53 protein-coding genes and 1 pseudogene (1 of these 54 running past the window's edge) are annotated in these 57,671 nt (G+C 68.5%); 22 read left to right on the top strand and 32 right to left on the bottom strand.

Annotated elements, in window-relative coordinates; all coding sequences use genetic code 11:
• The 4 genes from cydD to ON34_RS02700 all read right to left on the bottom strand — a co-directional run.
• Positions 1-880: the 5' portion of a thiol reductant ABC exporter subunit CydD gene (cydD, locus tag ON34_RS02715; RefSeq protein ID WP_051022090.1), read on the bottom strand. The gene continues 959 nt to the left of window position 1, outside the view; 880 of the gene's 1,839 nt are visible here — the first part of the coding sequence; its start codon is at positions 878-880; its stop codon lies beyond the left edge, outside the window.
• Positions 881-884: 4 nt separating this feature from the next.
• On the bottom strand, positions 885-1,916 hold the full coding sequence (gene cydB, locus ON34_RS02710) for a cytochrome d ubiquinol oxidase subunit II (RefSeq protein ID WP_040773720.1): 1,032 nt from the start codon (positions 1,914-1,916) through the stop codon (positions 885-887).
• Between the two features lie 9 nt (positions 1,917-1,925).
• Positions 1,926-3,419: a cytochrome ubiquinol oxidase subunit I gene (locus tag ON34_RS02705; RefSeq protein WP_040773718.1), complete on the bottom strand. Its 1,494-nt coding sequence runs from the start codon at positions 3,417-3,419 to the stop codon at positions 1,926-1,928.
• Positions 3,420-4,032: 613 nt separating this feature from the next.
• On the bottom strand, positions 4,033-4,953 hold the full coding sequence (locus ON34_RS02700) for an aminodeoxychorismate lyase (protein ID WP_040773714.1): 921 nt from the start codon (positions 4,951-4,953) through the stop codon (positions 4,033-4,035).
• A gap of 182 nt (positions 4,954-5,135) precedes the next feature.
• Between ON34_RS02700 and ygfZ the strand changes: the two genes are divergently transcribed.
• From ygfZ to ON34_RS02680, 4 genes are all read left to right on the top strand, one after another.
• A complete protein-coding gene (ygfZ, locus tag ON34_RS02695; protein WP_373291845.1) occupies positions 5,136-6,251 on the top strand; it encodes a CAF17-like 4Fe-4S cluster assembly/insertion protein YgfZ in 1,116 nt (371 codons plus the stop codon).
• 100 nt (positions 6,252-6,351) lie between these two features.
• Complete coding sequence (locus ON34_RS02690) at positions 6,352-7,080, top strand: MOSC domain-containing protein (protein WP_040773708.1); 729 nt, start codon at positions 6,352-6,354, stop codon at positions 7,078-7,080.
• A gap of 76 nt (positions 7,081-7,156) precedes the next feature.
• Positions 7,157-8,110: an asparaginase gene (locus ON34_RS02685; protein WP_040773705.1), complete on the top strand. Its 954-nt coding sequence runs from the start codon at positions 7,157-7,159 to the stop codon at positions 8,108-8,110.
• Positions 8,111-8,285: 175 nt separating this feature from the next.
• Entirely contained in the window at positions 8,286-8,495 is a 210-nt protein-coding gene (locus ON34_RS02680) for a DUF3073 domain-containing protein (RefSeq protein WP_040773703.1), read from the top strand.
• A 147-nt stretch (positions 8,496-8,642) separates the two neighbouring features.
• On the opposite strand, the gene purM is transcribed toward ON34_RS02680, so the two are convergent.
• From purM to ON34_RS33290, 8 genes are all read right to left on the bottom strand, one after another.
• A complete protein-coding gene (gene purM / locus ON34_RS02675; RefSeq protein ID WP_040773701.1) occupies positions 8,643-9,719 on the bottom strand; it encodes a phosphoribosylformylglycinamidine cyclo-ligase in 1,077 nt (358 codons plus the stop codon).
• A gap of 130 nt (positions 9,720-9,849) precedes the next feature.
• On the bottom strand, positions 9,850-11,538 hold the full coding sequence (locus ON34_RS02670; protein WP_040773699.1) for an ABC transporter ATP-binding protein: 1,689 nt from the start codon (positions 11,536-11,538) through the stop codon (positions 9,850-9,852).
• A complete protein-coding gene (locus tag ON34_RS02665; RefSeq protein WP_051022089.1) occupies positions 11,531-12,562 on the bottom strand; it encodes an ABC transporter permease in 1,032 nt (343 codons plus the stop codon). Before ON34_RS02665 ends, ON34_RS02670 begins: the two co-directional genes overlap by 8 nt.
• Entirely contained in the window at positions 12,562-13,608 is a 1,047-nt protein-coding gene (locus ON34_RS02660) for an ABC transporter permease (protein WP_051022088.1), read from the bottom strand. The genes ON34_RS02665 and ON34_RS02660 overlap by 1 nt, the downstream gene beginning before the upstream one ends.
• Before the next feature lie 83 nt (positions 13,609-13,691).
• Entirely contained in the window at positions 13,692-15,224 is a 1,533-nt protein-coding gene (locus ON34_RS02655; protein ID WP_051022093.1) for an ABC transporter substrate-binding protein, read from the bottom strand.
• Positions 15,225-15,650: 426 nt separating this feature from the next.
• Complete coding sequence (locus ON34_RS38415) at positions 15,651-16,163, bottom strand: DUF6879 family protein (RefSeq protein WP_040773697.1); 513 nt, start codon at positions 16,161-16,163, stop codon at positions 15,651-15,653.
• Between the two features lie 243 nt (positions 16,164-16,406).
• Entirely contained in the window at positions 16,407-16,859 is a 453-nt protein-coding gene (locus ON34_RS02645) for a hypothetical protein (RefSeq protein ID WP_157172148.1), read from the bottom strand.
• A gap of 9 nt (positions 16,860-16,868) precedes the next feature.
• Positions 16,869-18,032 (bottom strand): helix-turn-helix domain-containing protein, encoded by a 1,164-nt coding sequence (locus ON34_RS33290; RefSeq protein ID WP_051022087.1) that lies wholly within the window; start codon positions 18,030-18,032, stop codon positions 16,869-16,871.
• A gap of 403 nt (positions 18,033-18,435) precedes the next feature.
• Here ON34_RS33290 and ON34_RS02635 point away from each other — a divergent pair, with 403 nt between their 5' ends.
• From ON34_RS02635 to ON34_RS02615, 5 genes are all read left to right on the top strand, one after another.
• Positions 18,436-18,618, top strand: a complete 183-nt coding sequence (locus tag ON34_RS02635) for a hypothetical protein (RefSeq protein ID WP_040773694.1) — start codon at positions 18,436-18,438, stop codon at positions 18,616-18,618.
• 5 nt (positions 18,619-18,623) lie between these two features.
• Positions 18,624-19,124, top strand: coding sequence for a DNA-directed RNA polymerase subunit beta (locus ON34_RS02630; RefSeq protein WP_245547855.1), 501 nt, complete (start codon positions 18,624-18,626; stop codon positions 19,122-19,124).
• Positions 19,125-19,129: 5 nt separating this feature from the next.
• Complete coding sequence (locus ON34_RS02625) at positions 19,130-19,339, top strand: hypothetical protein (RefSeq protein ID WP_157172147.1); 210 nt, start codon at positions 19,130-19,132, stop codon at positions 19,337-19,339.
• A gap of 140 nt (positions 19,340-19,479) precedes the next feature.
• A complete protein-coding gene (locus ON34_RS02620; RefSeq protein WP_157172146.1) occupies positions 19,480-19,797 on the top strand; it encodes a type II toxin-antitoxin system Phd/YefM family antitoxin in 318 nt (105 codons plus the stop codon).
• Positions 19,794-20,240, top strand: a complete 447-nt coding sequence (locus tag ON34_RS02615; protein WP_051022086.1) for a type II toxin-antitoxin system VapC family toxin — start codon at positions 19,794-19,796, stop codon at positions 20,238-20,240. The genes ON34_RS02620 and ON34_RS02615 overlap by 4 nt, the downstream gene beginning before the upstream one ends.
• Before the next feature lie 114 nt (positions 20,241-20,354).
• On the opposite strand, the gene purF is transcribed toward ON34_RS02615, so the two are convergent.
• Positions 20,355-21,947 (bottom strand): amidophosphoribosyltransferase, encoded by a 1,593-nt coding sequence (purF, locus tag ON34_RS02610; protein WP_040773687.1) that lies wholly within the window; start codon positions 21,945-21,947, stop codon positions 20,355-20,357.
• 217 nt (positions 21,948-22,164) lie between these two features.
• On the opposite strand from purF, the gene ON34_RS02605 reads away from it, so the two are divergent.
• Together ON34_RS02605 and ON34_RS37995 are read left to right on the top strand one after the other, a co-directional pair.
• Entirely contained in the window at positions 22,165-23,433 is a 1,269-nt protein-coding gene (locus tag ON34_RS02605; RefSeq protein WP_040773684.1) for a YhgE/Pip domain-containing protein, read from the top strand.
• 28 nt (positions 23,434-23,461) lie between these two features.
• Complete coding sequence (locus ON34_RS37995; protein ID WP_281032431.1) at positions 23,462-23,587, top strand: hypothetical protein; 126 nt, start codon at positions 23,462-23,464, stop codon at positions 23,585-23,587.
• A 27-nt stretch (positions 23,588-23,614) separates the two neighbouring features.
• Here ON34_RS37995 and ON34_RS02600 read toward each other — a convergent pair whose 3' ends face one another.
• The 3 genes from ON34_RS02600 to ON34_RS02590 all read right to left on the bottom strand — a co-directional run bounded on the left by ON34_RS02600 (position 23,615) and on the right by ON34_RS02590 (position 26,660).
• A complete protein-coding gene (locus ON34_RS02600) occupies positions 23,615-23,977 on the bottom strand; it encodes a sterol carrier family protein (RefSeq protein ID WP_040773682.1) in 363 nt (120 codons plus the stop codon).
• Between the two features lie 305 nt (positions 23,978-24,282).
• On the bottom strand, positions 24,283-24,894 hold the full coding sequence (locus ON34_RS02595; RefSeq protein ID WP_245547853.1) for a CPBP family intramembrane glutamic endopeptidase: 612 nt from the start codon (positions 24,892-24,894) through the stop codon (positions 24,283-24,285).
• A gap of 32 nt (positions 24,895-24,926) precedes the next feature.
• A complete protein-coding gene (locus ON34_RS02590) occupies positions 24,927-26,660 on the bottom strand; it encodes an alpha/beta hydrolase (protein ID WP_040773678.1) in 1,734 nt (577 codons plus the stop codon).
• Between the two features lie 187 nt (positions 26,661-26,847).
• Between ON34_RS02590 and ON34_RS02585 the strand changes: the two genes are divergently transcribed.
• The gene (locus tag ON34_RS02585) at positions 26,848-27,138 is read left to right on the top strand and encodes a YiaA/YiaB family inner membrane protein (protein WP_040773676.1); all 291 of its coding nucleotides are present in this window, start codon (positions 26,848-26,850) and stop codon (positions 27,136-27,138) included.
• 58 nt (positions 27,139-27,196) lie between these two features.
• On the opposite strand, the gene purL is transcribed toward ON34_RS02585, so the two are convergent.
• Positions 27,197-29,491 (bottom strand): phosphoribosylformylglycinamidine synthase subunit PurL, encoded by a 2,295-nt coding sequence (purL, locus tag ON34_RS02580; protein WP_040773675.1) that lies wholly within the window; start codon positions 29,489-29,491, stop codon positions 27,197-27,199.
• A 272-nt stretch (positions 29,492-29,763) separates the two neighbouring features.
• On the opposite strand from purL, the gene ON34_RS02575 reads away from it, so the two are divergent.
• Positions 29,764-31,065 carry a glycosyltransferase 87 family protein gene (locus ON34_RS02575; protein ID WP_245547851.1) on the top strand — a complete coding sequence of 434 codons (1,302 nt, stop codon included), beginning with the start codon at positions 29,764-29,766 and terminating at the stop codon, positions 31,063-31,065.
• On the opposite strand, the gene ON34_RS02570 is transcribed toward ON34_RS02575, so the two are convergent.
• Both ON34_RS02570 and ON34_RS02565 read right to left on the bottom strand, forming a co-directional pair.
• On the bottom strand, positions 31,014-32,312 hold the full coding sequence (locus ON34_RS02570) for a M18 family aminopeptidase (protein ID WP_040773672.1): 1,299 nt from the start codon (positions 32,310-32,312) through the stop codon (positions 31,014-31,016). The two genes, ON34_RS02575 and ON34_RS02570, sit on opposite strands and share 52 nt — an antisense overlap.
• 561 nt (positions 32,313-32,873) lie before the next feature.
• Positions 32,874-33,305 (bottom strand): MarR family winged helix-turn-helix transcriptional regulator, encoded by a 432-nt coding sequence (locus ON34_RS02565; protein WP_040773671.1) that lies wholly within the window; start codon positions 33,303-33,305, stop codon positions 32,874-32,876.
• A 50-nt stretch (positions 33,306-33,355) separates the two neighbouring features.
• Here ON34_RS02565 and ON34_RS02560 point away from each other — a divergent pair, with 50 nt between their 5' ends.
• On the top strand, positions 33,356-34,432 hold the full coding sequence (locus ON34_RS02560; RefSeq protein ID WP_040773670.1) for a substrate-binding domain-containing protein: 1,077 nt from the start codon (positions 33,356-33,358) through the stop codon (positions 34,430-34,432).
• A 158-nt stretch (positions 34,433-34,590) separates the two neighbouring features.
• Here ON34_RS02560 and purQ read toward each other — a convergent pair whose 3' ends face one another.
• A complete protein-coding gene (purQ, locus tag ON34_RS02555) occupies positions 34,591-35,268 on the bottom strand; it encodes a phosphoribosylformylglycinamidine synthase subunit PurQ (RefSeq protein ID WP_040773668.1) in 678 nt (225 codons plus the stop codon).
• The gene (gene purS / locus ON34_RS02550; protein ID WP_040773797.1) at positions 35,265-35,501 is read right to left on the bottom strand and encodes a phosphoribosylformylglycinamidine synthase subunit PurS; all 237 of its coding nucleotides are present in this window, start codon (positions 35,499-35,501) and stop codon (positions 35,265-35,267) included. Before purS ends, purQ begins: the two co-directional genes overlap by 4 nt.
• A 130-nt stretch (positions 35,502-35,631) precedes the next feature.
• Here purS and ON34_RS02545 point away from each other — a divergent pair, with 130 nt between their 5' ends.
• On the top strand, positions 35,632-36,276 hold the full coding sequence (locus tag ON34_RS02545) for an MBL fold metallo-hydrolase (protein ID WP_040773667.1): 645 nt from the start codon (positions 35,632-35,634) through the stop codon (positions 36,274-36,276).
• Here the strand turns inward: ON34_RS02545 and ON34_RS02540 are convergent.
• Positions 36,248-37,630: a dipeptidase gene (locus tag ON34_RS02540; protein ID WP_040773664.1), complete on the bottom strand. Its 1,383-nt coding sequence runs from the start codon at positions 37,628-37,630 to the stop codon at positions 36,248-36,250. The genes ON34_RS02545 and ON34_RS02540 overlap by 29 nt on opposite strands.
• Positions 37,631-37,886: 256 nt before the next feature.
• On the opposite strand from ON34_RS02540, the gene gad reads away from it, so the two are divergent.
• Positions 37,887-39,278 carry a glutamate decarboxylase gene (gene gad / locus ON34_RS02535; protein WP_040773663.1) on the top strand — a complete coding sequence of 464 codons (1,392 nt, stop codon included), beginning with the start codon at positions 37,887-37,889 and terminating at the stop codon, positions 39,276-39,278.
• A gap of 147 nt (positions 39,279-39,425) precedes the next feature.
• On the opposite strand, the gene ON34_RS02530 is transcribed toward gad, so the two are convergent.
• The 3 genes from ON34_RS02530 to ON34_RS02520 form a co-directional block, all read right to left on the bottom strand.
• Complete coding sequence (locus ON34_RS02530; RefSeq protein WP_040773660.1) at positions 39,426-40,127, bottom strand: DUF2334 domain-containing protein; 702 nt, start codon at positions 40,125-40,127, stop codon at positions 39,426-39,428.
• A 157-nt stretch (positions 40,128-40,284) separates the two neighbouring features.
• Entirely contained in the window at positions 40,285-42,462 is a 2,178-nt protein-coding gene (locus ON34_RS02525; RefSeq protein WP_051022091.1) for a S9 family peptidase, read from the bottom strand.
• Positions 42,463-42,472: 10 nt separating this feature from the next.
• Positions 42,473-42,844, bottom strand: a complete 372-nt coding sequence (locus ON34_RS02520; protein ID WP_040773791.1) for a MerR family transcriptional regulator — start codon at positions 42,842-42,844, stop codon at positions 42,473-42,475.
• A gap of 46 nt (positions 42,845-42,890) precedes the next feature.
• Here ON34_RS02520 and ON34_RS02515 point away from each other — a divergent pair, with 46 nt between their 5' ends.
• Complete coding sequence (locus ON34_RS02515) at positions 42,891-43,976, top strand: alkene reductase (protein ID WP_040773658.1); 1,086 nt, start codon at positions 42,891-42,893, stop codon at positions 43,974-43,976.
• Between the two features lie 70 nt (positions 43,977-44,046).
• Here ON34_RS02515 and ON34_RS02510 read toward each other — a convergent pair whose 3' ends face one another.
• From ON34_RS02510 to ON34_RS02495, 4 genes and pseudogenes are all read right to left on the bottom strand, one after another.
• A complete protein-coding gene (locus ON34_RS02510) occupies positions 44,047-44,469 on the bottom strand; it encodes an HIT family protein (protein ID WP_040773656.1) in 423 nt (140 codons plus the stop codon).
• Positions 44,470-44,570: 101 nt separating this feature from the next.
• A complete protein-coding gene (gene purB, locus ON34_RS02505) occupies positions 44,571-45,992 on the bottom strand; it encodes an adenylosuccinate lyase (RefSeq protein WP_040773654.1) in 1,422 nt (473 codons plus the stop codon).
• 290 nt (positions 45,993-46,282) lie between these two features.
• Positions 46,283-46,879, bottom strand: a pseudogene (locus ON34_RS02500) (TetR family transcriptional regulator); the annotation flags it as partial.
• Between the two features lie 128 nt (positions 46,880-47,007).
• The gene (locus ON34_RS02495; protein WP_218003846.1) at positions 47,008-48,177 is read right to left on the bottom strand and encodes a pyridoxal phosphate-dependent aminotransferase; all 1,170 of its coding nucleotides are present in this window, start codon (positions 48,175-48,177) and stop codon (positions 47,008-47,010) included.
• 51 nt (positions 48,178-48,228) lie between these two features.
• On the opposite strand from ON34_RS02495, the gene ON34_RS02490 reads away from it, so the two are divergent.
• Positions 48,229-49,206 (top strand): M23 family metallopeptidase, encoded by a 978-nt coding sequence (locus tag ON34_RS02490; protein ID WP_040773648.1) that lies wholly within the window; start codon positions 48,229-48,231, stop codon positions 49,204-49,206.
• A gap of 184 nt (positions 49,207-49,390) precedes the next feature.
• Here ON34_RS02490 and purD read toward each other — a convergent pair whose 3' ends face one another.
• On the bottom strand, positions 49,391-50,683 hold the full coding sequence (purD, locus tag ON34_RS02485; RefSeq protein WP_040773646.1) for a phosphoribosylamine--glycine ligase: 1,293 nt from the start codon (positions 50,681-50,683) through the stop codon (positions 49,391-49,393).
• A 343-nt stretch (positions 50,684-51,026) separates the two neighbouring features.
• On the opposite strand from purD, the gene ON34_RS02480 reads away from it, so the two are divergent.
• Both ON34_RS02480 and ON34_RS02475 read left to right on the top strand, forming a co-directional pair.
• The gene (locus ON34_RS02480; RefSeq protein ID WP_040773644.1) at positions 51,027-51,404 is read left to right on the top strand and encodes a PH domain-containing protein; all 378 of its coding nucleotides are present in this window, start codon (positions 51,027-51,029) and stop codon (positions 51,402-51,404) included.
• A gap of 48 nt (positions 51,405-51,452) precedes the next feature.
• The gene (locus tag ON34_RS02475) at positions 51,453-51,878 is read left to right on the top strand and encodes an HIT family protein (RefSeq protein WP_040773642.1); all 426 of its coding nucleotides are present in this window, start codon (positions 51,453-51,455) and stop codon (positions 51,876-51,878) included.
• Between the two features lie 208 nt (positions 51,879-52,086).
• Here the strand turns inward: ON34_RS02475 and ON34_RS02470 are convergent, their stop codons facing one another.
• Entirely contained in the window at positions 52,087-52,521 is a 435-nt protein-coding gene (locus tag ON34_RS02470) for a MarR family winged helix-turn-helix transcriptional regulator (protein ID WP_040773639.1), read from the bottom strand.
• Between the two features lie 116 nt (positions 52,522-52,637).
• Between ON34_RS02470 and ON34_RS02465 the strand changes: the two genes are divergently transcribed.
• Positions 52,638-53,765: an NADH:flavin oxidoreductase gene (locus ON34_RS02465; protein WP_040773637.1), complete on the top strand. Its 1,128-nt coding sequence runs from the start codon at positions 52,638-52,640 to the stop codon at positions 53,763-53,765.
• Between the two features lie 55 nt (positions 53,766-53,820).
• Here the strand turns inward: ON34_RS02465 and ON34_RS34315 are convergent, their stop codons facing one another.
• Positions 53,821-55,539, bottom strand: coding sequence for a glycoside hydrolase domain-containing protein (locus ON34_RS34315; protein ID WP_083889098.1), 1,719 nt, complete (start codon positions 55,537-55,539; stop codon positions 53,821-53,823).
• A gap of 967 nt (positions 55,540-56,506) precedes the next feature.
• Between ON34_RS34315 and ON34_RS02450 the strand changes: the two genes are divergently transcribed.
• Positions 56,507-57,649 (top strand): helix-turn-helix domain-containing protein, encoded by a 1,143-nt coding sequence (locus ON34_RS02450; protein WP_040773635.1) that lies wholly within the window; start codon positions 56,507-56,509, stop codon positions 57,647-57,649.
• Positions 57,650-57,671 lie beyond the last annotated feature (22 nt).

Below are 57,671 nucleotides of genomic sequence, written 5' to 3'. Positions count from 1 at the left end.
CGGCATACAGGCTCATCTCGCCGAACACCAGGCGCAACCCGATGGAGACCGCGATCAGCGCCACGCTCAGCGTCGCGAGCAACTCCAGCACCATCGAGGACAGAAAGGCGATCCGCAGGGCGCGCATGGTGCGCAACCGCAGCGCGTCACCGAGATCTCGCACGCGGTGCTGCATGGTGCGCACTCGTCCCAGCTGACCAGGGGCTGCTTCCGCCTCGCCGGTCTCCCGGCCGAGCGCGCGCAACGTCGGCATGCCCGCGAACAGGTCGAGCAACTGATCCGACAGCCGGGTGGTGGCCGCGAGCGTGGCCTCGGCACGTCCCTGCGTCAGCAGCCCGATGAGGATCATGAAGACCGGGATCAGCGGCAAGGTGATCACCACGATCACACCGGAGGTCAGGTCGTGCGCCGCGATCACCGCCAGCACGATCGGCGGAACCAGTGCCGCCAGCAGCAGCGCGGGCAGGTAGCCGACCAGATAGCCGCGCAACCCGGACAGCCCGGCGCCGACGACCACGGCCAACTCGGTTCGGCGCGTCTCCAGCTCGCGCGGGGACAGCCGCGCACCGGCCGCGAGCACCGCCGTTTCCAGCTCCGCCACCACGCTCGCGCCCGCCCGATGAGCCAGCCGGGACTGGAACCAGGTGGCCAGCACCCGGACCGCGATCGCGACCGCGAGGACGGTCAGTTCGATCGTCCACGCGCCGAGAGTGCGCAGGCCCGGATCGGTGACGACTCCGGCGAGCACCCGTCCGATCAGCACCGCCGCCAGCACGATCGCACCGGTGATCAGCAGCGACAGCGCGACGCTCAGCGCCAGGTAGCTACGCGCCGAGCGGGCGTACCGCCACAGGCGCGGATCGATCGGCGGACGGGCCATGGCATCAATCCTGCCCGGGTCGCAAAGGCAGACCCACCGGGGCGGGAATCTGCTCGACGGTGATCCGCTTGCGGAACACCCAGTACGTCCACCCTTGGTACACCACCACGACCGGCGCGAGGAACGCCGCTGCCCAGCTCATCACCTTCAAGGTGTAGGGCGTCGAGGACGCGTTGTGGATGGTCAGGTCGAAGGCCGCGTCGATCGTCGAGGGCAGCACATCCGGGAACAGCGAGCCGAACAGCAACGCGGTCGCGGCCGCCACGGTCACCGTGGTGCCGGTGAACGCCCAGCCATCGCGCTGGGCGAGATCGGCCGCCACCGCGATGAGCAGCCCGAGCACCGCGAGCGCCAACGGAATCCAGGTCCACCCGGTCCCGTACGACACCTGGGTCCACAGCCCGAATCCACCGACCACGACCACGGCCGGAGGCACCAGCAACCGGGCGGCGCGCCGCGCGTCGTCGCGCACCTCGCCGCCGGTCTTGAGCACCAGGAACATCGCGCCGTGCAGCGCGAACAGCAGTCCGGTGGCCAAGCCGCCGAGCAGGGCGTACGGCCCGAACAGGTCCGTGACCGAACCGGCGAACTGCTTCTTCTCGTTCAGCGGGACCCCGTGCACCACGTTCGCGAACACCCAGCCCCAGGCCACTGCCGGAATCCAGGAACCGATGCCGATGCCGATGTCGCAGCGGGCGCGCCAGCGTGGGTCATCGATCTTGCCGCGGTACTCGATGGCGCAGATGCGCAGGATCAACGCGACGAGCACCAGCAGCAGTGCGAGGTAGAAGCCGGAGAACAGGCTGGCGTACCACTCCGGGAACGCCGCGAACATCCCGGCGCCCGCGGTGATCAGCCAGACCTCATTGGCATCCCACACCGGCCCGATCGTGTTGAGCACCACGCGCCGTCGCGCATCGGACCCCTTGCCGAGGATCGGCATGAGCATTCCGACGCCGAAGTCGAAGCCCTCCAGCACGAAATAGCCGGTGAACAGCACGCCGATCAGGACGAACCAGAACTCTTGCACACTCATCTCCGGCTCCTAGTAGGCGAACGAAAGTTGTTCGATAGCGGACTCTTCGGCGCGGCGGCCGCCGGAGGTCTCGTCGGTGTCGCGTGACTCGCCCGGGGCTGGCGCGACGGGATCCGGACCATGGATCACATATCTGCGCATGAGGTAGAACCACACCGCCGCGAGCGCGCCGTACAGCAGCGTGAAGGTGATCAGCGAGAACAGCACGACGCCGGGCGAATGATTCGAGACGCCCTGCTGCACGGTGAGGCGCAGGTTCGGGTCACCGGTGGGATTCGGCACGACGACCCACGGCTGGCGTCCCATCTCGGTGAACACCCATCCGGCGCTGTTGGCCAGGAACGGTGTCGGGATGGCGAGCAGGCTCAGCCAGGAGAACCACTGCTGGTCGGGTACCTGGCCGCGGCGGGTGAGCCACAGTCCGGCCAGGGCGAGCAGCGCCGAGCCCGCCGCCAGGCCGATCATGGCGCGGAAGGACCAATAGGTGACGAACAGGTTCGGGCGGTAATCCCCGACGCCGAAGCGTTCGTTGTAGGCCTTCTGCAGATCGACGACGCCGTCCAGGGTCACCCCGGTGAACGAGCCCTCGGCCAGCCAGGGCAGCACGTACGGCACCTCGAGCACGTGCACGACGCTGTCGCAGTTGTTGTGCGTGCCGACGGTGAGCACGGAGAAGTGCGGGTCGGTCGCCGTGTGGCACAGCGATTCCGCCGACGCCATCTTCATCGGCTGCTGCTCGAACATCAGCTTGCCCTGCACGTCACCGGTGTAGACCAGCGCGGCCAGCGACACGATCAGCACGGCGATGCCCGCCCGCGCGGCGGGTCGCCACATGGCGCGCGCCTCAGCGAGTTTCGCTTCGTCGCGGGTGCGAGCATTGCGGACCATCCACCAGCCCGCGATGCCCGCCACGAATGTGCCTGCGGTGAGGAACGATCCGGCGACCACGTGCGGAAAGGCGGCCAGCGTCGTGTTGTTGGTGAGCACCGCGACGATGCTCTCCAACTCGGCGCGCCCGGTTTCCGGGTTGTACTTGGCGCCGACCGGATGCTGCATGAACGAGTTGGCCGCGACGATGAAGTACGCCGAAGCGTTCACGCCGATGGCGACCATCCAGATGGCGGCGAGGTGAAGCAGTTTCGGCAATCGGGTCCAGCCGAAGATCCACAACCCGAGGAATGTCGACTCCATGAAGAAGGCGACCAGGCCCTCCAGGGCGAGCGGGGCGCCGAACACGTCACCGACGAACCGGGAGTACTCGCTCCAGTTCATGCCGAACTGGAACTCCTGCACGATGCCGGTCGCGACACCGAGCGCGAAGTTGATCAGGAACAGCTTGCCGAAGAACTTGGTCAGCCGCAGCCAGTGCTGTTTGCCGGTGATCACCCATGCCGTCTGCATGGCGGCGACCAACGGCGCGAGACCGATGGTCAGCGGCACCAGGAGAAAGTGATAGACCGTCGTGATGCCGAATTGCCATCGGGAGATGTCCAGGGCGCTCAAGCCGACCTCCTGCGTATCTACGACGTGTCGTAGTAAGACTACGCCGGAGCCGGGCCGCGACAATGAGTCCTAGGCCACGATATCCGGGGCCTTTCCGCCCGAAACACCGGTTTCCCTGGGCTCTTCGCGACCCGCTCCCGCGCGAATAGGACGGAGATCACGGAGCGGCGCTGATCAGGGAGAACGTACCCGGTCGGTTTCGCACCGACGCGACCACCGATCGCACAAGCAGACGGGCAACTCGCCGAGTACACCCGAACGCAGCGGCACCCCCCGGCCCAGGACCGCTGACCAGCCCCAGCGGCGCGGTCAGCGCGCCCGCACTTCGGTCGGCCATCGCCGCAGCGACAACTGATCTTGTCAACGCACGGGTACCTCGCCGAGTACGCCAGAATTCGGCCGCATGCACCGCGCACGACTTGCGGCCGCCCGCGGCCCTGATCGACGAGGCCGCACCACGATCGACTTCTCGCCGACGCGACAACTGATTTCGTCAGCACATGGGTAACTCACCGGGTACGCCCAGAACCCACGCGGCACCCAGCGCAGGACCTGAACGCAAATCCCGCGCCACCCGACTAGTACGGCCTGAAGACCCGGAGAGGCGGAGAAGTCACCAGTCGCCGATGGCGCCTGCCCGCTCGATGCCGCGGTTCACCAACTCGATGATCTCCTCGGCATTGTCCGGCGCGGACATCCGCAGCCCGTCCAGCGAGTTCACTCGCGCCGCCAGCGAGATGCTCGACAGCATCCAGATGCTGTCGCAGGTGAGCAGGTCGGCGGTGAACAGCGAGTCGTAGCGGCATTGCCACCCGGCCTTCTCGGCCTCGATGAACAGCGCGCGCTGGGTGACGCCGGGCAGCACGCCGTTCTTGGCGGGCGGGGTGATCAACTGCTTGTCGCGCGCGATCACCACGGTGGACCGCGGACCCTCGAGCACCCGGTTCTCCGTGCTGGTGAAGATCACGTCGTCCGCACCCATCCGCGCGGCGAACCGGAGCGCGGCCATATTGGTGGCGTAGGACAGCGTCTTGGCCCCGAGCAGCTGCCACGGCGCGGCCTGCGCCAGGTCGACCGAGATTCCGCGTGACAGAGTCACCACCGCGACGCCTTCGGCGCGGGCCTTCTCGACGCGCTCGGGTACGGGCACCACCAGCACGAAGGCGGTCGGCACCGGCACGGCGGCGGCGAGGTCACCGGTCTTCACCTTGTCGGGCGCGCCGGACAGCTCGGAGTCGCGGCCGCGGGTGAGCACCAGCCGCATGAGCCCTTCGCGCTCGCTCCCCCACTCCTTCGCGGCGGTCTCGACCGCCTCCCGCCACTTCCCCAGCTCCGGCTCGGGCAGATCCAGCGCCTGCGCGGAGCGACGTAATCTGCCTAGATGAAATTCGATCGCACACGCGACTCCCGCGCGCACTAGCACCGTTTCGAAGACACCGTCGCCACGCAATACGCCAATATCGTCCGCAAACAACAACGGCGCGTCCGCATCACGGACCACGCCATCGAGTGTTACCAGAACTCGATCCACCATGCGTCGAGCGTAGGCGGTAGGAGCGGACAATGCCTACGTCACGGCCGCTTTCGCAAAACCTTTTGTCAATGTTCCTCGCGGCATCGGGTGCAATACTCGCAAAATGCCGATTCGCTATGCCCAGCACCGGCTCGGTAGCCCGGTGCATCCCCCACTGTGCGGTCACGCTTAGAGTGGAAAAGGTGTCCGTGGTCGTTGCGCCCAGCCCCATCCTCAGTGTGTCGGGAGCCGTGGCGGGAGCGGAGGGTTCGCCCGACGCCGCCGTCGCCTGGCACTACGGCGATCCGTTCGGCGAACAGCGCGCCGCGGTGGAGCGCGCCGCGATCGTCGACCGATCGCATCGCTTCGTCCTGCGCATCACCGGCGCGGAGCGGCTCACCTGGCTGCACACCATCTCCAGTCAACATGTCGCCGCGCTCGGTGACGGGCAGTCCGCGGAGAACCTCGACCTCGATCTGAACGGCCGGGTGCTGCATCACTTCGTGCTCACCGAACTGGACGGCGCGGTCTGGATCGATACCGAGGGCGAGCGTGGGGCCGACCTGCTCGCGTTCCTGCGGAAGATGGTGTTCTGGGCCGACGCGCAGCCGGTCGAAGCCACCGACCACGCGGTGCTGAGCCTGCTCGGACCGGGGGTCGCCGAGCTGACCGAGACGCTCGGCATCGCCGCACTTCCCGGCGTGTACGAGGCGACGCCGCTGCCCGGCGGCGGATTCCTGCGCCGGATGCCGTGGCCGACGGCGGACTCCTTCGACTTGATCATCCCGCGCGACCAGCTGGCCGACCGGTGGGCGCGGCTGACCGCCGCGGGGGCGGCGCCCGCCGGGATGTGGACGTTCGAAGCGCTGCGCGTCGCGGACGTTCGTCCCCGGATCGGACTGGATACCGACGAACGGACCATCCCGCACGAGGCCCGCTGGATCGGCGGCGTCGCCGAACACGGCGCCGTCCATCTCGACAAGGGCTGCTACCGCGGCCAGGAGACCGTCGCCAGGGTGCACAACCTCGGCAAACCGCCGCGGAATCTGCTGCTGCTGCATCTGGACGGCTCGGCCGACGAGCGCCCGGCCACCGGTGACGACGTCACCGCGGGCGGCCGCGCGGTCGGCAGGCTCGGTACGGTCGTCGATCACTACGAACTCGGCCCCATCGCGCTGGCCCTGATCAAGCGGACGGTTCCGGCCGACACCGCACTCGCCGCGGGCCCGGTCGCGGCGGCGATCGATCCCGATTCGGTGCCCGCCGAAGACGTGCCGCAGCCCGGCCGGGCTGCGGTCGACCGGCTGCGCGGGCGCTGAACCCGTTGGCCAACAGCTGGCCAGCCAGGGGTTTCCCCGCTGGCGTACCCATCCCCGCTCAGCGCCGAGCTCCCTATCCATGACGAGAGGAGCGCTGTCCATGCGCATCGGTGACTCCGGAGAGGTCCTCGCCACCTGTGTGGTGCACGCCGACCTCGAGGTACCCGGACGAGTCGGTCGCACGGCGATCGACAAGAGGCCGGTAGCCGGTCGGGTCGCGGTGCGCGTTCTCGGGTTGGAGGGGGACCACGTCTGCGACACCAAGCACCATGGTGGCGTGCACCAGGCCGTTTACGCGTACGCCGACGAGGACGCCCGCCGCTGGGGCACCGAACTCGGCCGGGAGCTGCCCGCGGGCTGGTTCGGCGAGAACCTGCGCATCGCCGGTCTTCCGGTCAGCGACGCGGTGATCGGCTCGCGCTGGTCGATCGGCGACACCCTGTTGGAGGTGAGCGCGCCGCGAGTGCCGTGCGCCACGTTCCAGCACTGGAGCGGCGAGCGGCAGTGGGTGAAGCGGTTCACGCTGCGCAGCGATACCGGCGCCTACCTGCGCGTGCTCACCGAGGGCACGATCGGCGCCGGCGATCGGGTCACGGTGGTGCACGTCCCCGAGCACGGCATCACCGTCCGCGACGTGTTCACTGGCGACGATCTCGACCTGCTCGCGATCCTGCTGGCCGACGAGCCGACCATCTCCGACGACGTGCAGATGCAGATCGAACGGCACGCGCGCAGGCAGACGAACGCCGCGCGCGCCGCCGCGCGCCGCGACGGCTACAGCGCGCCCTCGCGCACGACGGAGCCGAGCGCCAGCGAGGTGCGGTCGTGAGCGAGCGTCAGCGAGTGAACCGACAGCACAGCGCGCCCTCGCGCACGACGGAGCCGAGCGCCAGCGAGGTGGAGTCGTGAGCGTGGAACTGGTCGAAGTCGTCCGCTCGGGTTTCCGCGAGTGCGTGCACCGCGGCTCGGTGGTGGTGCTCGACGCCGCGGGCGAACCCACCCTGGCGCTCGGCGAAGTGCATCTGCCGATCTTCCCGCGCTCGACGAACAAACCGATGCAGGCGATCACCATGCTGCGCAATGGTTTCGAACCGCTCGACGACGCCGAGCTGGCCATCGCCGTCGCCTCGCACTACGGCGAGCCGGACCACATCGCGCTGGTGCGCAGGCTGCTCGACCGCTTCGGGTTCTCCGAAGCAGCGCTCGCATGCCCACCCGACCTCCCGTTCGACGAGCGCGCCCGGGCCGCCGCGCTCTCCAACGGACAGCAGCCACGCCCGATCTACATGAACTGTTCCGGCAAGCACGCGGCGATGCTGGCGACCTGCGTGGTCAACGGCTGGCCCACCGAGGGCTACCTGGATCAGGCGCATCCGCTGCAACGCGCGGTGGTCGCCACGGTGGCCGATCTGACCGGCGAGCCGGAATCCGATCTCGGCATCGATGGCTGCGGATTGCCGATCATCCCGGTGTCGCTGGTGAACCTGGCGAAGGTGTTCGCGACCATGGCGACCGCCGAACCGGGCACCCCGGAACGCCGGGTCGCCGACGCCGTCCGCGCGCATCCGCGAGTGATTTCCGGCACGAACGGCCCCGACCTGCTGGCCATGCGGGCAACTCCGGGACTGCTGTGCAAGATCGGCGCGGACGGCGTGCACGCGGGTGCGCTGCCGGACGGATCGTCCTTCGCGTACAAGATCGACGATGGTCACGACCGTGCCCGGATGCCGCTGACGCTGGCCATTCTGCATCGGATGGGGATCGAATGGACCGATGCGCACGCGGAACTGGCGGCACCGGCGGTGCTCGGCGGCGGCGCCCGAGTCGGTGTGATCCGCGCGATACCCGGGGTCGTGTAGCGATTCGATCGCGGGGCGACAAGCGGGCAAACGGCACCAGTTCCGGAGTTCTTCACCCACTCCTGGAAGCGAGACCGGCAGACACACGCTAAAGTGTCTGTCAGGAAGAGTATTAATTCGAACGGGGCCGCCACCAAACCCCAGGCCGCCCCGCTGTGACGCGAGGGGGTCAGCCATGGGCCGTGGCCGGGCTAAGGCAAAGCAGACCAAGGTCGCACGCGAGCTGAAGTACAGCTCGCCCACGACCGACTTCGCGAGCCTTCAGCGCGAGCTTTCCGGAAGCCCCAACTCCCAGCGGAGTGGTGGTGTGCTGTCCGATGAGCACGACGCGGACGACTCTTTGTCCCGCTGGGATGAGGACGACTACGACGACTGGCGCCGCTGACTCGGATCTACGCCGAAGGGGGAGGCCGACGGGCCTCCCCCTTCGAGCGTTGTCGTGAGTTGACGGGACTGGCGCCGAAAAGGCTTGCTATACACCAGAGTCCCGCATCGGATGAGGATGCGGGACTCTGGCGTGTCTTCCGCCGGGTCAGAATCGCGGATGCTCGCCGACCAGCACGGCGCGCACCGCGTCGGCGTCCTTGGCTTTCTTGACCGTGCCGAGTGTCCAGCACTCGATGTGCCGCGCGGTCAGCACGGCCAGCGCGCGGTCCACGTCCTCCGGGGCGACGACGGCGACCATGCCGACGCCCATGTTGAACGTCTTCTCCATCTCGGCCCGTTCCACCCGGCCGCGCTGGGCGATCATCTTGAACACCGGCGCCGGGTTCCAGGTGCCGCGATCCAGTTCCGCGACCATGCCCGCGGGCAGCACCCTGGCCAGGTTGGCCGCCAAACCGCCGCCGGTGACGTGGGCGAACGTGCGCACGTCGGTCTCGGCGATCAGCGCGAGGCAGTCCTTGGCGTAGATCCTGGTCGGCTCGAGCAGTTCCTCGCCGAGGGTGCGGCCGAATTCCTCGACGTGCCCGGTGAGCGACATGCGGTCGATGTCGAGCAGCACCTTGCGGGCCAGGCTGTAGCCGTTGGAGTGCAGGCCGGAGGAGCCCATGGCGATCACCACGTCGCCGGGACGGACCCGATCCGGCCCGAGCACCGCGTCGGCCTCGACCACGCCGACGCCGGTCGCGGACAGGTCGTAGTCGTCGGGGTCCATCAGGCCGGGATGCTCGGCCGTCTCACCGCCGAGCAGTGCGCATCCCGCGCGCACGCACCCTTCGGCGATACCGGAGACGAGTTCGGCGACCTTCTCCGGAACAACCTTTCCGATCGCGATGTAATCCTGCAGGAACAGCGGCTCCGCACCGCAGACCACGAGGTCGTCGACGACCATCGCGACCAGGTCGAGGCCGACGGTGTCGTGCTTGTCCATCGCCTGCGCCACCGCGATCTTGGTGCCGACGCCGTCGGTGGAGGCGGCCAGCAGCGGTTCCCGATAGCCACCCTTCAGCGCGAACAGCCCGGCGAAGCCGCCGAGGCCGCCTTGAACCTCGGGCCGGGTCGCCTTCTTCGCCAATGGCCCGAACAACTCGACGGCGCGATCGCCCGCCTCGATGTCCACGCCTGCCGCGGCGTACGAGGCACCACCACTGGGGGTCTGTTCAGTCATTTTCGGGGAAAGCTCCAAACCGAATCGGCGGATAGATGCCTGCTCACGCTACCGGAGCGGGATAACGACCCCGCACCGGTGTTGGCTCGCCCTCTTGACAATAGGGCAGAGCGAACCGTAATACGGACCATCAGTCCAACTCGTCCTGGTCGAACAGTCCGGCCGTCCGCGCTCGGCGGCGACGCTGCCGCGCCGGGTCGGGCACCGGCACCGCGGCCACCAAGCGCCGCGTGTACTCCTCCCGCGGCGCCCGCAGGATCTGGTCCCGGTCGCCCTGCTCGACCACCGCCCCGTCGCGCAACACCACGATCCGGTCGGCGAGCTGATCGACCACGGCGAGATCGTGGCTGATGAACAGGCACGCCCAGCCGCATTCGCGCTGGAGTTGCCCGAACAGTTCCAGCACCGCGGCCTGCACCGAGACGTCCAGCGCGCTGGTCGGCTCGTCGGCGACGAGCAGGTCGGGGTCGAGTACCAGGGCGCGGGCCAGGCTGGCGCGCTGACGTTGCCCACCGGACAGCTCGTGCGGGTAGCGGTGCTCGGCGCCCGCGGGCAGCCGCACGTCGTCGAGCAGCCCGCGCACCCGGGCGCGGATCTGCGCCGAGCTGCCGGTCTTGTGCACGATCAGCGGTTCGGCTACGCAGTCGCCCACGGTGAGCCGCGGGTTCAGTGAGCTGGCCGGGTCCTGGAACACGAATCCGAAGCGTCGCCGGATCGGCCGCAGCTTGCGCTGTGACAGGCCAACGATGTCCTGCCCGCGTACCCGCACCATTCCGGACGTGGGTCGTTGCAGTGCCGCGACGCAGCGGCCGATGGTCGACTTGCCCGACCCGGACTCGCCGACCAGACCGAGCGTCTCGCCCGGTCCGATGCGCAGGCTCACCTCGTCCACCGCGCGGAATCTCGGGCGACCGAGCGGCCCGGGGAACTCGACCACCAGATCGCGGACCTCGAGCACCGGCTCGCCGTCGGCTCGCGCCGGGTCGGCGGGGCCGTGGTCGATCTGTTCGGTGCCCAGGTGCGGGACCGCGGCCAGCAAGGATCGGGTGTACTCGGCCTTGGGACTGGCGAACAGCTCGTCCACCGACGCTTGCTCGACCACCGCGCCGTCGCGCATCACCACCACGCGGTCGGCGATGTCGGCGACGACGCCCATGTTGTGGGTGATCAGGATGATCGCGCTGCCGATCCGGTCGCGCAGGTCGCGCAGCAGCGCCAGGATCTCGGCCTGCACCGTGACATCGAGCGCGGTGGTCGGCTCGTCGGCGATGATCACCTTGGGCTCGCAGGCGATGGCGATGGCGATCATCACACGTTGCTTCTGCCCGCCGGAGAGCTGGTGCGGGTAGTAGTCCACCCGGTGCTCCGGATCGGGCAACCCGACCATGCGCAACAACTCCACCGCGCGCGCCTTGGCGGCCTTCTTGCTCAGATCAATGTGGGCCCGCAGTGCCTCGCCGATCTGGAAGCCCACCGTGAACAACGGGTCCAGCGCCAGACCCGGCTCCTGGAACACCATCGAGATCGCCCCGCCACGCAGAGCGGTGAGCTGCCGCTCGCTCATCGCGGTGATCCGTTCGGCGCCCAGGGTGACCAGGCCGCGCACCGACGCGGTCTGCGGCAGCAATCCCATCGCCGTCCGCGAGCTCACCGATTTCCCCGAGCCGGATTCCCCGACGATGGCCAGCACTTCGCCGGGGTAGACCTCGTAGGACACGCCGGTGACCGCGTGCACGGGCCCCGCGTCGGTGGCGAAGGTGACCGACAGCGATTCGATCGACAGGGCAGGGTGGTCCCGCTTCGCGGTTGACTCAGGCATTGGTCGTGTCCTTCCCGGCGACTCCGTCCTGCGCGCCCGAAACGGTCTCGGGCGGCTCCGCGGTGCGGGGCCCGACGGCCCGGCGGGTGCGCAGGACCGGGTTGAGCACTTCGTTGAGGCTCTCACCGACCAGCGTCATGCCCAGCACGACGAGCACGATGGCGACACCGGGGAAGATGCCGGTCCACCAGATGCCGTTGGATACGTCCGGCAGCGCCTTGTTCAGGTCGAAGCCCCACTCCGCCGCTTGGGTCGGTTCGATGCCGAACCCGAGGAAGCCCAGACCGGCCAGGGTGAGGATGGCCTCCGATCCGTTCAACGTGACGATCACCGGGAGCGACTGGGTGACGTTGGCGAGGATGTGCCGGAACAGGATTCGCGCCGTCGACGCGCCGGTCACCCGCGCGGCGTCGACATACGGCTCCTGCTTCACCGCCACCGTGGCATTGCGCACCACCCGGAAGTATTGCGGCACGAACACCGCCGTGATCGCCACCGCGGCGGACAGCACACCGCCCAGACTGGTCGAGCGGCCACCGGCGACCACGATGGACACCACGATCGCCAGCAGCAGCGTCGGGAAGGCGTACATCGCGTCCATGAACAGCACCAGCACCCGGTCCGGCCAGCGGCCGACATAGCCGGACAGCAAGCCGAGCGGCACACCGATCAGCAGCGAGAGCACCAGCGAGATCGCGATCACCCACAGTGCGGTGCGGGCACCGTAGATCACCCTGGAGAACACGTCTTCCCCCCGCACCGAGGTGCCGAACCAATGCTCGGCCGACGGCGCCTGCTGACGGACGAAATCGACGCCGTCTGCGGCGCTCTGGGCGAATCCGTAGGGCGCGATCAGCGGGGCGAACAGCGCGGCGACCACGAAGACGCCGACCAGGCCGAGCCCGAGAACGAGGGTCGCGCGCTGCAAGCCGGCGGTCATCGAGAACAACCGCAGGCCGGGCACGCCCCGGCGCGGCACCGGCGCCGCGAGCACCGGTTCGGTCAGCAATTCCGGAGCGGTCATCAGAACCTCACCCTCGGATCGATCAGCGCCACCAGCACGTCCACCACGAAACTCATCACCGCCACGATGAGCGCGATGAACGCGACGATGCCCTGCACGGCGATGAAGTCCCGCGCCGACAGATACGACGCGAGCTGGTAGCCGAGCCCTTTCCATTCGAACGTCGTCTCGGTGAGCACCGAGGCGCCGAGCATCATGGCGATCTGCATGCCCATCACCGTGACGATCGGGATCATCGCGTTGCGGAAGGCATGCCGTCCGGTCACCACCCGGCGGGACAGGCCGCGCGCCCGTGCGGCGTCCACATAGTCCGCGCGCAGCGTCTGGATCAGGTTGATCCGCACCAGCCGCAGGAAGATGCCCGCGGTCAGCAAGCCGAGCGCGATCGCGGGCAGCACGGCGTGTTTCAGCACGTCGACCAGATATCCGGTGTCGCCGTGGAGGATCGCGTCCAGCACCATGATGTTGGTCTTGGGCGATACGTGCTGCAATTGGAGTTCGACGTTGGTACTGGCCCGGCCCGCCACCGGCAACCAGCCCAGCTGCACTGCGAACACCAGTTTCAGCAGCAAGCCGACGAAGAAGACCGGCGCGGCGTAGAACAGGATGGCCAGCAAACGCAGTCCCGTGTCGGCGGCCGAATCCCGGTGGGTCGCCGCGTATCTGCCCAGCGGCACGCCGATCGCGAACGCGACGATCAGCGCCCAGCACACCAGTTCCAGCGAGGCGGCGCCATAAGTGACGACGACCTCGCTGATCTCCCGGTTGTCCTGGGAGCGACCGAGATCCCCCTGCATGAGCCCGGAGAGGTAGTCCCAATATTGGGCCAGGATCGGCCGGTTCAACCCGGCCGCCTCCTTGCGCGCCTCGATCTGCTGCTGCGTCATGCGCCCGCCCATCGCGGCGCTGATCGGGTCGCCGACCACCCGCATCAGGAAGAACACGACCGTCACCAAGATCCACGCGGTCACCGGGATCAGCAGCAGGCGCACGCCCAGGTAGCGCAGCAGCGCCAGGTGCCGGGAATCGTCGCCGCCCTCGAGCATTCGCGGCAAGCCGAAGCGCCGGGCCCGGGGCTGCGCCGTATCCGGCGCTGTTGTCGTCCCGGGCCCGGCCGTGTCGCCGGAACTCACTTGCTCAGCACCGTATAGCGGAACTTGAACGACGAGTCGAGCGTCTGCTCGACGCCCTGCACGTCGGTACCCGCGACCGCGATCTGCTTGCCGGACAGCAGCGGAACGATCGGCAGGAAGTTCTGCGCCAGATCACGCTGTACCTGCCGGATCTGCTCCATCCGCTTGTCCTTGTCGGGCTGGGTCGCCTCCGCGATCAGCTGCGCGGAGATGCCCGGGTCCTCGAAATGCGACTGCAGGAAGTTGTTCGGACCGAAGAAAGGGCTGAGGTAGTTGTCCGGGTCCGGGAAATCCGGGAACCAGCCGAACTGGTAGAGCGGGTACGCGTCGCGGGCCCGTTCGCGCTGGTAGGTGACCCATTCGGTGGATTGCAGGTTGACCCGGAACAGTCCGCTGGCCTCCAGCTGCGACTTGATCGCCGCGTATTCCTCTGAGCTGCTGGAGCCGTAGTGGTCCGGGTTGTATTGCAGGTTGAGTTCGACCGGCGTCGCGACACCGGCGTCGGCGAGGAACTTCGCCGCCCGATCTTTGCTGGGCTGAGCGCCGTAGATGTCCTTGAACGGCTCCGCCGCGCCCGGCATGCCCTGCGGCACGGATGAGTACGCGGGCAGATAGGTGTTCTTGTAGACGCCGTCGGCCAGCGCGGCCCGGTCGACGGTGGCGGCGACGGCCTTGCGCACGGCCAGCTTCTGCTCCGGCGTGCCGCCCGGCATGGTGTTCAGGTTGAACACGATGTAGCGCAGCTCGCCGCCGGGCCCCTCGTGCACGGTGACCTTGCGGTCGCCACGCAGCGATTCGATGTCGGTGGGCGTGAAGGAGCGGTATCCGACGTCGAGCGACCCGTTCTGCAGGTCCAGCTTCATGTTGTCGGTGGTCGCGTAGTACTTGGTCGACACCGTCTTGGTCTTCGGGGTGCCGAGAACGCCGTTGTAGTCGGCGAACGCCTGGTACTCGACCAGCTTGTTCTTGTCGTAGCTCGCGATGGTGTACGGGCCGGAGTAGCCCTTGGCCCGCACCACGTCCTCGTCCGCCATCACCTTGTCGGGCGCGTACACCTTCTCGTCGACGATCGGTCCGGCCTGGGTGGGCAGGATGGCCGGGAAGGTCTGGTCGTTGGCGACCTTCAGCGTGAACGCGACGGTGCGCGGGTCGACGACGTCGGTCTTCTCCAGGTTGCCCAGCAGCGAGGCGGGCCCGTTCGGATCGTTGATCCGCAGCATCCGGTCGAAGGAGAACTTGACGCTGGCCGCGGTCAGCGGGTTGCCGTTGGCGAACTTCAGGCCCTCTTTGAGGGTGCACGTGTACACCGTCGGCGCGGTGAACTCGCATTTCTGCGCCGCGTCCGGCCGCGGGGTCGCGTCGCCGGGCGCGAAGTTGAGCAGATACTGGTAGATCTGCGTTTCGGCGACCAGCGACCCGTTGTCATAGGCGGCCGCCGGGTCGAGCGAGAAGATCTTGTCGGTGGTACCAGCCACCAATCCGGCGCCGCCGCCGTCGCCGGTTCTTCCGGAACCGCAGCCCGCCACCATCGACGCCGCCAACGCCACCAGGCCGACGGCCGCGATGGTTCGCGCCCCGGTCCGTCGCCCAATCCTCGAATTCCTCATCACGGCCCCACTTCTCGAGCGCCGCACCGCGTTCCCCTGGATCGCAGGCCCGGTGCGGACACGGGTGAACTTCCGATCTGATCGGCACCGTACCCACGAAGCATTTTCGGCACGTTACGTTTTCGAAGAAAAATTGCCCCGCCGCCAGCAGGGGTTATGCGTCCCGTCGATGACGCGGCGGAAAAAACCGGTCGTACGTCCAGAATTGCCGCAGACCGCGTGAGGTGATGTCTCGAGTACGCCACATCGAGATGCGCGACAGTATGCATCCCTGAGACAATCCCGAGCTGACCGGCCAACCCATCGAATGGTGCCCCTGAGAGCTTGCGCTGTTGCTGATCAGACACGTCACGTGGTGACGTACTCCGCGTACGGCGTCGCCAGGTCCCACAGCCGCGCTTGTACGCCCCGGCAGTACTCCGCGATCCGCGGATCGGTGGTCACCGCAGTGCTAGCCGGTTTGCCGTTGGCGTCGGACAGGTTGAAAGCGACACGTTCGTCATCGAATAACCACCAGTCATCTGGTGGGACTTCCCCGGCGAGATGACGGGGCAAATACCGGATGTTCTCCCCGGATTCGATGTTCCGGCCCGTAATGGACAGTAGCCAGCGGTGGTAGTCGCTGTGTGGCACGGTGACGACGCGGACCCGGCTCACGGATACGCCTCTAGCGGTGGTTTCCCCCATGAGCCCGTGCCACGGGACAGGCGGCTCGTTCGGTGGTGGCTCCCCGTTGAGGAACGCTCGCAGTCGGTTGTTCTCGGCAGGCTCGGCGTACGAGTCCCGGACTTCGAGGTGGAACGCGCTGCGTCGTAACCCACGGAACCATTCCGGCCAGGGATCACCGTCGACCAGTAGCACCGTAGAACGTCCTCACTTTCTTCTCGACCTCGATAGCTGCCTCATCGTCTGCCAGTTCGAGCTGTGAGCAGGGACAGGTCGCGCAACGGACGGCCGGGATGCAACTGAGTCGCCGCTGAACGGCGGTCCACCCACCGAGAAGTCCGCGCGTATCTAGGCGGCATCCCTAACCGAATGGCCCTATTGACGATGGAGTATGCGCATCGCGGCCCTCGCTGTCGGCTGACAACGACCACTGAGCCGCTATTCAGTCGCCGATGGCTGACCGAGCAGGTAGTCCTTCAACCGAGGGGAACCGGTGCGCGCGGTCTCCACGATATTCACTGCCTCACGCCCGGTCAGACCGAGCCGCTGCGCCAGCTCCAGTGGCACTACGTAGGCGTCGCCAACAATCTCTACGAGCAGCCGATTACGGGCCTGCTCCGCTGCGTGGACTTCGTCGCGGGCCTGCTTGAACCGGTCGGACCGCGACGGGGGACGTCCTCCCTCGCTGCGCGCGAACACTTCGCCAGTGCCGAGAAGCGCGGCCTTGGCTCGCTCGATCCGAGCCAACACTTCCGCTTCCCGCTCCATGCTCACGCCATCACGACATTCCGAGCCGCGAGGTTCTAGTCGAGCACGTTCTTCCCGATTGCCGCCAGCATCCTCCGTGATGAAGCCGCCCGGATCTGGATTGAAATCTGCGCCAGCGCTCATGCGACGCGGCTACAGCGTCATCCCCGCGTGGTGCGCGAGGTGTTGCAGCCGATCGCTGGCACGGCGCTGTCGCGTCGCAACCGTGCCGATGATGTCCTTCGTGGCCGGGGACGCCGCGAAGTGTTCAGGCGACGCGATACGGGATTCGTGCAGGGCGTCCATCGCCTCATCCAGTTTCCCGGCCTGCAAGTAGGCGCGGGAGGCATCGAGCCAGAAGTACGCCTTCCGCTCCACTGCCATCCCCTTCGGCAGGTGGGTGCCTTTCGCAATCTCGATGGCGCGGCCTGGCTCGCCGAGATCGACCTCTGCACACAGCTGGTACAGCCTGACGTTCGCGGGCCCGACCGGGCTGCCGTAGACGACGCGGTCACCGAATCCGCGGGCCAGCAGCTCCGCTTCCGCCAAGTGCGCCCTGGACGTGTCGGCGTCACCAGTCGCTGCCGCGATGGTGCCTGCCCGCATGTGGAGGATGCTGTACACCGCCGCGGCGGTCTGATCCTCCTCCACAAGGGGATCTATGTCGGCCATCGCGCGGGTGAGCAGGCGTAGAGCTTGCCGTGTTGCGCCGACGCGTGCGAGGGTCGCGGCCTTCACGTAGTGGGTGGTGGCGAGTAGCAAGGGGTCACCGGCGCGGGAGGCCGCCCACTCCATGCGCTCGGTCGCGGTCAAGCTCAGATCGGCATAGCCGAGTTTGTGGGCGACGGTGTTCGCGGCCCGGTATGCGTCGGTCAAGAGGGCGTATGCAGGTTTGCCAGCTTCGTGCCCGGAAATCAGTAGCCGGTCAATGAGTTCGGGCAATACGCCGACGATCTTCCGATACTGTGTGTCGCGTCGCCATTGGCCGACCTTGGCGACGAGGTCGTGCAGCTTGTCGATCGGTTCGGGCTCCAGCTCCGGATCCATGAGGTCGATCGCGGCAAGGGCACGACGCAGAACCGGCAGGGTGTCCATGATCTCGATGGGTTCATCGCCTCCGTACAGCCGGGACGCGTCCACTTGCAGGGCCGTGGCGACGGAGCCGATCCAGACGGTGGATGCCTTGGCTTTGCCCGTCTCGACCTGGGCAAGCATCGAACGAGAAACGTTCGCGCGCTGCGCGAGCTGGTGTTGCGTCAGACCGCGTAGCTTGCGGATCTTCCCGATCCGGGCGCCGACCGATTCGTCTCGAGTCACCCCCACACGCTACCAGTGAAATTTCGAACATTCTTCGAACATTCGCGGTCTACCAGGGATTTAACGTCGGATACGGCCCCGGCGCGGGGTGAGCCTGTTTCCTCATCTGGGCACACCGCCAACGTCTATCACTCAACTGGCGAGTGGAATCCCCTGCGCCGGGCGCCTTTCCAATTGGCGAGCAGGGAGGGGTTTGACGGTGGGTCGGGACGACGACGCTGTCGGCGATGATTTCACGGCGTTGCTGCGCCACGTGCAGGCCGAGGACGATCGGGTTACCGAATCCGAAAAGCGCCTAACCCAACGAGCAGTCCGGCTGTCGCAGGTCGGGCAGTGGGCGACAAGCGATGAAACGCCGTATGGGCCGCTATCGCGTGTGCGGTGTCCCGATACTCAGCATTGCTTGCGGCTCGCCCCTTTCGAAGACGGCCGGATCGGGCCGCACCATCGCAACATTCCCGGCGGGTGCAAGTGGGTCGGCACCGAGGTACTGGACGACCGGCAGCGCATCCCACGCGAATACCTGATCACCATCGGCGACACCACCGGTATCGACCGCAAGCGGCTGCCACGTGAGCGGCGGTGACTGGAATGACCGACACGACAGCACATCTGGCGGACGATGCCACCATGGTTCTGGCGGACACTCCGGTGTCCCGGTGCCGGTTCTATCAGCGGGTGTGCGGGCTGCCCGCGCGGATAGATCCGCAGATGGGCCGAATCTTCGTGCTGTCCGGCAGCGTCGGCGCGATCACCGTGCCCGCGCAGCTCGGCGCGCTGGTGAAAAACCATCTGAACCGGGCCGCACCGGCTGGGCCGATCATCTCGCATCCACGGTCGAAGCGATGGACATTTCTGATCAGGCCGGATGTCCGCGATGAGATGCCGCTGTTCACCGAGCTGTTCCGGCTCAACGCGACCTTGGCTCCGATCGGAGCGCAGATCGCGCTGCCCTCCCCCGCCGATGAGGCTGGGGCTGTGGGGTTTCGGCTGTGGGCGCAGGCCCCACGCGACTCCTACCGGCCGTCCGGGCTGGCGGTGATCGAGGCCATCCGCACCTGCGTGCGTCCGCGACCAGGGCCGCAAAGGTGAACCGCATGGCCGAGCGGCGCATTACGGAGCTGAACGGCGAGACCGTGGTGTGGCGGGTTGAGGCGGGGGTGATCCGTGTGCTGCTGGTGCAGCGCGCGGACGGTTCGAGCATCCGATTCCGCACCCCACCGTCACTGGGTGAGTGCGTCGACCTCATTCCGCGCTCGCTGTGGGAACAGATCCGCTACCAGCACGAACGACCGAGAATCGACTAATGGGAGGAATGGAACCGAAGCCCCATGACTCGTCGTAGGCCGACGCAGCTTTGCCCTCCCAGCCGTCCGCGACAAAGACGCCGGTTGATCGGTGGGTAACTGCTCTGGCCTGCAAACAGTACAGGATGTACAGTTTGTACATGGCAGAGCTTGCTTATGATCGCCCTACACAGATTCCGACGCTATCCTTCACCGAGGCACGCGCGCGCTTCACCGAGATCGTCGGACGCGCCGAATACGCGAAGGTGCCTACGGTCATCACCAAGCGTGGCCGCGAAGTCGCTGTGGTGATGCCGGTCGAAGCATTGTCGTACTTGCTGGCCCGCCTGCCCCGGGACAGTGGACGCAAGAGCATTGCCGAAACAATCGAACGCCTGGCCGAGATCGGCGCCGGAACCGGGCTCACCCATGAGCAGGTCATCGAAGCAATCCGGGAGGTTAGGGAGGACGACGAGTGATCGTCCTGGAGACCAGTGCGCTGATCGAACTGCTCACCGATCAGCGCAGCCTGCGTCACTCGGTCGCTGCCCGACTGCTGGCCGAAGAAGCGATGGGTGAAAAACCTTATGCCCCGGCACTCATCGACGCCGAGGCCGCCAAGGTCCTGCGGCGGTTGTCCCGTAAGGAGCTTCCCAACGAGCGGGCCACCGCGGCGATCGATGAAATGGCTGCCATGGATATGGTTCGCTGTACGTTCGAGCACCTGCTGCCCCGTGTTTGGGAACTGCGGCACAACATGTATCCATTCGATGCGGTATACGCAGCATTGGCTGAGGACCTCGGTGCCCCGTTGGTGACCAGCGATATGAAATTCGAGCCCCTGGCAGTGAGTGGCATCATCCGATGCAGCGTCGAAACCCTGACACCGAGCGCGGACCGAGTCCGGCAACTCGATAACTGAGATGCCGAGCGGGACAGCGTCCGGCACCCACCGTGTTGCTTCTGGCGGCTCTCGACAAGAGAGCCGCTACCGGTACGGGTGAGCAAAGGACTGTCAGCGGCAGGCAGTCCAGGTTCACGGACGGCTCAGGGCGCTCGCGTTCGCGTTCTCGCTCAACAGCGCGGCCTCGGACTGGCCGGTCAGCATGCCCTCGAGCACGTTCTTCCCGATGGCCGCCTCGGTGGGCAGCGGGATCGGATAGTCGCCGTCGAAGCATGCCGAGCACAGCCGGGAGCGCGGCTGCTCGGTCGCGGCGATCATGCCGTCGATGGAGATGTAGCCGAGGGTGTCGGCGCCGATCGAGCGGCGCACGCCCTCGACCATGTCCGCGACATCGTCTTCGGTGCCCGCGCCGTTGGCGATCAGCTCCGCGCGCGAGGCGAAGTCGATGCCGTAGAAGCACGGCCACTTCACCGGCGGCGAGGCGATCCGCACGTGGATCTCCAGCGCGCCCGCCTCGCGCAGCATGCGGACCAGCGCGCGCTGGGTGTTGCCGCGCACGATCGAGTCGTCCACGACGATCAGGCGCTTACCGCGGATGACCTCGCGCAACGGGTTGAGCTTCAGCCGGATGCCCAGCTGACGGATGGTCTGACTCGGCTGGATGAACGTGCGCCCCACATAGGCGTTCTTCATCAGGCCTTGGCCGTAGGGCACACCCGATCCCTGCGCGTAGCCGACCGCGGCCGGCGTGCCGGATTCGGGGACCGGGATCACCAGATCCGCCTCGACCGGATGCTCCTTCGCCAGACGGCGACCGATCTCCACCCGGGTGGCGTGCACCGACCGGCCCGCGATGGTGCTGTCCGGCCTGGCCAGATACACGTACTCGAAGACGCAGCCCTTGGGCTCGGGATTGGCGAAGCGCATCGAGCGCACGCCGTCGGCGTCGATCGCCAGCAGTTCGCCGGGCTCGATCTCGCGGACGAACGCGGCGCCCACGATGTCCAGCGCGGCGGTCTCACTGGCAACGACCCAGCCACGCTCCAGCCTGCCCAGGCACAGCGGGCGAACGCCGTGCGGGTCGCGCGCGGCGTAGAGGGTGTGCTCGTCCATGAAGGTCAGGCAGAACGCGCCCTTCAGCGTGGGCAGCAGTTCCATCGCGGCCTGCTCGATGCTGGAATCGGCCGCGGCGTGCGCGAGCAGGGCGGTGACCACATCGGAGTCCGACGTCGCCGCGGCGGGCTGCGGACGGCCGCCACGCACCGTGGCGCCGAGCAGACCGAGTTCGCGTGCGCGACCGGCCAATTCGGCGGTGTTGACGAGATTTCCGTTGTGTCCCAACGCGAGCCCGGAGCCGACCGCGGTGGTACGGAAGATGGGCTGGGCGTTCTCCCAGGTCACTCCGCCGGTGGTGGAGTAGCGACAGTGGCCGACGGCGATGTGACCGGGCATGGCCGCCAGGGTCTGCTCGTCGAATACCTGGCTGACCAGACCGAGATCCTTGAAGACCAGGATCTGCGAGCCGTCCGACACCGCGATGCCCGCCGCCTCCTGCCCACGGTGCTGCAACGCATACAGGCCGTAATACGTGAGCTTGGCCACTTCTTCGCTCGGCGCCCAGACTCCGAAGACACCACACTCCTCGCGCGGCTCGTTCTCGTCGGCGTCCGGAGCGGAAATCGAGGTGGCGGAAGTGCTGTCGACCGGCAGTTCGGCGTTGGTCACCGTTTGCTCCCTGTTCGGGCGGGCTGGGGGCAGATTTCATTCTACGGGTGCACGCCCGTGCCTTCGCACCGCCATCGCATCCGAGCAGCAATTCGCCGATGACCGAAGCAACAGATTTTCCCCGCCGTCAGCTGTTACCGTGCGCAGCGTGACGACGACGGATGACACGGGCGAACCGGCGCCCGACACACCCGGCGACCGCAGGCCATGGCCTCGAATGGTGCTGTTCCCCCTCGCCGTGCTGACCCTGCTGACCGCGCTGCTCGGCATCATGTACCTCGACTACGTCGTCGATCCCGAGAAGAACCTGCACGATTTTCCGGTCGCCCTGGTCAACCAGGACGTCGGGGACGTGATCGGCAGCGGGGACGAGCGCAGGCAGGTGAACTTCGGCAACCAGATCACCGAAGCGCTGGCGCAACGCGTGCCGTCGGACAAGGTCGACCTGCGCGTGATCAGCATCAGCGAGGCGGAGCGGCAGATGCAGTCCGGGCAGGTGTACGGCGCGATCGTGATCCCGAGCGATTTCAGCAAGCGCCTCGGCATTCTCGGTGTGGGCAGTGTCATACCGGGTGACATTCAGCGACCCATCATCACGGTGCAGACGAACCCGCGTACGGGTGCGTTCGGCACCCAGATCGTGCTCCGGATCGGCGACCAAGCGCTGACCGAGGTGAACCGGCAGGTCGGTCAGCAGCTGACCGATCAGGTCAACGCGCAGCTGGCCCCGCGACCAGGCGGACCGCCCGCGCCCGAACTGTCCGGCGCGACCAGGGTCGCGCTCGCCTCCCCGGTCCAGGTGGTCGTGCAGCAGTACCACCCGCTGCCCGACGGCAGCGGTCAAGGCCTCACCGCGTTCTTCTACGCGCTGCTGTTGCTGCTGGCCGGAGTGGTCGGCGCGATGGTCATCCACACCATGATCGACGCCCAGCTCGGTTTCGTGCCCACCGAGTACGGGCCGTGGTACGTGCACTATCCGCCGACGCCGATCTCGCGGTTCCGGACGCTGCTGATCAAGTGGGGCGTGTTCGTGCTGGCGGCGAACATCGTCGCCGGGGTGTTCCTGATCGTCGGCACGCTGCTGGACATGCCGATCGACAATCCGCTCGCCCTGTTCCTCTACAGCGCGCTGGCGATGATCGCGGTGGGCGTGACCGGGCTGTCCATGCTGGCGGCGATCGGCTCGGCGGGGCTGCTGGTGAACCTGATCCTGTTCGTCATCCTCGGACTGCCGTCCTCCGGCGGCACCGTGCCGATCGAGGCGACGCCGCGGTACTTCGGCTGGCTGGCCTCGTTCGAGCCGATGCACCAGGTGTTCCTCGGCGTGCGGTCGATTCTGTATTTCGACGCGAAGTTCGAAGCCGGACTCACCCGCGGGGTGTGGATGGCGGTGCTCGGGCTCACGATCGGGCTGGTGTTCGGCGCGGTGGTCACCCGCTTCTACGACCGCAAGGGGCTGGAGCGGCGCAACCGCGTCCAAGCGTGAGCCGCCCGCGGCCGGAATGATGGTCGACGTGACAACCGCGATCACCCGCGGCGCTCGCCGAACGCTCTTGCGCGAGGCGGCGTTCACGCTGGTCTTCGGCTCCCGCCCCGGTATCAAAACGGCTCTGCTCGAACGGTTTACGAGCAAGTCCTGACTGTGCCCGGTCGCGACGGAGCGGGCGTTAGGCGGTCGCGGCCCGGGTGATCGGCAGCCAATGGCCTATTTCGGCCGCGCGTGTGCCGGACGCGCTGACCGCACCGGAGTCGACCGCGGCATCGAAATCGAGCAAGCCAGTGGCCAGCAGCAGCCAAGTACGGGGATCTGTCTCCACCACGTTCGGCGGGGTGCCCCTGGTGTGCCGCGGGCCCTCGACGCACTGCACCGCGACGAACGGCGGTACCCGGACCTCCACCGAGTGCCCCGGCGCCGAGGCCGCCAGCGAACGCGCCGTGGTTCGCACCGCCGCCGCGAGTTCGGTGCGAGCGGGCGCGCCGGACGACTCGTCGCGCAGCCACTCGCTCACCGCCGCCACCGCCGCCCGCATCTCCGCTGGATCCACCGTCCCTCGCGCCACCCAGCAGACCTTACTTCCCGCTCCCGACACCCGAGACCCCACTCAACACAGGCGCCCGGGCGCACACCCTGGAAGGCGCGGGGAGGCGGGCGACTGTAGCGAAACGGTCAGGCGGCCTTTGCCGCACACCGTTTCGCAATCGTTGACTATTTCGTTACGACTGCGGCGGGCAGCGGACAACAAGTGGCTGCCACCAGGGCTGATGCCGCGCTCAGCTGCACGGGCCGTTTCCACGGCGGCGGGCCGAGCGCGACGGAACCGTGTGATCGTGCCGGTCAGCGTTCGCCGAAGGATGCCCCGAGGTGGCGGGCCAGGCGCGGGGTGATCGCTCCACCCACATTCATGGCCAAGTGCAGCAGTGCCGGTGCGAGGGCATCGGCGGTGCGGCGGCGCAACCCGCTGAAGACGAGGCCGCCTGCCGTGGTGACGGCGATCGTGGCGGGCACACTGTCGCCCGCCACACGCGCCGGTGTGATGTGCCAGAGGCCGAAGGTCGCCGCACTGAGCACAGCGCCCGCGCGCGGACCGAAGGCGTTGTCCACGATCGGGTCCAGCGTGCCGCGGAAGATGAGCTCTTCGGTGTAGACCGTCCCGATCGGGATGTGTACGGCCACCCACTCCACCGTCGACACTTCGGGCCTGCGGTCGCCGATCGCGCCCACTCTCCGCCGTGCCGCCGGAAGGGCAAGGGCGGCACAATAACTCGCCGCGACGGCGGACGCGGCGAGCAGCCCGTAGCGCAGGCCGCCCGGGGAGTACCAGTTCGTCCGGTCGCGCAATGCGAGCGCGTACCCGGTGGCGAAACCGGCGTTGGCGGCGGTGCGGCCGCGCACTCCGAGCCCGAGGCGGGGCAGCACGAGGTTGCTCCAGGCCAGGGGAAGCGCCACGGCGGCAACCGTGCCCGTAAGCCGCGCTCCGGTCACTTGGTCGTCCGCTCGAAATCCTCCGCGGCATCCACCTCGGAACGAATGCGTTCGGACCGCTCCGCGGTCCAGTCCGGCGGCGCCGCGATGGCCGCCCAACCGTCCAGCACCAGGCTGCCGTAGCGGTGCCCGTGTCCGTCGGTGACGCCCTGCGCGTTGGTGAGGTCCGCGGCGACCTGCCAGAAGGTGACGAACGGCCACCAGCGCATCTGCGAGGACACGTCCGAGCCGCGCGGCTCGGACAGCCAATCCGGACGCGAGAAGATCAGATCCGTCGACCACCAGACGATCGGGTCGGACGCGTGCTGCAGATAGACGATGCGCGGCGGCCGCCATTCCGAGGTGGGCCGCGCCAGGTCGGCGGCGTCGGAGGCGAACCGGACCACGAGCCCGTCCGCGTACACCGGCTCGACCTCGCCCGAACCGGGATCGCGGCGCTCGACGAACTGCTGCCACAGCCGGTTGGAGTTCGGCGGACCGACCCACAGCGCGCCGTTCACCTTGGCCCGCAGATCGGCCAGCCCGTCGAACGCCGCCTCGGACCCCTGCGAACCCAGACTCTCCCCGTACACGAGCAGTTTGGGTCGCTGCTGTGGCGGGCGCGCGGTCCAGTGCTGGTACACCGCGTCGAACAGGTCCTTGCCCGCCGCGGCGGCCTTGCCGCGGTCGGCCAGGAACGACAGCACGCTCGGCAGGTAGGAGTACTGCGTGGCGACGATGGCGGTGTCGCCGTCGTACATGTACTCGATCGCCCCGGCCGCCAGCGAGTTCACCCAGCCGGTTCCGGTGGTGGTGACCACGACGAGCACCTGCCGGTCGAACGCCCCGGTCCGCTCCAGCTCGGCCACCGCCAGCTCGGCCGGTTCCTCGTCCCTGTCGACCGACTCCAACCCCACGTAGGCCCGGATCGGTTCCTTCGCCGGGCGGCCGGTGACCGAGGTGATCCGGCTGGCGGTGGGACCGTGCGAGACGAACCACCGCCCTTCGAACCCGAGGGTCTCCCATTTCGCCAGGGAGACCGGGCTGCCGGAGCGCTCCGGTTGCTGCGGCTGGACCGCGTTCACCGAGGTGTAGTCGTTGCGCACGCTGAACGCCGAGTTCGCCACCGCGAAGAACGCCCGCACCGCCACACCGTTGAAGATCGTGACCGCGAACACCACCAGAACGAGGAACCCGGCGGCGGGCGCCAACTCGCGCGGCACCCGCACCCACCGGTTGAGCAGGCGAGCCAGGAAACGGATGATCTCCCGCACCGTCCGGTACACCGCCACCGCCGCGGCGCCGACGGCCACGCTGAGCAGCCCGGTGCGCAGGTAGGCGGGCGTGGTCGTGCCCGCCATCCCCATCAGCGCGGTGATCTCGCGCTGCCACCGCGCCGATTGCACCAGCATGAGGGCGGCGCTCAGCGCGGCGGTGAAGAGGATGGCCGACTTCGCCGCGTAGCGCACCCAGGTGGGCGGTGGGGAGAACTTCAGTCGCGGCCGCACCCACAGCCGGAACAACCACTCCAGCAGGCAGCCGACCCCGTACCCGAGCGCGGCGTTGATCCCGCTGATCAACCCCTGGAACAGCCAGTCGCGCGGCAGCAGCGACGGCGTCACCGACAACGCGAAGAACACCGTCGCGACCACCAGGCCGACGTAGTTCAGGTCGATGATCTCCTCGGCGCGCCGGACCACCGCGACGGTGCGCGTACGCAGCCTCCGCATGGTCCCGGCGGTCTCCAGCATTCGACCAGTATGGCGGTCGCCACCGACGTTCCGGCGCGTCGCCCGACAGAACACGGGCGCGACCGGCGCGGATCACGCTGAACGGTTGCCCAGCGCCCGGAATCGAACTCGCCCATGGCAACTACCCAGTCCGCTCGAGTAGTTGTACGCGGGCGCGCGGGCGGCGCCGTCCGCAGACTTCCTATCCATGAGCACATCGAGCGCACGCCCGAGGGCCACAGCGGCTTTCGTCGCGCAAGCCGCGATCGCCTTCGGCGTCAGCTTCATCGGGGTGGGCATCGGCATCGTGGCTCTGCCCTTGGACATCTGGCAGCGCGGATTCCTCGCGATGTCGGTCCTTTTCCTGGTCACGAGCACCTTCACGCTGGCGAAAGTGGTTCGGGACCAGCACGAAGCGGCGACCATTCACGGTCGCATCGACCAGGCGCGGATGGAAAAACTGCTCGCCGAGCACGATCCGTTCACATCCGTCGCCTGACCACGCGCACCTGGGCGGGCCCGGTAATCGAGGGGTCCAGGCCCGCCCAGGTGGGCGTTCAGACCGCGCCCGCGCCGAACAGCTTCGGCAGCGTGCCCTCGTGCGCGGCCCGCAGCTTGTCCATGGTGATCGAGAAGTGGCCCTGCACCTCAACCGAATCCGAGCCCTGGTCCACCACGCCGATGCGCACCCATGGCAGCTCGCGCGCCGTGCACATGCGGGTGAACCTGGTCTCCTCCGACCGCGGCACGGCGACCAGCACCCGCCCCGCCGACTCGGAGAACAGCATCACGAACGGGTCGGCGTCCTCGGGAAGCAGGATCCGGCAACCGGTCTCACCGGCGAGCGCGGCCTCGACGACGGCCTGCGCGAGGCCGCCCTCGGACAGATCGTGCGCCGCACTGATCATGCCGTCGCGGGAACCGGCGGTGAGCACCTCGGCGAGCAACTGCTCGCGGGCGAAATCGACCTTCGGCGGGACGCCGCCGAGATGGTCGTGCGCGACCTGCGACCAGATCGAACCGCCGAACTCGTCGTGCGTCTCGCCGAGCAGGATCAGCGTCTCGCCCGGCTCCAGGCCCAGGCCGGTCGGGATGCGGCGGTGCACGTCGTCGATCACGCCGAGCACGCCGACCACCGGGGTCGGCAGGATCGCGGTCTGGCCGGTCTGGTTGTAGAAGCTGACGTTGCCGCCGGTCACCGGGATGCCGAGCGCCACGCAGCCGTCCGCGAGACCGCGCACCGCCTGCTGGAACTGCCACATCACGCCGGGGTCCTCCGGCGAACCGAAGTTCAGGCAGTTGGTGACCGCCTTCGGCGTGGCACCGGTGGTGGCCACGTTGCGGTAGGCCTCGGCCAGCGCCAGCTGCGCGCCGGTGTAGGGGTCCAGTTTGGTGTAGCGGCCGGACGCGTCGGTGGCCAGCGCGATACCGCGGCCGGTCTCCTCGTCGATCCGGATGACGCCCGCGTCGGCGTGCTCGGCCAGGACGGTGTTGCCGCGCACGTAGCGGTCGTACTGCTCGGTGATCCACTTGCGGCTGCACAGCTGCGGGCTGGAGATCATCTTCAGGAGGGTGTCGCGCAGCTCGTCGTCGGTCTTCGGCCGGGTCAGCCGGTCGGGGGTGTCGGCGATCAGCGCGTCCTGCTCGTCGGGGCGCGCGACCGGGCGCTCGTACACCGGGCCCTCGTGCGCGACGGTGCGCGGCGGCACGTCCACCACGGTCTCGCCGTTCCAGGTGACCACCAGCCGGTCGCCGTCGGTGACCTCGCCGATCACCGTGGCGAGCACGTCCCACTTGCGGCACACGGCCATGAACGCGTCCACGTTCTCCGGGGTGACCACCGCGCACATGCGCTCCTGCGATTCGCTGGAGAGCACCTCGGCGGGGGTCATGTTGGCCGCGCGCAGCGGCACCTTGTCCAGCTCGATGCGCATGCCGCCGTCCCCGGCGGCCGCGAGCTCGGAAGTGGCGCAGGACAATCCGGCGCCGCCCAGGTCCTGGATGCCGACCACCAGCTTGGCCGCGTACAGCTCGAGACAGCACTCGATGAGCACCTTCTCGGTGAACGGGTCGCCGACCTGCACCGAGGGCAGCTTCTTGCGGCCGGTGCCGGACTCGTCGCCGGAGAAGGTGTCCGACGCCAGCACCGACACGCCGCCGATGCCGTCCAGTCCGGTGCGCGCGCCGAACAGCACGATCTTGTTGCCGGCGCCGGAGGCGAAGGCCAGGTGCAGGTCCTCTACCCGCATCACGCCGGCGCACAGCGCGTTCACCAGCGGATTGCCCTGGTAGGAGGCGTCGAACACGGTCTCGCCGCCGACATTGGGCAGGCCGAGGGAGTTGCCGTAGCCGCCGACGCCGCGGACCACGCCGTCCACCACGCGACGGGTGTCGGCCGCGTCCGCCGCGCCGAAGCGCAACTGATCCATCACCGCGATCGGACGCGCGCCCATCGCCATGATGTCGCGCACGATGCCGCCGACACCGGTGGCCGCGCCCTGGTACGGCTCGACGTAGGAGGGGTGGTTGTGGCTTTCCACCTTGAAGGTGACCGCCCAGCCGTCGCCGACGTCCACCACGCCCGCGTTCTCACCGATGCCCGCGAGCATGGACGCGCGCATCTCGTCGGTGGTGGTCTGGCCGAAGTAGCGCAGGTGCACCTTCGAGGACTTGTACGAGCAGTGCTCGCTCCACATCACCGAGTACATCGCCAGTTCGGCGTCGGTCGGCCTGCGGCCGAGGATCTCCTTGATGCGGGCGTACTCGTCGTCCTTGAGGCCCAGTTCTTTGTAGGGTTGCGGCACATCGGGGTTTGCTGCGGCTGCGCTGACAGTGTCGACCTGCGGAGTCACGAGGTACCAGGGTCCTTTCGGCCGGGCAGGGGGTCGGCAAGCCGGCGGAGCCGGCGGGGTGGGCGAACTCAGCGAAGCGACGAGCGTTGTCACTGGGTTGCGGCGAGATGCCTGGGTGTAAGTCTAAAGGCAGTGGGTACGGGCAACGCAGGTGAGGCCGCCACGGCGGAGCCGAGGGTTCGCGGGAGGGTCCGCGCGAGGGATTTCCGGGGGCGATGTCGGCAGCCGGGTGGACCGGCTGAGCGGCGGTGAGCACCGGCTACTCTGAGCCGGTGAACGAAGGATCGGGGGTCGCGAATCCGGGTGGGCGATCAGCCGCCACGCGATCCCGGAGCGGAGATCCCGCCGCCGCGCCCAGCAGCGCGCCGAACCTGTCCTCGCCGCAAGTGCGCTGGCTGATCGCAGCCATCGCCCTGTTCGCGGTGTCAGCGATGGTGTCCCTGGTAGCGCACTGGTGGCACGGCTACATCGATCTGCAGGTCTATCGCAACGGCGCCCGGGTGTGGTTGGACGGCGGCGAGCTGTACGGCCCGATGCCGCCGGTCGAGGGCATCGGACTGCCGTTCACCTATCCCCCGCTGGCCGCGTTGTTCTTCGCGCCGCTGGCCCTGATGCCGCTGACGGTCGCCGAGGTCCTGGTGACCGCCACCTCGGTGGCGAGCCTGGCTATCTCGCTGGGGTTGGTGCTGACGCGCCTGCGTCCCGAGCTGTCCCGGCCGACTGTGCTCACCCTGGTCGTCGGCGCGGTGGCGGTGGCGCAGTTCCTCGAGCCGATCCGCCAGACCTTCGGCTTCGGCCAGGTCAACCTGGTGCTGATGGCCGCCATCGCGCTGGACTGCCTGGTGCGCAAACCGTTCTGGCCGCGCGGCATGCTCATCGGCATCGCGGTGTCGGTGAAGCTGATCCCGGCCGGTTACCTGCTGTACTTCCTGCTGCGCAAGGACTGGAAGGCCGCGGGCACGCTGGTGGTCTCCGCGATCGCGGCGGTCGGCCTCGGATTCCTGTTGTTCCCCAGCGATTCGGTGGACTACTGGTTCACCACCCTCGCCGATACCGGCCGGATCGGCCCGCCCTATTTCGCGGGCAACCAGTCCATCAAGGGCATGGTGTTCCGCCTCGGCGTCGACGATTCGGCGGCCACCCTGCTGTGGATCTCGTTGTCGCTGACAGCGGTCGCGCTCGCCGCGGTGTGGATGCGCAGGCTGATCGACGCGGGCGCGACCGTCGCGGCGCTGCTGGTCAACGCCGCGGCGATTCTGCTGGTCTCGCCGGTGTCCTGGTCGCATCACTGGGTGTGGATCGCACCCGCGCTGGTAATCGCCGCCGACCTGATGGTGCGCGGCGCGCGCAGCCCGCGGGTGATCGGCGCGGTCGCGGCGTGCACCCTGCTGTTCCTGATCGGTCCGCACTGGTTGTTGCCGCACTCGCGCGACCGCGAACTCGATTGGGCCTGGTGGCAGCAGGTCATCGGAAGTAGTTACGTGCTGGTCACGTTCGCGGTGTTCGTGGTCGGGGCCGTCACCTATCGCCCGGTGGTCTCGGGCGTCAGGAAGGCGGCCAGCGCCGCGGCGTAGGCCGGGACGTCGGACGCGCCCATCAGTTCGCGCGCCGAGTGCATCGCCAGCTGCGGCGCGCCGACGTCGACGGTCGGCATGCCGGTGCGGGCCGCGGTCATCGGCCCGATCGTGGAGCCGCAGGGCAGATCGGCGCGATGCACATAGCGCTGCAACGGAACTCCGGCCTGTGCGCAGGCCAGCGCGAACGCGCCCGCGCCGGTCGCATCGGTGGCGTAGCGCAGGTTCTGGTTGACCTTGAGCACCGGTCCGCCGTTCACCTCGATCCGATGCGCGGGCTCGTGCCGTTCCGGATAGTTGGGGTGCGTGGCGTGCGCCATGTCACCGGACGCGCAGACCGAACCGGCCAGCGCGGCAAGGTAGTCGGCGCGTCCGCCGCCGCGCGCGAGCACGACGCGCTCCAGCACGGCGGGCAGCAGATCCGACTGCGCGCCGCGATCGGACTGGCTGCCGACCTCCTCGTGGTCGAACATGGCCAGTACCGGGACCGCCGCGCCCGGCTGCTCGATCGCGGCCAGAAATGCCTGCAGGCCTGCCAAACAGGTGCCCTGGTTGTCCAGGCGCGGCGCGCTGACCAGGTCCTGGTCCCGGCCGACCAGCCTGCTCGGCGTCAAGTCGTGGGTCATCAGCTCCCAGCCGAGCACCTCGCCCGCGTCGACCTCGGCGCGCTCGGCGACGAAATCGAGGAACGCGCCGGACTCGGACCCGACGCCCCAGACCGCGTTGACGTGCCGCTGCGGGTCCAGCGTGACGCCCTTGCGGTCTTCGGACAGGTGGATGGCCAGCTGCGGCACCCGCAGGATCGGTTCGTCGATGCGAACCAGGTGCTCTCGCACCGTGTTTCCCTCGCGCACGCTCAACCGCCCCGAGACGCCGAGCTCGCGATCCAGCCAGGAGTTCAGCCACGCGCCGCCGTACGGTTCCAGGCCGACCAGCTGCCAGCCTGCCGAAGTCAGGTCCGGGTGCTGCTTGACCCGCAGGTTGGGGCTGTCGGTGTGCGCGCCGACCACACGGAACTGGGTCGCGCTGGCGTCGTCTCCGCTCGCCCAGGCGACCAACGATCCGCCGCGCACCACGTAGTGCCTGCCCGGGCCACCCGAGGGCCAGGGCTCCGATTCGGCCAGCCTGCTGAACCCGCGCGCGTCCAATTCCGAAGCCACCGTCCGGCAGACGTGGAACGGTGACGGAGACGCATCGATGAACGCGCACAGCCCGGCGGCCGTGGCTGCGGTGGTGGAAACGGGCATGCCTGCGATCCTAGGCGGCGGCGGCGCCTCCGCTCGTCCGGCGCGGCTTGGGACGGACTTCGTCCGACAGCACCCTTTCTGCGGCGGCCTCGCCTCCGCTCGTCCGGCGCGGCTCGGGACGGACTTCGTCCGACAGCGCCCTTTCTGCGGCGACCTCAGCCTCCGCTCAACGTGCGCAGCTTCAGACGGTTCTGTCCGACAGCGTCCTTTCGGCGGCCCCCTCAGCCCGCACTCAACCGGTGCGGCTTCAGGCGGAGTCCGTCCAGCAGCGTCCTTTTCTGCGGCTGCCCAACCAGCGCTCGCCCTGGCGCGGCTGTGAACGGCGGTCGTCCAACGCGCCTGTCATGGAATCGAGTGCCACGCTCGAGGAGCTACACCCGGGCCGATGTCGGCGCACGGCGCCGCCTTCGATACCACATTCCCCGGGAAACCGCGCGGCGCGAATACTCCCTCGGCCGCATCCATTCGGATTGGAACATAACAGTCAGAATGGTTTGGCGGACACCGGTGAAATCGTGCGTTCACGACATTCATCGGATGAATGTCGGTACTCCAGGGTATTTACTCCGACGCAATGGAAACCAGATCGAGCAGTCGCATGAGTTCGGTATATCGGCGCGCTCCGATTCGCCCCCGCAACGCCTGCTCGGCGCGCGCCTCTTCCGCGCGGACCTCGGCGACGAGGTCGGCACCGAGCCTGCTCAGCCCGATCAGGACGCGGCGCCGGTCGTCCTGCGCGGCGAGCCGGAAGATCAGGCCTCGTTCGGCCAGGTAGTCCGCGTGCCTGGTGGCCGAGGACGGCGCGAGCTGCGATTTGGCCGCCAGCTCGGTCATCGTGATGCCCGCGTCGCCACAGAGGTTCGACAGCATCGACCACTGATCCGGCGAGAGCTGTCTGGCGCACAGCGCCGCGTCCAAGTGCCGCACCCACCCGCGCTCCGCGGCACGCAGCGCGCCATGCAGCGTGGAATTTCCGCTTACAATGGTCGTCATTTAATTCCTGCCTGCCATGAATTTCGCTCGAACGAGAAGAAGAGTACCCAATGCCAGCGCTCGGCGAGAGCCCCGAGGGCACCATCGAGATCCTCAACATCGTTCCGCTGCAGGGACCGGGCGGTATCATCGCGCCGTCCTGCGAGGCGGCGATATCGCTGGCCGTCGAGGAAATCAACCACGGTGCGGGAATTCTGGGACGAGAAATTCGTACTACGAATATCGACGGCGGACGGCCACCGCATGAGGTCGCCGCCGAGGTCTCGGCGCTGCTGGCCACCGGCATGGTGCACGCCATCACCGGCTGGCACACCTCCGCGGTCCGGCGCGCCGTGGCGCGGGCCGGCGCCAGCCGGGTGCCCTACCTGTACGCGACCAGCCACGAGGGACTGACCGACGAACTACCCGGCGTGCTGCTGCTCGGCGAGCATCCGGCCGGGCAGACCGTGCCCGCCGTGCACTGGCTCGAACGCGAGTACGGCGTGCGGCGCTGGGCGATCATCGGCAACGACTACATCTGGCCGCGCCAGTCCGCCAAGGCGATTCGCGAGAGCCTGGCCGATCCGTCCGCGATCGTGCTGGAACAGTTCGTCCCGCTGGGTCTGCCGGACTTCTCCGGCTTCCTCACCCATCCGGCGCTGGACTCGGCCGACGCGGTGGTGATCCTGATGGTCGGCGCCGACGTGTCCCGGTTCAACCAGCAGTTCGCGGCCACCGGCCGCGCCGCGACACAGCCGCGGGTCAGCCCGGCAGCCGACGAGAACGTGCTGCTGGCGGCAGGCCCGGAGGCCAACCGGAACCTCTACGTGGCGTCCAGCTTCTTCCTCGACGACCGCACCGCCGACGGGCGCGACCGGCTGACCCGCTACCACCGAAGGTACGGCGCCTTCGCCCCGGCGCTCACCAGCTTCAGCAACGCCACCTACGACGCCATCCACACCCTGGGCGCGCTCGCACGGACGGTCGGATCACTCGAGGTGCCCGCGATCCTCGACGCCATCGACCAGGGCGTGGTCCTCGAAACCCCCGGCGGCCTACGGAGTTTCCGCGGCAACCAGGCCATCCAACACGGCTACCTGGCCCGTGCCGACGGCGTCGGCTTCGACATCGTCGACCGCATCGCCTGATCCGTATTCCGGTCTCGGGGAGCGCGGCGACGCCAACGTCAGTATTTCGCGCCGCGAATCGGGCTGGACAGAACCGCGCCGTGCGCCGGAGCAGCCAGGACTGCCGCGTCACTGAACGTTCCGGATTCCGGCGAACCGGCCGGTCATCCGCCGCGGGTCTAGGCCGAGACCAGGGTGTCCAGCACCGAGAGGAACAGGCCGAGCCCGTCGTCGCTAGGGCCGGTCAGGGGCTCGGTGGCGTGTTCGGGGTGTGGCATCAGGCCGACGACACGTCCGTTGGCGGAGGCGATGCCCGCGATGCCGCGCTGGGAACCGTTCGGGTTGCCGCCCGCGTAGCGGAAGACCACCCGGCCCTCGCCCTCCAGTTCGTCGAGCACGGCGGCCGAGGCCTGGTAGCGGCCCTCGCCGGACTTGAGCGGGATGAGGATCTGGGCGCCCGGCTCGAAACGGGACGTCCACACCGTCGACACCGACTCCACGGTCAGCCATTCGTCGCGGCAGATGAAGTGCAGGCCCTCGTTGCGGGTCAGCGCGCCGGGCAGCAACCCTGCCTCGCACAGCACCTGGAAGCCATTGCAGATACCCAGCACCGGCAACCCGGCACCGGCCGCGCGCACGACCTCGCCCATCACGGGGGCGAAGCGAGCGATAGCCCCTGCGCGCAGGTAATCGCCGTAGGAGAAACCGCCGGGCACGATGACCGCGTCGACATTCTTCAGGTCGGCGTCCGCGTGCCACAGGCTGACCGCCTCGGCCCCGGCCAGGCGCACCGCCCGTGCGGCATCGACGTCGTCGAGCGTGCCGGGAAACGTGATGACCCCGATCCGCGCGGTCATGAGACGCGGACCACCTTCCACTCCTCGATCACCGTGTTGCACAGCAGCGATTCGGCGATCTGCTCCAGCGCCGCGTCGTCGACGCTGTCGTCGACGTCGAGTTCGAATCGCTTGCCCTGCCGCACATCCGAGACGCCATCGAATCCCAGGCGCGGGAGCGCGCCGACGATGGCCTGCCCCTGCGGATCCAGGATCTCGGCCTTCGGCATCACCTCGACCACGACTCGTGCCACGCGTTGCTCCTCATGTGGTTGTGGGGTTACCTCAGCAGCGTAGTTGTGCTGGTCGGGCCCGGCATCCGCGGGGTAGGACAAGCCGCGGCGATGTCGGCGAGAACACATCCGGCGTCGATAGCATGGCGGGATGCGCATAGCCCACTTCGGTCATTCCTGCCTCCTCGTCGAGCTGCACGGCACGAAGATCCTGTTCGACCCGGGCACCTTCTCGCACGGCTTCGAGGGCCTCACCGGCCTGGACGCGATCGCGGTCACCCATCAGCATCCCGATCACATCGACCCGAACCGGATCGACGCGCTCATCGAGGCCAACCCCGGCGCACGACTGCTCTCGGATCCGCAGACGGCCCAGCAACGCGGCGAGCCGTGGGAGCCGGTTCGGGCGGGCAACGTGCTGACACTCGGCGATCTCCAGATCACCGGAGGCGGCGGCAGGCACGCCGTCATCCACCCCGAGATTCCCGTGATCGACAACACCGTCTTCCAGCTGGGCACCCCCGACGACCCGGCCCAGCTCGTGCACCCCGGCGACTCGCTGTGGGTGCCACCGGTTCCGGTCGGCGTGCTGGCCGCTCCGGCCGCCGCGCCGTGGATGCGGATCAGCGAGGCGGTCGATTATCTGCGCGCGGTCGCTCCGCGTGTCGCGCTGCCCATTCACTTCGGCATCATCCAGCCCGAGGCGCAGGGCATCTACTTCGGTCGTCTGAACGAAATGTCCCCTGCCGGAACGGAATTCAGGGTGCTTACACCGGAGGACGCAATCGATCTGTAGCCCCGGCGTAGGTCGCGAGGAACAGTGCCTCGGCCAGGGCCATGTGTTCGATCTCCTTCGGGTCGACGCTCTCATTGGGCGCGTGGATGAGGCATTTCGGTTCCTCGACGCCGAGCAGCATGATCTCCGCATCCGGGTACGTCGCGGAGAAGACGTTGCACAGCGGGATCGAACCGCCCTGCCCCTGAGTGGTCGCGGGTCGTCCATAGGACGTGGCCAGCGCCGCCTCCATCGCGGACCGCGCCGGCCCGCCGGTGCGGGACCGGAACGGCGCTCCCATACCTTCCAGCTCGATGGTCACCTTGGCGTGCCACGGCGTGTGCGCGTCGAGGTGGTCGACGAGTGCCCGGTACGCCTGCGCGGGATCGGTGCCCGGCGGAATGCGCAGGTTGAGGCGGGCTCGGGCGATCGCGGGGACCGCGGCGGCGGAACCGACCACGGGCGGGGCGTCGATGCCGAGCACGGTCAGCGCCGGTCGCGCCCAGAGCATGTCTGCGACGGCGCCGTCACCGGTGAGTTCGACGTCGCGCAGGACGGCCGCGTCGGCGTGGAACTGCTCGCTCGGATACTGCACACCCGGCCAGACCTGGTCGTTGGGAAGTCCGTCGATGGTGGTGTTGCCCCGCTCGTCGCGTAGGGAAGCGAGCACCTGGATCAGCGCGGCGAGCGCGTCGGGGGCCGGTCCGCCGAACATGCCGGAATGCAGTGGTCCGGCGAGGGTTTCGATGGTGACCACCACATTCACGTTGCCGCGCAACGTCTCGGTGAGCGTCGGCACGCCCGCGGCGAAGTTACCGCAGTCGCCGATCACGATGGCGTCCGCGCGCAGCAGATCCGGGCTGGCCTCGACGAACCGTTCCAGTCCACCGGTGCCCTGCTCCTCGGAGCCCTCGGCGACCAGCGTCACCCCCAGCGGCAGGTCGGGGCCCAGCGCCCGCAGCGCCGTCAGATGCATGACGATGTTGCCCTTGCAATCGGCGCTGCCGCGCCCGTACCAGCGTCCGTCCCGCTCGGTCAGCTCCCAGGGCGGAGTGCGCCACGCCCCCTCGTCCATCGGCGGCTGGACATCGTAGTGACAGTAGAGCAACACCGTCGGCGCACCGTCCGGCGCTGGCCGCGCTGCGACGACCGCCGTGCTGCCGTCGGGCGTCTCGTGCAGGCCGACCGTGGTCAGGCCCGCCGCCGCGAAGGCATCGGCGACCCACTGTGCCGCACGGTCGCACTCCTCCGGAGGAAACTGCCGCGGATCCGCCACCGACTTGAACGAAACAAGCTGGGCTAAATCGCTTTTCGCCTGCGGCATCAACTCCGCGACCCGCGCGCGCAGTCCCGCGGTACGAGCATCCTCGGTCATCCCCCAACCCTATCCCCGGCCCGCCCGGGTGAAGTTCCCACTGCCTGGCGGGTCTTCGAATCCGGCACCCCGCTCTGCGACGACCTCATGGGATGGGTGAAGTCCATCCGCCGCGGAAGGCGGTGTGTCAAGCTGAGCGAGAGGGCGTCAGCTATTTACTGGCATCCTCAGCGAGGCACGGCAACGCGGCCGGTCCGCAAGCGACCGGCGCCCGCACAGGCACACCGCACACGAGCCGAATCGGGAGGCCGCATTCATGTCCGAAGGAGCCGATGACCTGTTCGCCCTGCCGGGGCTCAGCCGGTCCGCGCCGCGCGGGGGATTTCCGGCGCACGAGATGTTCCCCCAGGTCGCCTACGAGATCGTGCACGACGAGCTGATGCTCGACGGCGTCTCCAGGATGAACCTGGCCACCTTCTGCACCACCTGGGTGGACGACCAGGCGCGCAGGCTGATGTCCGAATGCCTGGACAAGAACATCGTCGACAAGGACGAATACCCGCAGACCGCCGAACTGGAGCGCCGCGGCGTCCGGATGGTCGCGGACCTGTGGCACGCGCCGGATCCGGCCACCACCCACGGCACCTCGACCACCGGGTCCAGCGAGGCGGCCATGCTCGGCGGTCTCGCGGCCAAATTCCGGTGGCGCAAGCGCGGCGGCACCGGGACGCCCAACTTCGTCTGCGGGCCCGTTCAGGTCTGCTGGGAGAAGTTCGCACGCTACTTCGACGTCGAGATCCGGCAGATTCCGCTGCGCGGCGACCGGCTCACCATGCGGCCCGACGACCTCGCGACGCACTGCGACGAGAACACCATGATGGTGGTGCCGACCTTCGGCCAGACCTACACCGGACTGTTCGAAGACGTGGCCGGGATCAGCGCCGCGCTCGACGCGCTGCAGAAGGACAAGGGCCTGGACATCCCGATCCACGTCGACGCCGCCAGCGGAGGCTTCCTGGCTCCGTTCACCGCGCCCGATCTGCTCTGGGACTTCCGGCTGCCCAGGGTGAAATCGATCAACGCCTCCGGCCACAAGACCGGTCTCGCACCGCTCGGCGCGGGCTGGGCGATCTGGCGCGAGGCGGCCGACCTGCCGGAGGAATTGATCTTCAACGTGGACTACCTCGGCGGCAGCATGGCCACCTTCAACCTGAACTTCTCCCGGCCGGGCGGGCAGGCGATCACGCAGTACTACGACTTCATCCGCTTGGGACGCGCCGGTTACGCCAGGGTGCAGTCCGCGATCTACCGGGCGGCGCAGCATTTGGCCGCAGGTCTGCGTGAATTCGGCGTCTTCGAGCTGATCCACGACGGCGACCCGCAGCGCGGCATCACGGCGGTGTGCTGGCGGCTGACCGGCGATCCCGGATTCAACCTCTACGACCTCTCCGACCGGCTGCGCTCCAGAGGCTGGCTGATCGCGGCGTACCCGCTGCCCGCCGACCGCGACGACGAGACGGTCATGCGGGCGGTGATCCGCCACGGCTTCTCCGTCGACATGGCCGACCTTCTCTTGGACGATCTCACCCGCTGCCGGAGACAACTGGAGGAGCGGCCGTTTTCCACCTCGCTCACCCGCACGGAAGCGGGCGGCTTCACTCACGACGCGACACCCGCGGTCCCGCGGACGACGATCGCTCCGGCCTGACCGCGACCGCGCCGCCGCCCGATTACGCCATTCGCGGGCGGCGGCGCCGATCGGCCGCGCGGAGGCGGTGCCGACCGGCCGCGCGGAGGCGGTGCCGACCGGCCGCGGCACGGCGGCGGCCGATACACCGCCGCGCCGCGGCGTCATTCATGCGGCTCGGGCGGCCGGGAACGGCTCCCAGCGGTAGGTCCCGCCGACCGCGCCGTGGTACAGCGCGAGGTCGACGGCGTCGAGCACGGCTTGCCGCGGCCCGGAGCGCTCCAACTGCGCCGCGGACACCGCGAGACGGAGCGCCCCGCCGCGGCGTGCGGTGCGGGCGGCGCCCATCACCAGAGCGCGGCACCACCACGGCTCCGCGCGGAAACCCTCACCGATGCCGTACACCCGGGACTTCTGCGCCATATTGCGCTCCAGATCGATGATCGAGGTGAGGCCGAGCGCGAGCCGGAAACCGACCTCCGGCAGCGCGTCGAGTGCGCCCGTGGAGGCGTTCCACCGGGGCGCGGCGAACAGCCGGGTGCGCAGGTCGACCTGCTCCATCACCCGGTCGGCGGCGGTCAACCGCAACCGCGCCTCATGCTTGGGCAAGGCGGCGAACTCGGCTCGCCGCCGCTTGGTGGCGGCTTGGTCGTAGCCGTGCAGCACGATGGCGTCGCCGCGGGCCCGGCGAACGCGCAGCCAAGCCTGGGTCGCCGGATCGTCGAGCAGCCGGTATCTGCCCTTCAGCCGCGGTGCGACCAGCAGGGAGAGCGGCACGCCGCGCCGATCCATCTCCTCGGCGAATCCCATCGCCGTGTCCCGGGTGGTGTCCCTGATCCCGGAAATCGATACGATCAGCTCAGCGTTCATGAACCTACGGTGCCAGCCGCACATGTCCTCGACGTGCAGCCCGTATGACCAGGCGGCGAACAGTGCCTCACGCTTGTATCCAGCGGGTAGTGCACCCGGGTGTCAGCGCAACCGCTCCCCCCGGGCCACAGGACCAGCCCGGTGGAATGCGGATGATCTACGCGTCGGCGAGACCGACCGTATCGAGCACCCAGGCGTGTTCGAAGGCCACTTCCCGCCACTTCTCGTAGCGCCCGCTGACGCCGCCGTGGCCCGCCGTCATCTCCGTCTTGAGCAGCAGCGGCGCGTCGCCGGTCGCGGTGGCCCGCAGCTTGGCGATCCACTTCGCCGGTTCGACGTAGAGCACGCGCGTGTCGTTCAGGCTGGTGATGGCCAGGATCGCCGGGTAGGCCTTGGCCTCGACGTTCTCGTAGGGGGAGTAGGACTTCATGTACTCGTAGACGTCCTTGTCCGCCAGCGGGTTGCCCCACTCGTCCCACTCGATGACGGTCAGCGGAAGCGACGGGTCGAGGATGGAGGTGAGCGGATCCACGAACGGCACGTTGGCCAGGATGCCCGCGAACAGTTCCGGCGCCAGGTTCGCCACCGCGCCGACCAGCAGGCCGCCCGCGCTGCCCCCGTCCGCGACCATCCGGTCCGCCGCGGTGACGCCGGAATCGATCAGGTGCCGCGCGCAGGCGACGAAGTCGGTGAAGGTGTTCTTCTTGGTGAGCGTCTTGCCGTGCTCGTACCACAGCCTGCCCATTTCGCCGCCGCCGCGCACGTGCGCGACCGCGAAGACCATGCCGCGATCCAGCAGCGAAAGGCGGGCGACCGAGAACGACGGGTCGATGCTCGCCTCGTAGGAGCCGTAGCCGTACAGCAGCAGCGGTTTCGGCCCGTCGGCGGCCGCGCCCTTCTTCCGGACCAGCGAGATCGGAATCCGGGTGCCGTCCTGCGCGACCGCCCAATCGCGATGCTGTTCGTAGTCGTTCGCGTCGTAGCCGCCGAGCACCGGCTGCTCCTTGCGCAGCAGCAGCTCACCGGTGGCCGGGACGTAGTCGAACACCTGCATGGGCGTGATGAACGAGGTCAGCCCGATGCGCAGGGTGGGCTGCGCCCACTCCGGGTTGGAGCCGACGCCGACGGCGAAGAGCTCGAGGTCGAAGTCGAGTTCGCGGCGTTCGCCGTAGCCGGTTTCGGTGAGCGGCCACACCGCGATCCGGGTGAGCGCCTCGCGGCGGTAGCTGAGCACCAAGTGGTCGCCGAACGCGTCGATGTCCTCGAGCCGCACGTCGTCGCGATGACCGATCAGTTGCGTCAGGTTCGACGGATCGTCCACCGGCGCCTCGGCCAGCACGAAGTTCTCCGCCTTGACCCCGTCGACCACGTCGTTGTGCAGGATCAGGAAGCGGTCCGCGCCGCCGATCACCGCGTGCTCGGCGGAGTACTCGACGCCCTCGCGGCGGGGCAGCAGGACGCGGAACTCGCCCTCGGGGTTGTCCGACTCCAGCACCCACCCCTCGCTGGTGATCTTCGAGCTGACCCAGATCATCAGGTACTTCTCCGACCGGGTCGCGCCGATGCTCACCCAATAGCGCTCGTCGGGCTCGTGGAACACCTTGACGTCGGGCTCGGTGCTGCCGAGCCGGTGCCGCCACACCGTGTCGGGCCGCCATGACTCGTCGACGGTTTGATAGAAGACGTGGCTGCCGTCCAGCGACCATGTCGCGCCGGGCGCGGTGCCCGTGATCTCGTCGCCGAGCAGTTCACCAGTGCGCAGGTCCTTGAACCGCAGCACGTAGCGCTCGTCGCCGACGTTGTCCACCGAGTAGGCCAGCAGCGTGCCGTCATGGCTGATCGAGAACGCGCCCAGCGCGAAGAAGTCGTGGCCCTCGGCCAGCTCGTTGCTGTCGAGCAGCACCTCTTCGCCCGCGACCTCGGTCTCCGCGTCCAGCACCGGCGGCGTCCACGCGTCGATGCCTTCCGCGTCGGCGGCGATCGGGCACCGGCAGTGCACGCCGTACTGCTTGCCTTCGAAGCTGCGCGAGTAGTACCAGTAGTCACCCAGCCGGGTCGGCACCGACAGGTCGGTCTCCTGGGTGCGCGCCTTGATCTCGTCGAAGATCGTCTCGCGCAGCGTGTCCAGATGGGCGGTCCGCGCCTCGGTGTAGGCGTTCTCCGCCTCCAGGTAGGCGATGACGTCGGGATTGTCCTTGTCCCGCAGCCACTCGTACTCGTCGACGAACACGTCGCCGTGGTGCACCCGCTCGGTGGGGACGGTCTTGGCGATCGGCGCCGCCACGACGGGAGCGCCGCTATCGGAGTCGGAGATCGTTCCGCTGTCGAGAGCCATGGCGTCCACCCTACTGTTCGGACCCCGCGCCGCCCGCAGCTCGGATGACGCCGTCCAGCACCTCGCTGGTCCGGCGCAGGTCGCGCAGGGCCTGGTCGATCCTGGCGCGTTCCTCGGTGAGCTTTTCCACCAGGAACGGCGTCGCCTGGGCGTTGGGCGTGCCGTCCACGTCGTGGATGCACGGCAGCAGCTCACCGATGGTGTCGCTGTGCAGGCCCGCCGCGAACATCTCCTGGATGCGCCGGACCCGGTCCACCGCCGTCTCGGGATATTCCCGCTGTCCACCGGAGGTCCGCTCCGCGGCCAGCAGGCCCTTGGTCTCGTAGTACCGCAGCGACCGGACGCTCACGCCGGTCCGCTCGGCCAGTTCACCGATCCGCACGTTCACTCCTTGACCTGACATTGATGTCAGCTTTTACGGTACAGCCATGCTGCTTCTGACCGAATACCGCAACCACCTGATCGACCTGCCCAACCGCATCGTCATGTCCCCGATGACCCGGCTGCGCTCACTGCCCGATGGCTCGCCGACCAGCGACGTCGCCGACTACTACGCCCAAAGGGCGACGGCCGGGCTCATCGTCACCGAGGGCATCTGGCCGCACTCGACCGGACAGAGCGAAGCGTGGGTGCCCGGATTGCAGACGCCCGCGCATGTCGAGGCGTGGCGGCGGGTCACCGAAGCGGTGCACGCACGCGGCGGGCGGATCTTCGCGCAGTTGATGCACGGCGGGCGCAAGGGCCACCCGCTCGCGCGGATCGACGGCTCCTGGCCCGCCGGACCGTCGGCCGTGCTGGACGACGACCATGTGCACCTGATCGACGGTGGCAAGGGCGACCCCATCACCCCCGCCGCCCTGGATCACGCCGGGATCGCGGCCGTGGTCCGCCAGCATGCCGACGCCGCACGCAACGCCATGGACGCGGGCTTCGACGGTGTGGAGATCCACGGCGCCAACAGCTATCTCGTGCACCAGTTCCTCGCCGACAACACCAACCTCCGCGACGACGAATACGGCGGCTCGATCGACAACCGCATGCGGCTGCCGCTGGCCGTAGTCGACGCGGTGGCCGACGCCATCGGTTCCGCGCGCACCGCGATCCGGCTGTCGCCGGGCAACCCGCAGTTCGGCATGGTCGAGGCGGACCCGGCCCCGCTCTACCGCGCCCTCGTCGCAGAACTCGATCAGCGCGACCTCGCCTACCTGCACCTCACCGACAACGACCGCTATCCCGCGCTGCGCGACCTGCGGCCACGCTGGAGTGGCACGCTCATCGCCAATATCGGCGAGAACCGGGAGCCGACGAGCGCCGCGGGCGCGGAGGAGGTGCTGCGATCCGGACTCGCCGATCTGGTGTCGTTCGGCCGGTCGTTCATCGCCAACCCCGACCTCGTCCACCGCATCCGGTACGACCTACCACTCGCCCCCATCCGCGAGGAGACCCTCTACGGCCGAACCGCCGAGGGCTACAGCGACTACCCAGCCTGGACAGCCGCCGCCATCTCCGGCTGATCGGCGACGAGTGGCACACCAAGCAGGGCCCTTCTCGGCCGTTGCCGCAGCGGTGTGCCACTCGTGGAGTTCAGTCCCGGAGTGCGCCGCGAATGGAAGATGCGAGGTAGTCCAGGTCGGCGCGGTGTGGGGTGGTTGGGCGAGCTCGCAGGCCGAATCCGTCGCCCGGTGTGCGCGGGATGACGTGTAGGTGGACGTGGAAGACTTCTTGTCCGGCTGTCACTCCGTCGGCGAGAAAGAAATTCACGCCGTCACACGCGACTTCGCTGGCCCGCAGCGCCGCGGCCAGCCGCTGCCCCACCTGGAACAGCTTCCCCCCGATCGCCGGATCGAGTTCCGCCAGACTGCGCGCCGCCACCTTCGGCACCACCAGCAGATGGCCCGGCGTCATCGGCCGAATGTCCATGAACGCCAGCACATCATCGTCCTCGTAGACCTTGCTCGACGGCGCCCGCCCGGCAACGATATCGGCGAAAATCGTGTACGGATTCACGTTCGGCAGCCTATGCGCTCATCCGCAGGCGCGACCACCACGGAGACGCTACCGGCCCACTATCACCACCGCGAAACGAAGCAGCGAAAGTAGTGGTCCGGCTACAGGATTGGTGACGGCGTGTAGCGGGCCGCGTCCGGGTAGCGGTCGACCAGTTTCTGCACCTGGCCGATGACGTCGGCGACCTGTGCTTCGGCGGCGCCGACGAAGGCGGACTTGTCGGCCAGCGCCTCGGCGAGGGCCGCGCGGTCGAGCGGCAGGCGCTCGTCGGCGGCGAGGCGGTCCAGCAGGTCGGGTTCGCGGCCCTGCTCCCGCATCGCCAGGGCGACCGCGACGGCGTGCTCCTTGATGACCTCGTGCGCGGTCTCGCGGCCGACACCAGCGCGGACGGCGGCCATCAGGATGCGGGTGGTGGCGAGGAACGGCAGGTAGCGGTCCAGCTCGCGGGCGACGACGGCCGGGTAGGCGCCGAATTCGGCCAGGACGGTGAGGAAGGTCTCCATCATCCCGTCGATGGCGAAGAACGCGTCCGGCAGCGCGACGCGACGGACCACCGAGCAGAACACGTCGCCCTCGTTCCACTGCGCGCCCGCCAGCTCGGCCGCCATCGAGGCGTAACCGCGCAGCACCACCTGCAGGCCGTTGACCCGCTCGCAGGAGCGGGTGTTCATCTTGTGCGGCATCGCCGAACTGCCCACCTGACCAGGCTGGAAACCCTCGGTGACCAGCTCGTGCCCGGCCATCAACCGGATGGTGTGCGCGAACGAGGACGGGCCCGCGCCGACCTGCACCAGCGCGGAGAGCACATCGTGGTCCAGCGAGCGCGGATAGACCTGGCCGACGCTGGTGAGCACGGTCGCGAAGCCGAGATGCCTGGCCACCTGCTGCTCCAGCCGGGCGAGCTTGGCCGGGTCGCCGCCGAGCAGGTCCAGCATGTCCTGCGCGGTGCCCATCGGACCTTTGATGCCGCGCAGCGGGTAGCGATCGATCAGCTCGCGCAGCCTGGTGAGCGCGATCAGAAGTTCATCGGCGGCGGAAGCGAACCGCTTGCCCAGCGTGGTGGCCTGCGCGGCGACATTGTGCGAGCGGCCCGCCATCACCAGCGTCTGGTATTCGGCGGCGCGCTCGGCCAGCCGCGCGGCGACCGCCACACCATGCGCGTGCACGTGCTCGAGCGACAGCCGGATCTGCAACTGCTCGACGTTCTCGGTGAGGTCCCGGCTGGTCATGCCCTTGTGCACGTGCTCATGCCCGGCCAGTGCGTTGAATTCCTCGATGCGGGCCTTCACGTCGTGCCGGGTGACCCGCTCGCGTTCGGCGATCGACGCGAGATCGACCTCGTCGAGCACCCGCTCGTAATCCGCGATGACTCCCTCGGGCACGTCGACGCCCAGCTCCGCCTGCGCGCGCAACACCTCCAGCCACAGCCGCCGCTCGAGCACGATCTTGCGCTCCGGCGACCACAGGTGCACCAGCTCATGGCTGGCGTAGCGGGTGGCGAGGACATTGGGGACGAGGCTCACGACTCCGCCTCGCTGACGCTCGGCTCCGTCGTGCGCAGAGGCACTGTGCTGAAGGTTCGCTCGCTCACGTCCGGTCAGTCTAGTGCCCGGAAACGATCCACTTGCCCGGGCGTGGCGCCTGGTCCGGCGCGCCCGGCGCCCTCGGAGGGCAGGTAGCCCTCGGGGCTCGGCGGTCGCGGCGCGCTCGATGGGACACGCGCGGCACCCTCCGCGGCTACCCAGGCTCCCGTTTCCGGGCCGGACGCTCGCGCCGCGCCCGATGCGGCAGCCGCCTCCGCCGCTCGCGCCGGGGGCGCGACGATGTCGATCACTTCCAGCAGCGCACCACGCGCCATCCGCCGCGGTTCGGGGTCCATCTCGGTGAGCGCCGCGACCACCGCTCCGTCCACCACCGCGACCAGCCTGCGCAACTGCTCCGGGCGCACCATCCGATCGGACCGGCGCAGCACGTCGGCCAGCAGCTCGTCCAGCTGGGCGCGCAGACGTAACTGGACCTCGCGTAACTCCGGGTGCCGCGCCGAGGCGACCGAACGCTCGTAGCGGGCGATCAGCTGCCCGCGCGCGACCTCGTCGGCGCCGTCGGCCCCGACCAGCAGGTCGAGCACCAGGTCGACGGTGGCCTCCGCGCCGCGGCGACGGTGGCTCACCTCACCGATCCGCCTGCGCATCGCGTCCAGCTCGGCGTTGCCGCTGAACTCGACCGCCCGCGCGATCAGATCGTCCAGGGATTCGAAATAGTAGGTGGTCGACGCCAGCGGCAGATCAGCGCGGGTCGCGACCGAACGATGCCGCACCGCTTCGAATCCACCTTCGAGCAGCAACTCGGCGGCGGCGGCTACCAGAGCCTGGCGACGCCGTTCGCCTTTCGGGGTCGTCGCGGTGATCACCGTGCCATCGTGCCAGTCGTCATCAGTTCTTCCAGGGGAAATCAGCGAGGAAAAGCAGCCATCGTTGTTTTACCGCATCTCCGCGGTAATGGTGCCGAACTGCGGAAAGTTGTTGTACGAGAGCAAGTTCAGACAGCGAGATAGTGCCCTAGACGCAGCAGCGCCGCCTCGATGTCCGCCGTGGCTCCTGCGAACGAGAAGCGCACCGTGTGGTGCCCGTTGACGGTGTCGAAGTCGACCCCTGGCGCGAGTGCTACCCCGGTGTGGTTCAGCACGTCGGCACACCATGCCCGGGAGTCGTCGGTGAGGTGGCCGATGTCGGCGTAGGCGTAGAAGGCGCCGTCGGCCGGGGCGAGGTCGGTGATGCCCAGCTTCGGCAGGCCGTCCAGCAGCAGCCGCCGGTTCACCGCATATCGCCGGACGTGCCCGTCGAGCTCCTCCTTGGCTTCCGCGCCGAACGCGTGCATGGCCGCGTACTGCGAGATGGCGGGCGGGCAGACGGTCAGGTTCGAGGCCAGTCGTTGCAGTGCGGGCCGCAATCCGCTCGGCACCAGCATCCAGCCGAGCCGCCAGCCCGTCATGGAGAAGTACTTGGAGACCGAGCCGATCACCACCGATTCCCGCGAGGTCTCCCAGGCCGACGAGGTCGCGCTGTCGGCGCCGACGTTGTCGTAGGTGATGCCGTGGTAGATCTCGTCGGAGATCAGCAGCGTGCCGTGCTCCTCGCACCAGCGGGCCAGCGCGGCGAGTTCGGCGGGGGCGATCATGGTCCCGGTGGGGTTGGCGGGACTGGCCACGATCAGACCCGCAGGGGGTTCCGGCAGAGCGTCGAGCATCGCGACGGTGGGCTGGAATCTGGTCTGGGCGCCGCAGTCCAGCTCGAGCACGCGGCAACCGAGCGCGGCGAGCGTGTTGCGATAGGCCGGGTAGCCCGGGCGCGCGACCACAACGGTGTCGCCGGGATCGAAGGCGGCGAGGAAGATCAGCGAGAACGCGCCGGACGAGCCGGTCGTCACCACCACGTCGTCCGGGTCGACCTGGTAGCCGTAGGTCTCGCGATGGTGTTCGGCGATCGCTTCGCGCAGCGCCAGGATGCCGAAAGTCTCGGTGTAACCGAGCAATTCCGACTCGATCGCCAGTCTCGTCGCGCGCAGCACCGGCGCGGGCGCCGGTGTCGAGGGCTGCCCCGCGGCGAGAACGAGCACGTCGCCGTGTGTTCTGGCGCGTTCAGCGGCGGCTTTCCAGACATCCATCACGTAGAAAGGTGGAATGGTCGACCGGCGAGATTCTCTGGACACTCGACAGACGGTAGAGCACCAGCGGGCCCGGTCGCGGTTATGGTCTGCGTAATGCTCGAGAAAGCTCGACGAGAACGGCTCGACCGAGTACGCGGAGTGGGTGGCATCGGGGTCATTCCGCGTGACTGGCGTGCGCGCCCGCCGAAACGTCCCGCAATGCGGAGGCTCGGCAGGCGGTATCGGCGCGTCCTATGGGCGCGCCGATCCGCGTTGCGGACCCGGTGGAAACACAGACCGGATCTTCGTGACCTGTGGCGGCGCAGGCCCAGCGGCGACGATGTGCTGGCGCTGGCCCGCAAGCACAAAGTGCTGCTGGCCGGGCTCGCCGCGGCGGCGGTGTTCGCCGCGGGCGACACGTCGTTCGCCGGGACGGTCACCGAACGCACCCCGGCGCCGGATCACGCCCAGCGCGTCGCCATCGCCTATCCGCCGCAAGTGCAGAGCACACCGCCGTCGGTGCGCCGGTTGCTGAACGCGATCGCCAACGGTGAGCGGCTGCGCGAGCAGGCCGTGGTCGCCGCGGCCGCGCGCGTCACCCTGGAACGCGCCAAGGCCGAGGCAGCCGCCGCGGTCGCGGGTCAGCCTCAGCCGTGGTTGACCGGAAGCGCGCCGGTGCAGCCCGGGGCGGTGCTGCCGGGTACCGGTGGCTTCGTCCTGCCCGCGCGCGGCGTGTTCACCTCGGGATTCGGTTCCCGCTGGGGCACCTTTCACAACGGGATCGATATCGCGGCGCCGATCGGCACCCCGATCTACGCGGTCGCCGACGGCACGGTGATCGACGCGGGACCGGCCAACGGATTCGGTCTCTGGGTGCGGATCCGCCACGACGACGGCACCATCACCGTCTACGGGCACATGTACGACTTCTTCGTCTCGGTCGGCGAACGGGTGCCCGCGGGCATGCAGATCGCCCGCATGGGCAACCGAGGCGACTCGACCGGTCCGCACCTGCATTTCGAAGTGCTCGTCGGCGGGCGGCACGTGGACCCACTGCAGTGGCTGGCACTACGCGGACTGACCTACGGCTGAGCTCCCCCGCCTCGCGGCCCTCTCGTGCCGAGGCCCTTGGCCCGCAGCCCGCAAGCCATTGGCGCGGATCGACGTGGCCGCCTTCGCGGACCACTCTCGGTCTGCATGCTGGCACCGCCACAGGTGACGGTCGGCTACCGACGCGGGACCTGAACGCAAATCCGGCGGCACCCGGCTGGACGGCCTAAAGACCCGGAGAGACGGGGGAGACAGTAATGCGGTCCTCGACGGCGGCCAGGCCGATATCCGTGCGGTAGTGGCTGCCGGGAAGCTTGATGGCGGCGATGCGGTCGTAGGCGCGCGCGCGAGCCTCGACCAGGTCGGCGCCGACGCCGACCACGTTCAGCACCCGGCCGCCCGCGGAGACCAGCGCGCCGTCTTCGCGCAGCGCGGTGCCCGCGTGCAGGACCGTGGCGGTGTCGTCGAGCGCGCCCTCGCCCGCGCCGGAGATGGCGTCGCCGAGGCGCGGACGACCCGGGTAGTTCTCCGCGGCGAGTACCACGGTGATCGCGGAGCCGGCGCGCCAGCGCGGCGGCGCGACCTGCGCGAGCGTGCCGGTGGCGGTGGCGTTGAGCAGCTCGCCCAGCGGGCTGTCCAGCAGCGCGAGCACCGCTTGCGTCTCGGGATCGCCAAAGCGGCAATTGAATTCGACCACGGCGGGACCGTCCTTGCCGATCGCCAGGCCCGCGTAGAGCAGGCCGGAGAATCCGCTGCCGCGCCGGACCAGTTCGGCGGCAACGGGTTTCACCACGTCCTCGACGATCGCGGTGACGGTCTCGTCGGGCAACCAGGGCAGCGGCGTGTAGGCGCCCATGCCGCCGGTGTTCGGGCCGGTGTCCCCGTCGCCGACGCGCTTGTGGTCCTGCGCGGGCAGCAGCGGCACCACGGTCTCGCCGTCGACCAGGCAGAACAGCGATACTTCCGGTCCGTCCAGGAACGATTCCAGCAGCACCGGATGGCCCTGCTCGAGCAGTTCCGCGCCGTGCTCGCGCGCGGCGGAGCGGTCGGCGGTCACCACGACGCCCTTGCCCGCGGCCAGGCCGTCGTCCTTGACCACCCAGGTGGGTCCGAAGCGGTCGAGCGCGTCGTCGAGTTCGGCCGGGCTGTCCACGACCTCGCTGTGCGCGGTGCGCACGCCTGCCGCGGACATCACGTCCTTGGCGAACGCCTTGGACCCCTCGATCCTGGCGGCGGCGGCCGACGGACCGAAGCAGGCGATGCCAGCGGCGCGCACCGCGTCGGCGACCCCGAGCACGAGCGGAACCTCGGGACCGATCACCACGAGGTCGGCGTCCACCTCGGTGGCCAGCGCGACCACGTCTTCGGCGGAGGACGGGTTCACCGGGCGGACCTGCGCGTGCTGGGCGATCCCCACGTTGCCGGGGGCGGCGAACAGCGCGCTCACCGCGGGGTCGCGGCGCAGGGCCAGGACAAGGGCATGTTCACGGGCTCCGGAACCGATGACGAGTACACGCACGGCAACAGACTAATGGTCACGGCAGGACGCGGTCCGTCCGGCGCCCGCGCCGGGCCCAGCGAAAACCGAGGCAGCCGCAGAACAGATCCAGCCGGACGCAGTCCGCCCGCAGTCCAGTGGCAGGCAGCAGCGCGGCGGTGCCGCAGGATCCACCATCCCGAGCTTGCCACTGCCCCTGAACAATTGGGACCATGTAGGCCTGACGTCAGGTGACGACTGATCTCGCACGTACATGAGTAACTCGCCGGGTACGCCCAGAACTCTAGCGGCACCCGACGCAGGACCTGAACGCGAATCCCGCGCCACCGACCAGTACGGCCTGAAGACTCGGAGAGGCGGGACAGTGGGTCTGATCGATGGACTGATGGGGAATGCCGGGCGGATCGATCCGGGCCAGGCGCAACAGGAGTACGCCAAACTCCTCGGCAACGGTGAACAGGTCTACGCCGCGTATCTACTGGTCCGCGACGCCATGCTGTTCACCAACCGCCGCCTGATCCTGATCGACAAGCAGGGCGTCACCGGACGCAAGGTGAGTTACCACAGCGTCCCCTACCGCGCGATCACCCATTTCTCGGTGGAGACCGCGGGCACCTTCGATCTGGACGCCGAACTGGCCATCTGGATCGCGGGCACCCCAGAGCCGCTGCTGAAGCGGTTCAACCGCCAAGTCGACATCTACGAGGTACAGGGCATCCTGTCGCACTTCGTGGCGGTGTAGCGCGCCGGTGCCGCCCCGCGGCACGCGGACCGGTCTAGTCTGCGGAGCATGGCTTCTGTCTTCAGTGCGATCATCGCCGGTCAGCTTCCGGGCCGATTCGTCTGGGAGGACGACGAGTTCGTCGGCTTCCTCACCATCGCCCCGATCAACCCGGGCCACACCCTGGTCGTGCCGCGTAAGGAAATCGACCAGTGGCAGGACGTCGACGCCAACACCTTCGCCCGGCTCACCAGCGTCGCGCAGAAGATCGGCCAGGCCGTGCGCGCCACATGGGACGCGCCGCGCGCCGGTCTGCTGATCGCAGGCCTGGAGGTGCCGCACCTGCACGTGCACGTCTTCCCGGCCTTCACCCTGGGTGACTTCGACATCTCCGGCGCGGACCCGAATCCGAGCCCCGAATCCCTGGACGAGGCCCAAGCCAAGATCAAGCAGGCGCTGCGCGACCTGGGATACGGCGCCAACATCCCTGACTGAGCCTCCCCGCCTCTTCAGGTCGTACTAGCCAGCGGTCACCCGTGGGACATGGACGCGAGGGACGGCGGGTCCGCTGGCAGTACCAGTTCAATTCCAACCTGGAGACCAGCCGGCGCGTGGGCGGGCGGCGGTCAGGTCGACCTATTGGGTGTGAAAGGCCTGGTGGCGCCCGGCGTGACGGGGCCGGTGACCCTCGCGGACCACCTGATCAGGCGGCGACCCGGGCGACGAAAACCCGTTCCAGCAGGGCGTACAGGGACTCCCGGTCCTGGTCGCTGAGCCTGTCCAGGCCATCCCGCGTGACGCGCATCTTCGCGCGGATCGCGTCGGTGACACGCTCGCCCTCAGCCGTGAGGACGAGATTCTTGACGCGCCGGTCGGAGGCGCTGGCCTCCCGGCGCACGAGGCCGCGCTTCTCCAGCCGGTCGACGATCCCGGTCACGTTGGAGGCGTCGCAGGCCAAGTTCTCGGCCAGGGCCCGCATCGCCGCGGGTCCCCGGCGCAGCACGGTCAGCGCCTTGCCCTGGCTCGCTGTGAGGTTCTCACTCGCCGCCGCGACTGTGAAGTCGCCGTAGTAGACGCCGAGCGACACGGAGAGCAGCTCCATGAGCTGAGCCGTGTCGACGCGGGGAGCTTCTGTCATGACAGCCACTCTATTCACTGAAACTTGACTATCTCAAATATCTACCTCTACGGTATTCCCGTTTGCTTGAAGTTCTCAAGCATCGAACTTGTCAAGTAGCTGCGAGGAGTGTCCCCTTGACCGTCACCGCGTCCCCCGCCTCCCGCGCGGCCGAGCTCCTGTCCCGGCCCGTCGCGCTGAACGGCCTGACCGTCCCGAACCGCATCGTGATGGCGCCGATGACGCGCATGTTCTCCCCTGGCGGCGTTCCCGGTGACGACGTGCGGTCGTACTACGCCCGCCGCGCCGCCGCCGGCGTGGGCCTGATCGTCACCGAGGGGACGTACGTCGGCCACGAGTCGGCCGGGCAGAGTGATCGTGTGCCGCGGTTCCACGGTGCGGAGCAGTTGGCGGGGTGGGCGAAGGTCGCCGAGGCCGTGCACGCGGCGGGCGGCACGATCGTGCCGCAGTTGTGGCACATCGGCATGGTGCGCAACCAGGGCGACGCGCCCTACGCCGACGCACCCGCCGTCGGCCCCTCCGGTATCCGCGTCGACGGCACCGAGGGCACCGGCAAGGCGATGACCCAGCGTGACCTGGACGACGTCATCGGCGCCTTCGCCGAGGCCGCCGCGGCCGCCGAGCGCATCGGCTTCGACGGCGTCGAACTGCACGGCGCCCACGGCTATCTCCTCGACCAGTTCCTGTGGGCGCGGACGAACCGCCGTACCGATGCCTACGGCGGCGACGCAGTGGCCCGTACGAAGTTCGCGGCCGAGATCGTGGCCGCGGTCCGCGCGGCCGTCTCGCCCGGCTTCCCGGTGATCTTCCGCTACTCGCAGTGGAAGCAGGAGGCCTACGACGCGCGGCTCGCCGAGACCCCGCAGGAGCTGGAGGCGATCCTGGCCCCGCTCGCCGTGGCGGGTGTCGACGCCTTCCACGCCTCCACCCGCCGCTACTGGCTCCCTGAGTTCGATGACTCGGACCTGAACCTGGCCGGCTGGACCAAGAAGCTCACCGGCAGGCCCACCATCACCGTCGGTTCGGTCGGCCTGGACGGCGACTTCATCCGTGCGTTCACGGGCGAGGGCGCCGAGCTCGGCAGCCTCGACAACCTCCTCGATCGCCTGGAGCGCGACGAGTTCGACCTGGTCGCCGTCGGCCGCGCCCTGCTGCAGGACCCGGAGTGGGCGTCCAAGGTCCTGGGCGGGCGGATCGATGAGCTGAAGCCGTACGACGCGGCGGCGCTGAAGACGCTGAGCTAGGGCTCGTCCGCCTCTCCGCGGCTTCAGGCCGTACTGGTCGACTCCGTCGACTCCGTCAGCTCGCCACGTCGTGCAGCGGAGTATCCACTCCGCCGACCGCGACCGTGGCCAGGGTCTGGCTCGGGGTCCAGTAGATCCGGCCGTGCTCGAAGTCCTGGTATGTTCCGGTGTCCCAGCGGATTTCGTCGGTCTTCGGCCAGCCGAGCGGGCCCTTCTCGTAACCGGAGCGGTTCCAGCGGTCACGGATCGCGCCGTGCACCCAGAAGGCGAGCTCGCTGGATTGCTGACGGTAGAGCGCGCCGCCCTGAAACCCTTGCGCCTCGCCCAACGGCTGGCCATCCGGCCCCGGCAAGACGGTGCGGTCGGTGACCGGATAGCCGAGCGGACCCGCCTCCCAGCGCAATTCCTCGAACTTCCGCCACAGTGTTTCCGGGATGGGGTGGGCGCCGGTGTCGGGGTGCCAGTAGATATAGCCGTGCTCGAATTGGGCGAAGCGGCCGACGCCGTCCGGCGTCGCGATTTCGCCCACGGTGATCCGTTTGCCCAGCCACGGGTTCGCGGCCGCGCTGTCGTTGATCGCGTTCGGCTCCGACCCGCCACCCGGTTCGCCGCTGGCGAAGCCGCGCACATCGTCGGCGAAGACGTCCCACGGGAAGTTCGGCCCGACATCGGTGTGCGTGCCGAAGCCAAGGACCTCGGTCACGTATTTGTGGTCGGTGATCCCCTCGCCCCGTTCATAGGGCGGCGCGATGACCTGCGTGCTGAAGCCGTATTTCCTGGCGTCCTGCACCGCCAGCCACGCCGCGATCCGGATGTCGTCGCGGATGCTCAGCCAAGCATCCCGGCTCCAGGCGGCGCGGCTGCCCGCGAAGCACAGATTGATCGTGTACGGGTTCGCGTCCAGCACAGACCAGCTCGCCAGGTCGGTGTCGACGACGTCGACGACGATGCGATCGCGGACCGTGTAGTGGTAGCTCACGCCGTTGTTCGGATTGTTGAGGTAGTTCGCCAGACTCTCCGCGGTTCCGTTGCCCTCCTGCGTGTGTAGCAGGAAGTTGGTGACGCGCGCCCCGTGCCGACTGGACGCGGAGTTGCCCATACGGTCGATTTCGGTGTACTCCGGCTTGTTCATGTTTCCCCCTTCATCAGGATTCGCCGCTTTCGACCACTGCCCGTAGTCGTCGGCGAGAACTTTGTCGACATCCACCACGACGCCCCCGACCCGGTCGCTGTCGATGCGGATCTGATGGATGTGCGCGGCCGGATGATCCCCGTTGATCGAAGGATCACCGGACCAGTTGTGTTGCCAGAACCAGGTGGCGACACCGTCCTCCAGCGCCCAGTCGATGCACCGGGCGTTGCCGTACATGCCGGTCCACTCCAGGCCGACCACCGATGCCCAGCCGCGCAAGAACGGTGCGATCAGCGAATTCCACTCGTCCAGCGAGGGGTTCGCGTCAACCGGGGCATACAGCGGCCGGAGGCCCGGTCCGCCCGCCGCGAGATGGTAGTTCAGCGCGATTCGCGCATGGTGCACGCCCGCGTCATATCCCCCTTTCCAATCCGACGTGTCACCTTTGCCGTACTGATAATTGGTCACTATCTCGAGGCCGATGGCACGTAATCGGTCGCAGTATTCCCGCCGCAGCGGCTTCGCTCCGAAATTCGTGCCGGGCCGGGAATCGCTGAAGTAGCCGATGACACCGGCATATCCAGCATCCTTGATCGCCTGCGGTTCGATCAACGCGGCGGAAAAGTCGATCAGTTCAGTCATCGCGCACCCCCCGTACGAGTCCGCGTGCTGATTTGCAGTAACGCGTGATGTTCGTACATCTCAACAACTTTCGACAGATGGTGAACCCCGACATAGTGAGATTCGGCGCGATGCTAGCAGGAGATGCACTCATGCACAGGTTGTGCCCCATCCGGTGTTTGCCCGTGACCTGTCCGAACCCGCAGCGAGACCTGGTCGCCTGCATAGATTCCCATTGCCGAGAACGTGCTCGCGGTTGGCACGGAAGGCTGCTCGCGGTTCGCGAGTGTTTCATACTGGTCGCTCGCTACGCTTGATACGCCTCAACCGGATTCGAATGGTCCTGCCGGATATCTCGATCCGTAGCCATCGGCGGCCGAAGTGCGGCCACAGAACGAAAGTCATCAATACCCGCGTGACGTGTCAGGCACCATGCGCCCTGCGCCGATCAACGCTTGCCGTGCCGCAGCCTTGCGCGGGCACTCGTCGGCGCGACATCCCCGATGCCGCTGCATCGTCCAGTGCGCTTCGGACACACTCAGCGGGCGGTCAGGCGCTTCATGCGGCCACCCCATCGGCCAGAGCCGAGCGTCATCGGACTCGGCCGCCTGCTCAACCCGGATACGTGCGCGGCGGCGTTCAGCTCGCCACTCGGCCTGTACGCGATCGATGATCGCCTGCGGCGATGTTTCATCCGGCTCGGCTTCCCGCCACCAATTGAATCCCACCACTCCACCCCTGTCCTGTTCGAATGCGTTGGTAGCGGCACCCGGCGCGGGGGGAATCGTCAGAAGGTGGCGAACTTCCGCGCGCCGGGGCCTACCTCTAGAGCGTTCCGCGCGTACGACGCTGGCAGCAGTGGCACCACTGGTGGCATGACCGGCATGACGCCGCGCGGCGACGGCGGCCATAACGTGCTAGTGGCATGGGGAGTGGCATTCGGCCGTACGGCGGGCGTTTCCGGCCGCGCGGATGGCAGGCTGGTGGTATGTCGGGGGCCACAGGCGATCTGATCAGGCAGTTGCGCACCGCCAAAGGCTGGAGCCAGGGCAGGTTGGCGGCTGAGCTGTCCAAGGTGTCGGGTTACAACATGACACGCGAATACATCTCGCGGCACTGGGAGTCGGGCAGAACCGAGCCGTCGCCGTTCTGGCTGCGCCATCTGGCGACCGTGCTGGATTGCCCCCTGAGTCTGTTGGAGGCCGACGTGCAGCGACGCGAATTCCTATCGCATCTCGCAGCCACATCTATCGCGCCCGTCGTGGCGTCAGATCTTCTGTCACAAGGATTTTCGGCACGGTTGCACTCGACCGGGCCGGGAATCGAGGAATGGGAACAGAAGCTCTTTCAGTACGGCACCGACTATATGAGCCACGGCGCGGCCCAGATCCAGCAGCGCCTTGCCGCCGATCTGGTCGTGCTGCAACAGCAACTCGACTCCCCACGCATGTGGGCCGTCGCCGCCCGGCTGATGACCCTGTTCGCGAAGACCTATCCCGGCTCCGACGGCAACAAGGCGATCTCCTGGTATCGCATGGCCGCGGAAGCGGCGGACCGCTCCGGTGACACCGACATCCGGACGTGGGTTCGCGGCCGGGCCGCTATCGCCCTCGGTTACGAAGGCGCCGCTTTGCCGGTCGCGCACGAATTCGCCGACCAAGCCCTGGAAATCTTCGAGCGACCCGGTCTCGGGCGCCTCAATGCGGTATGGGGCAAAGCGCACGCCGCCGCACTCCAAGGCGACACCCACACCGCCCGTCGGTTGATCGCCAACGGCCGCCGCGCGTTCGACCGTTCCGGCTCCGAGGAGCAGACCTCCGACTACGCGGTGCCGTGGTGGCGGGTGAACGTCTTCCTGTCCCTGCTGGCCGCCCGACTCGGCGACGAACGACTGGCGGTGCAGGCCCAGGAGGCGGCGCGGGCCGAACTGCCCGACTCGCTGCCCCGGTTCGCGACCCACTTGGACATGCACCGAGGTTTGATGCTGGTTCGGGCCGGTGACCGCGCCCAGGGAGTGAAACTGGCACGGGCGGCACTCGACGCGCTACCCCCGGAGAAGCACTCGCTCACACTGCGCATGTTGATGGCGGAGATAGACCCCACCGCCCGGACAGCAGGCGAGAACCACTGAGCTCAGCCGCGCCAGCGGCTGG

Source organism: Nocardia pneumoniae NBRC 100136, assembly GCF_000308755.1.
GTDB lineage: Bacteria > Actinomycetota > Actinomycetes > Mycobacteriales > Mycobacteriaceae > Nocardia > Nocardia pneumoniae.
This window is presented reverse-complemented; position numbering and strand designations above follow the sequence as displayed.

What these genes read in the sequence shown, in the direction of transcription:
- cydB (WP_040773720.1), bottom strand. Translation starts at nt 1,916, where the DNA reads ATGAGTGTGCAAGAGTTCTGGTTCGTCCTGATCGGCGTGCTGTTCACC.
- ON34_RS02700 (WP_040773714.1), bottom strand. Translation starts at nt 4,953, where the DNA reads ATGGTGGATCGAGTTCTGGTAACACTCGATGGCGTGGTCCGTGATGCG.
- ON34_RS02690 (WP_040773708.1), top strand. Translation starts at nt 6,352, where the DNA reads ATGCGCATCGGTGACTCCGGAGAGGTCCTCGCCACCTGTGTGGTGCAC.
- ON34_RS02680 (WP_040773703.1), top strand. Translation starts at nt 8,286, where the DNA reads ATGGGCCGTGGCCGGGCTAAGGCAAAGCAGACCAAGGTCGCACGCGAG.
- purM (WP_040773701.1), bottom strand. Translation starts at nt 9,719, where the DNA reads ATGACTGAACAGACCCCCAGTGGTGGTGCCTCGTACGCCGCGGCAGGC.
- ON34_RS02670 (WP_040773699.1), bottom strand. Translation starts at nt 11,538, where the DNA reads ATGCCTGAGTCAACCGCGAAGCGGGACCACCCTGCCCTGTCGATCGAA.
- ON34_RS02665 (WP_051022089.1), bottom strand. Translation starts at nt 12,562, where the DNA reads ATGACCGCTCCGGAATTGCTGACCGAACCGGTGCTCGCGGCGCCGGTG.
- ON34_RS02660 (WP_051022088.1), bottom strand. Translation starts at nt 13,608, where the DNA reads ATGCTCGAGGGCGGCGACGATTCCCGGCACCTGGCGCTGCTGCGCTAC.
- ON34_RS02655 (WP_051022093.1), bottom strand. Translation starts at nt 15,224, where the DNA reads ATGGTGGCGGGCTGCGGTTCCGGAAGAACCGGCGACGGCGGCGGCGCC.
- ON34_RS02645 (WP_157172148.1), bottom strand. Translation starts at nt 16,859, where the DNA reads ATGAGCGCTGGCGCAGATTTCAATCCAGATCCGGGCGGCTTCATCACG.
- ON34_RS02630 (WP_245547855.1), top strand. Translation starts at nt 18,624, where the DNA reads ATGACCGACACGACAGCACATCTGGCGGACGATGCCACCATGGTTCTG.
- ON34_RS02625 (WP_157172147.1), top strand. Translation starts at nt 19,130, where the DNA reads ATGGCCGAGCGGCGCATTACGGAGCTGAACGGCGAGACCGTGGTGTGG.
- ON34_RS02620 (WP_157172146.1), top strand. Translation starts at nt 19,480, where the DNA reads ATGGCAGAGCTTGCTTATGATCGCCCTACACAGATTCCGACGCTATCC.
- ON34_RS02605 (WP_040773684.1), top strand. Translation starts at nt 22,165, where the DNA reads ATGGTGCTGTTCCCCCTCGCCGTGCTGACCCTGCTGACCGCGCTGCTC.
- ON34_RS02600 (WP_040773682.1), bottom strand. Translation starts at nt 23,977, where the DNA reads ATGCGGGCGGCGGTGGCGGCGGTGAGCGAGTGGCTGCGCGACGAGTCG.
- ON34_RS02590 (WP_040773678.1), bottom strand. Translation starts at nt 26,660, where the DNA reads ATGCTGGAGACCGCCGGGACCATGCGGAGGCTGCGTACGCGCACCGTC.
- ON34_RS02585 (WP_040773676.1), top strand. Translation starts at nt 26,848, where the DNA reads ATGAGCACATCGAGCGCACGCCCGAGGGCCACAGCGGCTTTCGTCGCG.
- ON34_RS02570 (WP_040773672.1), bottom strand. Translation starts at nt 32,312, where the DNA reads ATGCCCGTTTCCACCACCGCAGCCACGGCCGCCGGGCTGTGCGCGTTC.
- ON34_RS02565 (WP_040773671.1), bottom strand. Translation starts at nt 33,305, where the DNA reads ATGACGACCATTGTAAGCGGAAATTCCACGCTGCATGGCGCGCTGCGT.
- ON34_RS02560 (WP_040773670.1), top strand. Translation starts at nt 33,356, where the DNA reads ATGCCAGCGCTCGGCGAGAGCCCCGAGGGCACCATCGAGATCCTCAAC.
- purQ (WP_040773668.1), bottom strand. Translation starts at nt 35,268, where the DNA reads ATGACCGCGCGGATCGGGGTCATCACGTTTCCCGGCACGCTCGACGAC.
- ON34_RS02545 (WP_040773667.1), top strand. Translation starts at nt 35,632, where the DNA reads ATGCGCATAGCCCACTTCGGTCATTCCTGCCTCCTCGTCGAGCTGCAC.
- ON34_RS02540 (WP_040773664.1), bottom strand. Translation starts at nt 37,630, where the DNA reads ATGACCGAGGATGCTCGTACCGCGGGACTGCGCGCGCGGGTCGCGGAG.
- gad (WP_040773663.1), top strand. Translation starts at nt 37,887, where the DNA reads ATGTCCGAAGGAGCCGATGACCTGTTCGCCCTGCCGGGGCTCAGCCGG.
- ON34_RS02530 (WP_040773660.1), bottom strand. Translation starts at nt 40,127, where the DNA reads ATGAACGCTGAGCTGATCGTATCGATTTCCGGGATCAGGGACACCACC.
- ON34_RS02525 (WP_051022091.1), bottom strand. Translation starts at nt 42,462, where the DNA reads ATGGCTCTCGACAGCGGAACGATCTCCGACTCCGATAGCGGCGCTCCC.
- ON34_RS02515 (WP_040773658.1), top strand. Translation starts at nt 42,891, where the DNA reads ATGCTGCTTCTGACCGAATACCGCAACCACCTGATCGACCTGCCCAAC.
- ON34_RS02490 (WP_040773648.1), top strand. Translation starts at nt 48,229, where the DNA reads ATGCTCGAGAAAGCTCGACGAGAACGGCTCGACCGAGTACGCGGAGTG.
- ON34_RS02475 (WP_040773642.1), top strand. Translation starts at nt 51,453, where the DNA reads ATGGCTTCTGTCTTCAGTGCGATCATCGCCGGTCAGCTTCCGGGCCGA.
- ON34_RS02470 (WP_040773639.1), bottom strand. Translation starts at nt 52,521, where the DNA reads ATGACAGAAGCTCCCCGCGTCGACACGGCTCAGCTCATGGAGCTGCTC.
- ON34_RS34315 (WP_083889098.1), bottom strand. Translation starts at nt 55,539, where the DNA reads ATGACTGAACTGATCGACTTTTCCGCCGCGTTGATCGAACCGCAGGCG.
- ON34_RS02450 (WP_040773635.1), top strand. Translation starts at nt 56,507, where the DNA reads ATGTCGGGGGCCACAGGCGATCTGATCAGGCAGTTGCGCACCGCCAAA.